Origin of the sequence: Nitrosococcus halophilus Nc 4, assembly GCF_000024725.1 — a bacterium.
Classification (GTDB): domain Bacteria; phylum Pseudomonadota; class Gammaproteobacteria; order Nitrosococcales; family Nitrosococcaceae; genus Nitrosococcus; species Nitrosococcus halophilus.
This window is the reverse complement of the sequence record NC_013960.1, coordinates 858,841-914,762: the sequence shown is the minus strand read 5'-3', so window position 1 is coordinate 914,762 and position 55,922 is coordinate 858,841. Positions and strand designations below refer to the sequence as shown.

Below are 55,922 nucleotides of genomic sequence, written 5' to 3'. Positions count from 1 at the left end.
ACTGGTACCGTCCGCTCATAAAACGGATGTTGCAATTTCAACCCTTCCAGATCATCCCCCTGGCAAGTGGCCAAAACTACCGAGGACTCCACGCCATAGCGGGCCAGTACCTCCCGGTATAACCCTTCAGCCAGAAGCAAACGTTCCTGGCCCTGACCGGCGTCGCACTCCACCAAAACATATTTCAAAGCGGGGTGTAAGGCGACGGCCTGATTGGCCGGTAGCGTCCAGGGGGTGGTGGTCCAAATCACCACACTCATGGGGCCGGCACCGGGGCTTTCCACTTCGCAGCGGGCAAGTAACTCCGCCTCCTCCGCCACTGGGAAACGGACATCAATCGCCGGTGAAGTTTTCTCTTGATACTCGACTTCCGCCTCCGCCAAGGCGGAACCACAATCCACGCACCAGTGGACCGGTTTTACCCCCTTATGGAGATGTCCTTTCTCAATAATTTTCCCTAAAGCGCGGATAATATCCGCCTCAAACCGGTAATTCATGGTGAGATAGGGATGGGGCCAATCCCCCAACACCCCTAAACGCTCGAAGTCCTGACGCTGGGTATTGACCTGCTCCCGGGCATAATCCCGACAGGCTTGGCGGAAACCTGCCGCATCGATTTTCCGCCCCGGTTTACCGACCTTTTTCTCCACGTTCAACTCAATAGGCAGACCATGGCAATCCCAACCAGGCACATAGGGGGCATCAAATCCACTCAAGGACTTGGATTTGACGATAATGTCTTTCAATATTTTATTGACGGCATGGCCAATATGAATAGCGCCATTGGCGTAGGGAGGACCGTCATGGAGGATAAAGCGGGGTCGATCCCGTGCTGCTTCCCGCAATTTCCCGTAAAGATCCATTTCTTGCCAGCGCTTGAGAAGATCGGGTTCGCGCTTGGCTAGATTGGCCTTCATGGGAAAAGCGGTCTTGGGGAGATTGAGAGTCTCTTTGTATTTCGCCACGTTTAATCTCTAACCATTCATTTTTTACTGGAGATAGTTTTTAACTGATTATACCGGCGTTATCACGCCTCGCCCATGAGATGGGAACCCGATCCTGCTTATTCCCTCCAAAATAGTAATGGACTGCAACCAGAATCATCCCTTAGACAAACCCTAGAATACCCTTATCATGTCCCCACAACCTTTGTCATGGCTTCTGGTCCTGCTCCTGGTGACCATCAACCTCGATAACATTAATGCCGAGGTTTTAAGCTTACCTACCCCTCCCCGTGGGATACAGAGCCTCGGCCTGGAAATTAGCGGGATTCACCGAGACTATCAGCGTTATGGCTTAAAGAAAGCAACACTGACCGAGCAGGTGACGCAACAATTACAAGCGGCGGGATTTAATCTAGCGCCGGTTGAAGCAACGCGAGATTCCCCTACCGCCGCCTTGCTGCAAGTAGACCTGAACCTAGTACGGGCCTATTCGGGTTACCCCTACGCCATCACAGTCAAGCTGATCCAAAAAATCCAATTAGCCGGTCCCCAAGGCCACTTTATCCCGGTGACGACCTGGTCCACAAGCCGCACCGGCTTCCTGAGAAGCATAGAGCTACATTATCTCCAGGATTACACCGCTGACTTAATCCAGCAGTTTATAGAGGCCGCGCAAGTTCACCGCTGAAGGCTTATTTTCCGCTCATAAAAGCCTAGGATAATCGCTGAAAACCTAGCCTTATTCACACCGTCAACACCGACGCCGCTAGAGCGGTCTTACTCGACTCTGGTGTGCGTTTAACGTCTGGCTTGAGCGTGTCCCGACGGTACTGATTTAAATTGATCGCGGCATTGAGATCGCGGTCTATGGTCAATCCGCAATCACACGCCAACGCTCTATCTGCCAGCGTGATGTCATGAATTTGGCCGCAACCTGAGCACATCTTGCTGGAGGGAAAAACCTATGATTGGCTGGAATAACCTCACCGTCCGAGGTCACGGCCAGTGATTGAATACCGAAATCAACGCCCACAGAAGGTGCTCTCTTTTGGCTATAGTCTTTGTAGTGCTCAGTGTCCACCAAAATAGAGGCGAAGTATTTTCCCGCTCGCTTGCTGATAGTCACTTGCTTAGGCGTTCCCTCAAAGCGCAACCGCTGGCGCATTGGGATAAGAGTGCTCAGCTTTTCGATTCTCAGCTTGCGGCCCCTGACCTCAAATTTAGTCCGCTCACGTAGGGCAAAACTATCATTCACGTCCTTTTTCTTGAAACTAGGAAAACCGGGCTTCTCTCCCTTCTTCACCCGACTAAAAAAGTGCTTGAAGGCATGCTCTAGGTCATCAATGGCGTTGCGCGTCACTCGGCTTGAAATTTCCTCATACCAAGGGTGTTCGGGCCGGATAACCTGGATATAGTGCTGATAGGCAGACGATTGGCTCCATTTATTTTCGCTCCAGCAATTTATTATAGCAATGGCGCTTAGACCCGCACGCCTTATCTAAGTACGTGGCCTGGCTCACGGTGGGCCTTAACTCAATCTTGTGCGCTAGGAGCATCTTGGTAAGATAATGTCCGTCAAAAATAATCAGTTTATACGCCTATCATAAAACAAAATGAAGCGCACAAGCATTTGTAATCCTGAAGAACTCATAAACTGGCTCAAAGCCATATCGCAAGGGTGGACGCTTACAGCAATGGTTAGGGAAGCGTTCATCTTTTTCCTTGAGCACCATGAGAAAAAATTAAATTTTGGCAGGTTTTCATAGATTACAGCTAACTGTTACCTACCCCATGAATTTTGACCAGAAATTACTTCCCGGGATATTGTGCCGGCGCTATCAGCGGTTTTTTGCTGAAGTGGAACTTAACAGCGGCGAACAGATCACCGCCCACTGCCCCAATACAGGCTCCATGCGGGGATTAGTCGAACCGGGCCTTGGGGTCTATGTTTCCCAGTCCACCAATCCCCGGCGCAAGCTAGCCTACACTTTGGAGTTGGTAAATGCTCACACCAGTTTGGTGGGGGTGCATACGGGCCGCGCCAATGCTTTGGCAAAAGAAGCCATTACCGCAGGCTCCATAGCTCGCCTCTTAGGCTATGGGAAAGTCCGCCAGGAAGTCCGCTACAGCCAAAATTCCCGGATTGATCTCCTCTTGGAAGACCCTACTACCCAGCGATGCTGCTACGTGGAAGTCAAAAGCGTCACCCTCAGGGAGGGACCGGCGGCTTGCTTCCCCGATGCCGTCACCACCCGTGGCGCTAAGCACTTGGATGACCTGATCGCCACCGTCCGCCTTCCCCACCAGCGCGCGGTCATGTTTTACCTTGTACAACGGGAGGATTGCCAATACTTTACCCCCGCCGATGACATCGATCCCACCTATGGCGCCAAACTTCGTTCCGCGGTTGAACAAGGAGTGGAAATGCTCGCCTACGCCTGCCGGGTCTCCCCCCAGGGCATTCAGGTCATCCAACCGTTACCCATACGATTATAGTGGCCGGCAGACCCAGGCCCATTGCCTGCTGCCTTCCTCCGAACAAAGGCATGTTATTCCCGCGCAGGCGGGAATTCAGCGAAAGTTTTGAAGGGTTGTTTTTTCGGCACTCATCCCAGCCTCTTCGTGCTGCTTCTCCGTGTTGCTCAAAGCCGTTCTCATCCAAAAGCGTCCAGTGTATCCAGTGTAGTATATCCGCAGTACATTCGAAAGCTACTCTGAAGGTGGGACATCTGATGACAAAAACCAAATCCATGACCTTGACCGTCCGTATCCATCCGGCCGTCAAGGAGGGGCTGCGAACCGTTGCCGAACAGGAGCGGCGCAGCCTGGCGAACATGATCGAGGTGATGATCCGCGATTATTGCGGTCGCCACGGCGTTGCCCTGGATAAGAAACCCACGTCCCGCTGAGCGGAAATTAAGAAGGAATCATCGACCCATGGCCAAGACCGCCGACAAAACCCCGAAAAAAACTGAGGAACCCCTGCAAAAGAGCCTCTGGAAGAGCGCCGACAGGCTGCGCAAGAACATGGACGCCGCCGAGTACAAGCACGTCGTCCTCGGCCTGATCTTCCTCAAGTACATCTCCGATGCCTTCGAAGAGCTGCACGCCAAATTATCCGAAGGGTTGGGCGAATACGCCGGGGCCGACCCGGAGGATGCCGACGAGTACCGTGCCGAAAACGTCTTCTTTGTCCCCGAGGGCGCTCGCTGGTCCTATCTCCAGGCTCGCGCCAAACTGCCTGGGATCGGCAAGGATGTGGACGAGGCCATGGAAGCCATCGAGAAGGAGAACCCTACCCTGAAAGGCGTGCTGCCCAAGCAGTACGCCCGCCAGAACCTGGACAAGGCCAGCCTGGGAGCGCTGATCGATCTGCTCGGCAAGATCGGCCTGGGCGACGCCACCGCCCGCAGCCGGGACATCCTCGGCCGGGTCTATGAATATTTTCTCGGCGAATTCGCCGCCGCCGAGGGCAAGAAGGGCGGCCAGTTCTACACCCCGGCGGCCATCGTCAAGCTGCTGGTCAACATGCTGGAGCCCTACAAAGGAAGGGTCTACGACCCCTGCTGCGGCTCCGGCGGCATGTTCGTCCAGTCCGAGAAGTTCGTCGAGGTCCACCAGGGGCGCATCGACGACATCTCCATCTACGGCCAGGAATCCAACCAAACCACCTACCGCCTCTGCCGTATGAACCTGGCCATTCGCGGTATCGACGGCTCCAATGTGCGCTGGAACGGCGAAGGCAGCTTCCTCAACGACGCCCATAAGGACATGAAGGCCGAGTACATCATCGCCAACCCACCTTTCAACGACTCCGATTGGTCCGGCGAGCTGCTGCGCGACGACCCCCGCTGGCAGTTCGGCGTGCCCCCCGTGGGCAACGCCAACTTTGCCTGGATGCAGCACATGATCTACCACCTTGCCCCCAACGGCACCCTGGGGCTGGTGCTCGCCAACGGCTCGCTCTCCTCCAACAGCGGCGGCGAGGGGGAGATCCGCAAGGCCATTATCGAGGCCAAGCTGGTGGACTGCATCGTCGCCCTGCCGGACAAGCTCTTTTACAACACGGGCATTCCCGCCTGCCTCTGGTTCATCTCCCACGACCGGCGCAACCACAATTTCCGCAACCGCGAGGACGAAATCCTTTTCATCGATGCTCGCAACCTGGGCCAGATGATTACCCGGCGTAACCGGGACTTCTCCGATGAAGACATCGCCCGCATCGCCGACACCTACCACGCTTGGCGTAACAAGGACGGCGGTTATGAGGACGTTAAGGGCTTCTGCAAGGCTGCGACCTTGGAGGACGTTCGCAAGCACAAGCACGTGCTGACGCCGGGGCGCTATGTAGGCATACCCGACGAGGAGGACGACGGCGTGCCGTTTGAGGAGAAGATGACTAAGCTCACCGAAGAACTGGCCGCGCAGATGGCGCAGGGCCAGGCGCTGGATGCTCGGATTCGGGAAAATCTGGCGAAGGTGGGGTTTGGGGTATGAGTGATTGGAGGCCGGTAATTCTTGGTTCGTTACTCGAAATTAAGCACGGGTATGCATTCCCCGGAAAAGAAATAACTACTAAAGAAACCAATGACGTATTGGTAACGCCAGGCAATTTTGAGATCGGCGGTGGCTTCAAGGCGTCGAAACTTAAATACTTCGAAGGTGAAGTGCCAGAAGAATATGTTTTGGCCGAGGGTGATTTAATTGTAACTATGACGGACTTGAGTCGTGATGGAGATACGCTCGGATATTCAGCATTAGTACCAAAATTCGATGGAAAGCGTCTGCTTCACAACCAGAGAATCGGCTTGGTGTTAGTCAAGTCCGATGAGGTTTCTTCTGCCTTTCTTCATTGGCTGATGCGCTCAAGGGAATATCGATTCTACGTGCTTGGAAGTGCAACAGGATCAACTGTTAGGCATACCTCACCTGAGCGCATTAAGCAAATCGAGCTTGAGATTCCTAGCGATCCAAAAGAACAAGAGGCCATCGCCGAAATCCTCTCTTCCCTCGACGAAAAGATCGAACTCAACCGCAAGCAGAACCGCACCCTGGAGGCCATCGCCCAGGCGCTGTTCAAACGCTGGTTCGTGGAGTTCGAGTTCCCTGCCTGCCTTTCAGCCCAATGGCTGAAAGGCGCAGGTAAACCCAACGATTCCCTCATGCAATATGGCTACAAATCTTTTGGCGGCTTGCCTGCGCCGCAGTCCGGCCTTTTCTTCGTCTATGTATTGGAATGCGAAAATGGCGCGATGTCTATCGGCCAAACCCGAAACCTGCTCAAACGATGGCATGAACACGTGAGCGGAGAGGGGGCACGATATACCAAAGGCAATAAGCCGGTCCGCTTCCTCCATTGGGAACAGTACGAGTCGAGAGAATTAGCGGTTGAGCGCGAGCAATGGCTTAAGACTGGGTTTGGCCGTAAGTGGCTTCAGCGCGAACACGCCGCAGGCCAGACAAGGCAGGCAGGCGGCGCGATGCAACCCTCCGAACTGGGGGAGATTCCGGTGGGGTGGCGTGTCGGCAAGCTTGAAGAACTGATCGACGAACTTGAGACAGGAAGCCGGCCAAAGGGCGGGGTCGGCCAATTTTTTGAAGGGGTGCCCAGCATCGGGGCTGAAAGCATCACACGTATCGGCGAGTACGATTATTCAAAAACCAAGTTTGTGCCGAAGGAATACTTCGAGAAGATGCGCCGAGGAATCATTAAGGACCGGGACGTTTTGATCTACAAAGACGGTGGTCAGCCGGGACGTTTCGATGCACGAATCAGTATGTTTGGCGGTGGTTTCCCATATGAAACAGCCTGCCTCAATGAACATGTATTTCGGCTTCAGGCAAAGAAACCGACTTATCAGAATTACCTCTACCTTTGGCTTAGCAGCTATCCCGTTATTGAGGAGCTGCGTTTCCGTGGAGCCAAGGCCGCAATCCCCGGTATCAACTCAGGCGATATCAAGGAGTTGGATTTCCTGTTTATGGATGAGGAAGTGTTGGAGAAATTCGACGAGGTTATCGAGCCTCTTTTCTCGAAACTGTTGCAAAACAGCCGCGAAATGGCTGTTTTGGGCAAATTGCGCGACACCCTCCTCCCCAAACTGATGTCCGGCGAACTGCGGGTGGCATAACATGGACTTCAACGACAACCCCGAATTCAACGATTGGCTGGACGAAACCTATCCAAGGGTCGAAATTGGCGAGTACTCGGAGACGCCCAGCGTGGTGCTGTTCGAGATGGACCCGAAGGCATACATCGACCAGCTGGATGCCTGGAAAAATCAGCAGATCGAAGAATTCCCGGAGGTCGTCGTTAACGAGTTCCCCGCGCCCATTGCCCACTACCTGCACCAGACCCTGCACGGATTCGACGACGCCAACCACCGGCTGCAACTGCTCCGGACCACGTGGGAGTCGGTGATCTTCACGCTATACAGCCTGGCCGTCGGTGAGGTGCTCTATCGAAACGTTGGCCTGTCCGGTCTCCAGGTGGGCGGGCAACCACTCTCCTACAACCGCGTGATGTCGGAGCGACTAGCGGATAAGCTCGGGTTTGTCGATGCGGTGATCAAGCAAGATGTCGGTGTTAGCTGCCTGGTGATATCCGACATCGTCAGCGAAGAGGCTATCGAGGGGTTGCGGCAACTCAACCAGGAGCGCAACTCCATTCAACACATCGCCGCGCTCAATGCGTCTCAGTCGGAAGAGCGGTTCGGGCAATTGTTTCCTAAAGTGAAGGCGATTCTCTATGAGCTGCGAGGACTGCGGAATGTTTCGTTCATCCAGTACCGCAAGAGCGAGCCAACGCCAAAGGATCTGAAGTGCCGCAAGTTTGACGGCCATACACTGGCGCGCATGAATTACCCGCTATGCCTGACCGATACGCAGTTCGCCAACATCGGCGCCAAGCTCACGGCTAACCGCCTCTATGCGGAGCTGGGAGAGGATATCTTTTGCGTTTCGCCATTCGCCCATGTGGTCGACGAGAATCACCAGACCTATCTCTGCTTCTATAAGAAAAAACTCAATGCCAGATCATTCCGTTTCGAGCGGGTCGGCACACTCGCTCAGGAATTCGATCTGGATGGAGACCAGTTCCAGGATGTCAGAAATGCAATAGAAGGAGTGTTGCAGAATGCGGTTTAGAGCTATAGGGCGGTGACATGAGAGAAACTTATAACATTTATTGTGATGAATCCTGCCATCTTGAAAACGATCATCAACTCGTAATGCTGCTGGGCGCGATATGGTGCCCGCGGGATGAAGTTGTTCGGTTGTCAAGGGAAATGCAGGACATGAAGTCGCGACACAAGGCGGCGGGTGAATTGAAATGGACCAAAGTCTCAATGGCGAGGCTGGATTTTTATCTAGAGCTTGTCGATTGGTTTTTGGCGGAGACACCCCTGCATTTTCGCAGCTTGGTGGTGCTGCACAAGGAGCGGTTAAACCACGTGATTTTCAACGAGGGCTCTCACGACGATTTCTATTACAAGATGTATTTCTCATTGCTCAGCAAGATCCTGAGTCCAGATCAGTGCTACAACGTCTATTTGGACATCAAGGATACCCGTAGCCGCTTGAAAATGAGCAAACTAAGGGAAGTGCTGTGCAACGACAAATACGACTTTACCAGCCAGATGATCGGGCACTTACAGAATATTCGTTCCCATGAATCCTATTTGCTCCAGATTTGTGACTTTCTGCTTGGCGCGGTTTCTTATCGGCACCGAGGGCTAGCGGGTAACGCGGCAAAGGTAACGATTATCAATTATCTGGAAGAGCGACTTGGGCGCGCGCTACTGCATTCAACACCGTTACGTGAAGAGAAGTTCAATTTGTTTCTGTTCACGCCGCGGGAGGGGTGGCGGACATGAGTCACCCGGAATGGCTGCCGGAACTCTTTCCGGTGAATCCCTGGCGACACGATACCTACGAAGCGCTGTACCATCTCTTTGAGCGAGACTTCAAGGCGTCTCAGCCAGTGTATGAGGGGCAGACGGTTTGGTTCTTCCCTGAGACGGAGGACGGGAAGGAGAAGATATTCTGGCATCTGACATCGCGGGGCGATAAGGAAGCCGGGGATCGACTGCCCGATTTTCGCCGAAGTGAGCGGTTACCCTGGACGCGGCCAATGCTGGACCATCCGGAAAAGCCGGAGGTGCTTGCCTGGGACCATGAAGAAGGCGATGGGACGGTCAAGACCTATGTCTGGCTGGAGAATTACGACTTTGTCGTAATCATGAAGAAGTATCCGGATGGGCGGCGGCGCCTGATTACCTCGTTTTGGGTGGAATACGGAAACACCAAGCGAAAACTACGAAAGAAATATGACCGCAGAATCTGACGCCCAAAATAAGAAAGGCCAACGCGGAGCGTCGGCCCAACTCCTTCCACCATGGGTGGATGAGATAATCATAGTATGGGCGCGATGAGACAAGATTTCAAGAGCCACTTCAGGTCAGAACCGCGCCAAGAAGCACAGTGAATATAGAAAGTAATTGTAATCACAAGGGGTTATCGTGTCGGACAAGTTGACGGAATCGGCCATTGAGAACCTGGCTATTGAGCTGCTGGCCAATCAGGGCTACCAATACCTCCACGGTGCCGATCTGGCCCCTGATGCGCCCAACCCTGGGCGCCCCTCGTTCGGCGATGAGTTCCTAGTGGGCCGGTTGCAGGATGCGGTCGCACGGCTAAATCCGACGATCCCGCCGGACGCTCAGGAGCAGGCAATCAAGGAAATCTTGCGCTTGGCCGTGGAGACCGGCTCGACTAGGGAGCTGTTGGCGGCTAATGAAGCTTTTCATAGGCTCCTGACCAATGGCGTGGAGGTGGAGTTTCAGCACGAAGGGCGGACCAAGGGCGACAAGGTCTGGCTAGTGGACTTCGCCAATCCGGCGGCGAACGATTGCCTGGTAGTGAATCAGTTCACCGTCACCACCAAGTCCGGCCACGGGCACGTCAACAAGCGGCCCGACCTGGTGCTGTTCATCAACGGCCTGCCCCTGGTGGTGGTCGAGTTGAAAAATGCCGCCAGCGAGAATGCCACCGTACGTTCTGCCTATGAACAACTCCAGACCTACAAGCATGCTATCCCCAGTCTGTTCTTGGCCAATGGGCTGTTGGTCGCTTCCGACGGGCTGGAGGCGCGCATGGGGTCACTTTCCGCTGGCTTCAGCCGCTTCATGGCCTGGAAGACGACGGATGGAAAGAAGGAGGCGTCGCACCGGGTCGGGCAGTTGGAGACTCTGATTCAGGATGTATTGAAGCCCGCCACCTTACTGGAGTTGATCCGCCACTTTACGGTGTTCGAGAAGTCCCGTCGGGAAGACCCCAAGACGGGGCTGACAACGGTGGAGACGGTGAAGAAGACTGCCGCTTATCACCAGTTCTACGCGGTGAAGAAGGCGGTGGAATCGACCCTGCACGCTACCGGTACGGACGGCAGCCGCAAGGGCGGGGTGGTGTGGCATACGCAGGGCAGCGGCAAGTCGCTCTCCATGGTCTTCTATGCGGGCAAGCTGGTGCTGGCATTGGACAACCCGACCATCGTGGTGCTGACTGATCGCAACGATCTGGACGACCAGCTCTTCGATACCTTCGCCGCCAGTCGCCAATTACTGCGTCAGGAGCCAGTGCAGGCAGAAAATCGGGACGACCTGCGCGACAAGCTCAAGGTGGCCTCGGGGGGAGTTATCTTCACCACCATGCAGAAGTTCTCGCCGAAGAATGGCGAGGCGATCTATCCGCTACTTTCCGACCGCCGCAATATCGTGGTGATCGCCGACGAGGCCCACCGCAGCCAGTATGGGTTCAAGGCCAAGGAGGTGGACATCAAGGATGCGGATGACAACATCGTCGGCAAGAAGACCGCTTACGGCTTCGCCAAGTATCTGCGCGACGCATTGCCCAATGCCACCTTTATTGGTTTTACCGGCACCCCGGTGGAACTGGACGACAAGAATACTCCGGCCGTTTTCGGCGATTATGTGGACGTCTATGACATCGCTCAGGCAGTGGAGGATGGCGCGACAGTACGCATCTACTATGAGAGCCGATTGGCCAAAGTACGGTTAAAGGAAAAAGAGAAAGAGGCTCTGGATCAGCGTTTCGACCAGGTCATGGAAGATGCTGCAGATTATGAAACGGGGTTCAGCGATGAGGACGAGTTGAGCGAGAAAGCCAAGGCTAAATGGACACAGCTAGAGGCCATTGTGGGCAATCGGCAACGGGTGGAGAACGTGGCCCGCGATCTGGTGGCGCACTTTGAAGAGCGGCAGAAGATATTCGACGGCAAAGGACTAATCATCGCCATGAGCAGGCGCATCTGCGTCGAACTCTACGACGCCATCGTTACGCTACGCCTTGGGTGGCATAGCGACGACGATGCCCAGGGTGCCATCAAGGTGATCATGACCGGTTCCAGTGCCGACCCGCAGGCGATGCAGCCGCACATCCGCAGCAAGGAGGCGCGGAAGGCGATTGGGGAGCGTTTGAAGGACCCGGGCGATCCGCTGAAGCTGGTTATTGTGCGGGATATGTGGCTGACCGGCTTCGATGCGCCCTGCCTGCATACCCTCTACGTGGACAAGCCGATGAAGGGACACAACCTGATGCAGGCCATCGCGCGCGTGAACCGGGTCTATAAGGACAAGCCGGGGGGGCTGGTGGTGGACTACATCGGGATCGCCTCCGACCTGAAGCGGGTGCTAGCGATCTATACCGAGAGCGGCGGCAAGGGCCAGCCTACGCTGGATATTGATGATGCCGTCCGCGCCATGCAGGAAAAATTCGAGGTCGTCCAACAGATGCTGGCGGGATTTGACTACCGCCGCTACTTCGGGGCAAACACCTCAGGCAAGCTGACGATCATCCTGGAGGCAGAGGAGTACGTTCTTGCTCTAGAGGACGGCAAGGCGCGTTTCTCGAAGGAGGTCGACTTGCTGGCGAAGGCGTTTGCGCTCTCCGTGCCGGATGAACGGGCCATGGCCATCAAAGACGAGCTCGCCTTTTTCCAGGCGGTGAAGGCGCGGCTGGCCAAGTTTGAGCGCGGCGAAGGCAAGAGCAAGGAAGAGCTGGATTCGGCTATTCGGCAGTTGGTAGACGAGGCGGTCGTCTCCGATCAGGTGGTGGACATCTTCGATGCGGCGGGGATCAAAAAGCCGGATATTTCCATTCTCTCCGATGAGTTCATGGCGGAAATCAAAGGGATGCAGCATCGGAATCTGGCGCTGGAACTGCTGAGGAAAATTCTCAACGATGAGATTCGCGTTCGCTCCAAAAAGAATCTGGTGCAGAGCAGGGCATTGTCCGAAATGCTGGAGAGTGCCATCAAGCGCTATCAGAACAACCTGCTGTCGGCCGCCGGGATCATCGAAGAGCTGATCGAACTGGCCAGGGAGATCAAGGAGGCGGATCGACGAGGCGAAAAACTGGGGCTAACGGAGGATGAGCTGGCCTTCTATGACGCCCTTGAAGTGAATGACAGCGCAGTACAGGTGCTTGGCGATAACCAGTTGCGCGAGATCGCACGGAAGTTGGTGGAGAAAGTAAAGCAGAACGCTACCATCGACTGGACGGTAAAGGAGAGCGTACGCTCCAAGTTGAAGGTGATCGTCAAGCGGATTCTACGCAAGTATGGCTACCCGCCAGACAAGCAGGCGACCGCAACCGAGACAATTCTGAAGCAGGCGGAGTTGTTGGCCGAGAGCTGGGCTGTATAACGTGTAATTGATAGTGGGACACGGAGACTGCCATGAAACGACAACGCGCCCTTGAATTGCTGGCCCAAAGCAAGCCGGAGTTGCAGGCCCGCTTTGGCGTCACCCACCTGGCCTTGTTCGGCTCGACGGCACGGGATACGGCAGAGGCCGGCAGCGATGTGGATATCCTAGTCGCCTTCGACGGCCCAGCTACCTCAAAGCGCTATTTCGGGGTGCAGTTCTATCTGGAAGACCTGCTGGGCTGTCCAGTAGATCTGGTCACTGAGAAGGCCCTGCGCCCCGAGTTGCGCCCCTATATCGAAAAGGAGCGGGTCTATGTCTAATGCACCGATGCGGGAATGGCGCTTCTATCTCGATGACATGATCGAGTTCGTCCGCAAGGTGCTCACCTATACCGACGGCCTCGACCAGGCCGCTTTCGTAGCAAGTGGGCTTAACTACGACGCCACCCTGCGGAACCTGGAGCTGATCGGCGAGGCGGCCACCCACATTCCGGATGAGATCAGAACCGCACATCCGGAAATTCCGTGGCGGATGATCATCGCCACCCGTAACCGACTGATTCACGGTTACCTTGGCATCGACGACGATACCCTGTGGAGCATTATCCAGGACGATGTTCCCGTCCTGCTGCCGCTGTTGGAATCGCTCCGGGAGGCATATCAGAGATGAAGCCGACGGACACCAGCGGAAAAGGTCTGGAATTCATCATCGTTGTCTCCCTCGTGGCCGAGTCAAGTTACGTTCAGGAGCGAAAGCGAAACCAGGATCAGTGAAGAGAACGCGTGAGACGAAGAAGCGATAATAATCGGGCTTGGGAAAGAAAGGGTGATGAAGTGATGAAAGACCGCCATGTTACTGGATGAGCTGCGTGCTAAAAAAGAGGTCATCGCCGCGTTGGGTGATCAGTATGGCGCCCGCCATATTCGCGTTTTCGGATCGGTGGCCAGGGGCGAGGAACAGCCCGATAGCGACGTGGATTTTCTGGTGGAGTTTCCCCTGGGGTTATGACCTATTTGCGCAACGCCTGCCCTTGACGGAGCGACTGGAAGAGTTGCTCCAGCGGCGGGTGGAGGTGATCCCGGAGCATGAACTCAACAGACATCTTCACGACCAGATATTGAAAGAGGCGGTGGAGCTATAATCAAGTCATGGCAACCTTATGCAAAAATATTCTCGATGCCATTGCTAGAATCCGCCACATCGAGGCACGAGGCGATGTCATCCAGTATGAAGACTGCCGTGATCATCTCCAAAGTCTGGAACTAAGGACTTTCTTGGATAGTGAATTGGTGGAGGCGGCGGGAATTGAACCCGCGTCCGCAAGCACTCCGCCTTTGGTTCTACATGCTTAGCCCAATCATTAATTTAACCGCCTGCTACCCGACGGGCAGGGAAGACAAACGGCGATCCCAGTGAGGTTTTAACGGGTCCGCCCTGGGAGAGCTTCACCGCGATCTTGTGAGAGTCGACGCCTGAAATCTGAACGCACAAGCACGGCTTCAGTCAGACGGCACCCTACTGGGTTTTAAGCAGCGAGTGCGTAGTTGTCGTCGTTGGCAACTATAATTTTGCAGCGTGATTAACGAGGTCACCGCACCTCGGCATGCTCCTCAGGTTTTGCTACCCGCGTCGAAGCCAAGTCGCCCCCTCAGGAATTATTTAGGGAAAATTTCGTTACTTTTAGAACCCGTATTCTGCCACCTTGCGTCAGAAGCCGGTTCTTCCGAATTTACCTAGTAAGACAGTTTAACCAAAACAGAAGTTCCCCGCCAAGGGGCTTAGAATCTATCTAACGAATCTTTAGCAGCCGCTCTTTTTGCCGAGACCACTCTTTCTCCCTTTCAACCGCACGCTTGTCGTACTTATGCTTACCCTTGGCCAAAGCAATCTCCAATTTTACCCGCCCCCGCTTCCAATATAAAGCCAGGGGCACCAAAGCGTAGCCCTTGCGTTCCACCGCCCCAATGAGTTTACGCAGTTCTTCGCTATGGAGGAGCAATTTTCGGGTTCGAAGGGGATCCGGGCGGATATGGGTCGAGGCCGTGTTTAAAGGGGTAATATGAGCGCCGAACAGCCACGCCTCCCCCCCTTTGAGAAGGCAGTAACTCTCGCTCAGTTGCACCCGCCCCGCCCGCAGGCTTTTGACCTCCCAACCCTCCAGGGCGAGACCCACCTCGTAACGCTCCTCGATGAAATAATCGTGGCGGGCCTTCCGGTTTAGGGCAATGGTATTGCTTGGAGTACCGGACTGTTTCTTTTTGCTTTTAGCCATACTATCAGTATAACAGGTTAATCATGAGAACCCTTGCCCCTGTGACCTTGAGCCTGAAGGAAAATTCGCCCACAATCTGGCCTCCGATGAATTCTCCGAAAGGATAAAGGATGACAAGCCAGCGCACCTCTATTCACGGCCAGTGGTCTTCCCGCTGGATCTTTCTGCTTGCCGCGACCGGTTCTGCCGTAGGCCTGGGCAATATCTGGAAATTTCCCTATGTGGCCGGTGAAAATGGCGGCGGGGCCTTTGTGCTCATTTATATTATCTGTATTGTTCTGATGGGCGTTCCCATCATGATGGGCGAGATTATGCTGGGCCGTCGAGGCCGCCAAAGCCCCATTAATACCATGCGCACTATCGCCATAGAAGAGGATAAGAGTCCCCGCTGGCAATATCTGGGATGGCTCGGCGTCATTGCCGGGTTTTTAATCATGTCCTACTACAGCGTTATCGCTGGTTGGACCCTGGCTTACATCTTTCGCACCGGCGCCGGTATGTTTGCGGAGGCCACCGCAGAAAATGTCGAAGGCCTATTCAATCAATTGGTGAACGATCCAGAGCGGCTGCTGGCTTGGCATACCCTCTTCATGGTCATCACCACCGTGGTGGTTTCCCGAGGCGTTAAGAGTGGCCTTGAACAAGCGGTCCGCTTCCTGATGCCGGCGCTTTTTGTCTTGCTTTTGGTGCTCGTGGGCTATGCCATCAGCACCGGAGAGTATTTTAACCAAGGGCTTCGGTTCATGTTCGAACCTAATTTCGATCAGCTCACCGCCAATGGAGTGTTGGCTGCCATGGGGCAGGCCTTTTTCAGCTTGAGCCTGGGCATGGGGGCGATCATGGTGTACGGTTCATATCTCAACCGTCAGACTTCTATCGCCTGGGCCGCCCTTTCCATCTCTTTTGCCGATACTTTAGTCGCCATGCTGGCAGGACTGGCGATTTTTCCCCTGGTTTTCGCCAATGGCCTCACCCCGGATCAAAGCGTGGGGTTAGTGTTCAAAACCTTGCCCCTGGCCTTCGGGCACATGCCGGGCGGGTCTTTCTTTGGGGCCCTTTTCTTCCTTTTACTCGCCTTTGCCGCCTGGACCTCCGCGATTTCATTGATTGAACCCGCGGTCGCCTACCTGGTGGAAAATCTCGGTATGAGCCGGGTCAAAGCCTCCGCGTGGATAGGCAGCATGGTTTGGTTGCTTGGCATTGGCAGCCTCCTTTCCTTCAATCATTGGTCGGACGCCACCCTCTTCGGCATGACCTTTTTTGGCTTGGTCGATTACCTGACTTCTAATATTATGTTGCCCCTGGGGGGGCTATTTATTGCCGTATTTTCCGGCTGGGTCCTGTGGCGCAGTTCCAGTGTCGAGGAATTTGATATGGGCGATGGATTAGGGTACCGGCTATGGCTTATTCTGGTTCGTTTTGTTGCCCCCTTCGCGGTTATTATTATATTTCTTCATGCTATTGGTGCTCTTAACTAGCTAAACCGTATGTTCTCATGACTACATTAAATCGCAGCGCTTTAGTCCCTTATACCCCGGCTGAGATGTTCGCTCTGGTGGATGACATCGAGTCCTACCCAAAATTTCTTCCCTGGTGTCGCGACACCCAAGTCCATAGCCGTGATCAGGACGAAGTCTACGCCACTATCGAACTGGCCCGGGGGGCTATCCATAAATCCTTTACCACACATAATCGGCTGCAAAAAAACAAAATCATTGAAGTGCGCCTGGTGGAGGGGCCTTTCCACCATCTGGAAGGCTTTTGGCGTTTTGATTCCATCGGTGAATCCGAAGGCTGCCGGATTTCACTCGCCATGGAGTTTGAATTTTCAAGTCGCCTCATTAGCATGGCGCTAGGTCCCATATTTAGTGAAATCACAGCAACACTGGTGGATGCTTTCTGTGAGCGGGCTAAAGAGTGTTATGGCCGACGTTAAAATGATCACCGTTGAGGTGGCCTATGCCCGTCCCGATAAGCAGGTCATCCTTAAGGTATCAGTGCCTGAAAACGCTACTTTGGAAGTTGCCATGCGGGCCTCGGGTATTTTGGAACAGTTTCCCGAGATTGATCTTGACCAAAACAAAGTGGGTATCTTTGGCAAGCTGGCCAAGCGGGATGGCCCGCTCCGCCCTGGTGATCGGGTAGAAATTTACCGTCCCCTAGTGGCCGATCCTAAACAAGCCCGCCGGGAGCGGGCCATCCAGGCGCGGCAAACAAGGTCAGCGGATACCCCCTCCCCTTAGGGAAAATTGCGGGAGGGAACCGGAGCTTCAATGCTGCCGTCCACTTCGGAAGAGGGCAAGGCGGTATCTTCGCCCTCTTCCAGCGCGTCCGACTCTGGCGGCGTCTCCTCGGAAGGAGCATTGCCAAAACCCAGTGCATTCATCAAACCACTTAGCAGGCCCTCTTCCCCTTGTCGTGACGGCACCAAGATAGGGGTGGCGCGGTCTCCCTCTTCGCGCTGTAATTCCTGCTGAGAGTTGGCCTTAACATCGCCGCTCACATAGGAAAGCTCATCGTTCTCGAACCACACCGTAATGGTACGCTGCTCCCGGCGCCCATTACCCGGTTTAAAGCTATAAATATAGTGCCAGTGGTCGGGCCGGAAAGTATCCACCAACAGCGGATTACCCAAGACAAAACGTACTTGTTGTTTACTCATCCCTGGCTTTAGGTTTCCTAACATCTCTTGGGTAATGACATTGCCTTGCTGGACATCGATTCGATAAACGCCGGGCACACGCTCAATACTGCACGCAACCAGCGCAACACTTGCACATCCAATGATAAAAATGAGAAGCTTAGGCATTATTGATATTTATCGTATAATTAAAGTGAGATTTGCAAGCGGCTACCTCGTTCAAGTAATGGGGGGTGATGATACCTGATAGCCGCACTAAATAACATTCTTTAACGAGGGTCAGTACCTTGGAAAGCCAAGACCTACGCAAAGCTGGCCTTAAGGTAACCTTACCGCGCCTTAAGGTGCTGGAAATCCTGGAAAATAGTTCTCAGCGTCATATGAGCGCAGAGGATGTCTATAAGGCCTTACTCGAGCAAGGAGAAGAAATTGGGCTTGCCACCGTTTACCGTGTACTCACCCAATTCGAAGCCGCTGGCCTTGTCTCTCGCCATCATTTTGAAGGCGGTCAAAGCAGCACGGGCCATTCCGTATTCGAAATGGATAGTGGCGAACACCATGATCACCTCTTATGTGTCCGTTGTGGCAAAATTGAAGAATTTGTAGATGAAGTCATTGAAAAACGCCAAGAAGAATTAGCCCGTAAAGCTGGCTTCGATATGACGGATCACTCCCTTTATATTTATGGTATCTGCGCTGATTGCCGGCGGGCCGAGCTTGGTAAAGAGGGCAAGCTTAAGCACGGTTGAAATCCCTATAAACCCCGCTAAATCATTGCTAGCATATTGACTCCTTCGCCTCAGCCTTTTCTCAGTCGCACTCGCTTTCTCACCCTTGCCCTCGTATTTGAGGGGGGGCTAGCGCTAGTCGGTCTGATCTGGGGATGGTTTGTAGGGATTGAGCCCTTCGCCTATCTTAACTTCAACGGATCTGCGCTGGGCTGGGCCCTAATGGGAACACTACCCTTAATGTTCCTCTTTTGGGTGTCCTACCGCTTTCCTGTGGGGCCGTTAGGCCCCATCAAGCGGCTTTTAATTGAAACCTTAGGCCCTTATCTGGATAACTGCCGCTACTACGATCTGCTATTAATTGCCCTGCTTGCAGGCGTTTGTGAAGAGCTATTTTTTCGCGGGGTCCTGCAACCCTGGATAGAAGCCATGGGAGGAGCCACCCTGGGTTTAATAGGCAGCAATCTGATATTTGCTTTAGCCCATTTCATCACCCGAACCTATGCTCTGCTGGCCGGTTTGATGGGCGTCTACCTGGGATTACTCCTTGATGTCGGCGAGCAGCGGAACCTATTGACCCCCATGATGGTGCACACCCTTTATGACTTTTTCGCTTTCCTGGTGGTGGTCCGAACCTTCCGATTAGAAAAAGCCCAGCGGATTTCAAATCGGGAAGATAAGTACTAATTAGCGTTAGGCAACTCAGACGAATTCCTCTGCCGGGCGATCTCCAACATTTCCCGGGCATGGGCACGAGACCTCTCGGTGATCTGCTTCCCCCCCAACATGCGGGCAATTTCTCCTACTCGTTTTTCCCCATCAAGAAGAGTCAACTCAACAGCAGCTACTTGCTCGCGGTGAGACTTACTGACTTGGATCTGAGCATGGGCCTGGGCAGCGACTTGGGGTAAATGGGTGACACAAAGCACTTGCCGATGCTCCCCCAGTTCCCGCAGCCGCGACCCCACAGTCTCTGCCACCGCTCCGCCAATTCCCACATCCACCTCATCAAACACCAGAGTCGAGACTCCCCCAAACTGGAAAGTGAGGACCTGGATAGCCAGCCCGATACGTGACAATTCTCCCCCCGACGCCACTTTACTCAAAGGACCTGGAGGTTGACCAGGATTGGCGCTGACCTGAAACTGGACCTGTTCCGCACCATGGGCGGAAAACTCCCCCTCTTTCAAGGGAAAGAAGAACACCTTAAAGCACCCTCCGGGCATAGCCAGGGACTGCATCGCTTCGGTCACCCCTTGCTTCAGCTTTGCGGCCGCCTTGCGGCGGGCCTCGCTAAGGTTAGCGGCTAAAGCGCGGCACTCTTTGGAAGCGGCGGCAAACTCCTCTTGTCGCTTGCCAAGACGAACATCCAGGGTCTCCAAATCCCTCAATTCCGAAGCCAGGCGCTCTGCCAAGGCGGGAAGCTCCTCTGGTGCCATGCGATGCTTGCGGGCCAATTCATAGAAACCAGAGAGACGGTCCTCAACCCACTTCAGCCGCTCCGGGTCTATCTCCACCGCCTCCAAGTAATGACGCAACCCGCCGGCAGCCTCTTCTACTTGAATAGCAGCGCCCTCCACCAGTTCCAGCGGGGCATTTAACTTAGGATCAATGGTCTGCAACTGAGCCAGTTGACGGGCGACTTGGCCAAGCAGAGCATAGATTGCCCCCTGCTCATTCTGGTAAAGCAAATCCAACGCTGACTCCACCCCTTGAACCAGTTCCGTCCCGTGGGCCAACTGTTGTTGTTCTTGCTCTAGTTGCTCTAATTCCCCAGACTCAGGCCGAAAAGCCTCAAGCTCTTCAACTTGGTAGCGGAGCAACTCCAGGCGGGCAGTCTGCTCACTGGCCGAATGGGTGAGGGTCTCCAACTCCTGACTAAGCTGCTGCCAGCGCTGATAAGCATTGTCCCATTGTTTGAGAAGTAAGCGGTGCCCGCCGTAGGCATCCAAGAGTACCCGCTGGCCCCCAGGACGCAGTAAGGATTGATGGGCATGCTGACCATAGATTTCAACCAAGTACCTTCCCACTTCCCGCAAAGCTTGGATAGGCACGGGGCGGCCGTTAATATACGCTCGGGATCGCCCCTCACGGCTTAAAATACGCCGCAATACGCACTCCTCACCTTGCTCCAAGTCCCGTGCCCGCAACCAGGCAAAAAGAGATTCGTGAGCCCTAATCTCAAAAACGGCCCCGACTTCAGCTCGCTCCTGACCGTGGCGTATTAAAGTCACATCGCCTCGGTCCCCTAGCACTAGCCCCAGTGCATCCACCAGGATAGATTTGCCCGCACCGGTTTCCCCGGTTAAGGCCGTCATCCCGGATTCTAGTGGCAGCACTAACTCCGTGATAATGGCAAGATCCCGGACAAACAGCTCCCTAATCACTCAAGCTTTCGCCCCCAGTGCAACTTGGCACGCAAAATAGAATAGTGGTCATGGGCCGCAGGATGAATCAGCCGAACCCTACCAGGCCGTTTGTATATCCTTACCTTATCCCCCACACCCAATGCTATTCCAGGTTGACCATCGCAACTGGCCTGGCCCGGCGTGGTATTGTGTTCACTGATCACGATTTCAACCACACTATCGGCATCAATCACAAGGGGTCGATTACTCAGGGCATGAGAGCAAATGGAAACCAGCACCATTGCGTTGAGGTTGACATCCAGTATGGGCCCCCCCGCAGAGAGCGCATAGGCGGTGGAGCCGGTCGGCGTGGCGACCACCAGGCCATCAGAACGCTGGCTATTGAGAAAGCGGCCGTTGATATAAGTCTCAAACTCAATTAGGCGAACCACTTCTCGAATGTGCATGGTGACATCATTTAGGGCCGTACCGATGAGGCAAGATTTTCCCTCACGCTCTAGTTCCGCCTGGATCAAGAACCGTTCTTCTTCTCGGAACTGCCCTTCCAAGACCTGGGCCAAATCCGTGTCCAGGGTTTCCGGCAACACATCAGCAAGAAATCCGAGTCGACCCAATTTAATACCCAGTAAAGGAATCCCCGAGTCCGCTAGATTCCGGGCCGCATGGAGTAAAGTGCCGTCCCCCCCCACCACAATAGCCAAATCACAGCGTTGGCCTAACTCATGACGCGCCACGGCCTGCCAATGCTGACTGGGAAAGAGAGTGGCCGTATCCTGATCAATAATAAGTTCCAGTCCCTTCGCCACCAGGAAATCGGCAACCCGCTGCAAGGACTCGGTAATCTGAGGATCTTTTTGCTTGCCAATGAGTCCTATCGTTTTAAAAGGCCTTGCCATCATGCTTCCCGCCCAACCGGCTCCAAATATTCCACCACCAATTGCACGGTGCGCAAATCCCGATATATATTGACATCCAGCCGGTAAGCAAGTCTTATTTTCATGCCAACCTCAAGCCAATCCGGGGGAAGGCAGCGAAAAGCGATCCCCTCCAATTGCTGGCGATTACCGAGAGTAGTCAATGTCAGCTTGAGGTGCGCCTCGCCGACAAGTCGAAATCCTTCTACCCAAAATACCCCATCGAATAACGGTTCCGGGAATCCTTGCCCCCAGGGGCCCCCGTCCCGCAAGGTTTCAGCCAGCTCCAGGTCCCAACGATCTAATTCTCCATCGCTGAGAATAACATCTTCCAGGGTTTCCTCATCAAGCTGGGCCTCCAACACTTCCAAAAAAGCGGCCCGAAAGGGCTCCAAATGGACCCGTGGTAAACTTAAACCCGCGGCCATGGCATGGCCACCAAATTTGCTCAGCAAGCCTGGATAGGAGGTTGCCACCCTATCTAAGGCATCGCGAATGTGGAGGCCGGGAATAGAGCGGGCTGATCCTTTCAATTCCTCGTTATCATGGGGGGCAAAGGCAATTACCGGACGGTAGACTTGCTCCCGGATTCGAGAAGCAAGCAGGCCGATGACCCCCTGGTGCCAAGACTCATCAAATAAACAATAGCCCAGGGGTCCCTTTTCCTCTCCTGGAAAAACCAGATTTTCCAGATGAATCGCCGCTTGATTCTGCATGGTTGACTCGATCTCTCGCCGCTCTCGATTGAGCGCATCAAGCTCGCTGGCCTGTTGTTGGGCCACCTCCGGGGAATCAGTCAACAGACAAGCAATACCCAGACTCATGTCCTCTAAACGTCCAGCGGCATTTAACCGAGGCCCCACCCCAAAACCCAGGTCGCTGGTGGTAAAATTTTCAAGGGAACGCCGCGCGCAAGCGGCAAGGGCCTGAATGCCAACACAACAACGGTGCCGACGAATCCGAGCCAGTCCTTGGGCGACAAGGGTTCGGTTAACCTGATCCAACGGTACCACATCAGCCACCGTCCCCAAGGTCACCAAATCCAACAAAGGCGCGAGGGTGGGTTCCCCCTGACCTGATCGGGCAAACCACCCTTGTTCCCTTAAGTAAGCCCGTAAAGCCAACATGACATAAAAGATGACCCCCACTCCTGCCAGGCAACCACTCGGGAAGGGATCATCGGGTAGATTAGGATTGACGATGGCATCCGCAGCCGGCAGCACCGACCCTGGCAAGTGATGATCCGTAACCAGCACGCGGATATTGGCCTCTTGCGCCGTTTGCACACCATCAATGCTGGAGATCCCATTGTCCACGGTAATGATTAGATCGGGCCGCCCCCGAGCCATGGCTTCCGCCACGATGGCGGGGGTCAACCCGTAGCCATGGATAAACCGGTTCGGCACTAGATAATCCACTTCCCCTGCCCCCATCAGGCGGAGCGCCCGCACCGCCAGGGCACAACTGGTGGCACCATCAGCATCAAAATCGGCAACCACCAGTATCCGCCAGCCCTGCTCCAGGGCCTCCGCCAACAAGGCCACTGCGGTTTTAATATTACTTAACAACCAAGGAGAGGGCAGCTGTTCTAAGGCATAGTCAAGCTCACCCGGAGCCTTAATCCCCCGCGCCCGATACACTCGGCGCAATACCGGATGGATCGTCGCCGGCAATGCAGGGTTGTCAATGGGGCGCCGCTTGAGAACCTTGCCCACCATTAACAACGGCTCGATTTTCTAGTTATTGTCATGAACTTTATCCTCACAGGCTCAAGCTCCAGGGTTTTTTATAAGGGGGCGTGGACGCCGCCACAACTGCCAACTCTGCAACCCAGTTAAATGATAGCCATGCCCATTTAGCGGATAGAAGGCTAAGCTAGCTAACCTTCTATCCCGCAATGCGGCATATAACCCCCTAAACCAGTCTTCCTCCAACGCCAGCAAAATCTCACGGTAATGAAAAGGGTCCGTCCCTTGCAGCAGGGAATCCAACCCCACCAAATAGTTACCCGGCGCCGAGTTCTGTGCTAGCCAAGCGTTGGCCCCTTCCGGTACAGGTTTGCCCGGAATCTTGCAATGGGCAGCCAAGGCTTGAAGCAGCGGCTCCTTGCCCCAACTCACCTGTTGCCATAAGGGTTCAGCCGGGCAGGAGGGGGCTTCCCCGGCCCCCCAGAACCATAAACTATTGACCGGCGAGAGACCTTGTTCTTCTCGCTCACGGTTGAGGGGACAATCATGGAGGAGCATCTGGATTTCGTTGAGCAGGGCCCGCCAACGGGAGGCCTCAGGGCCCCCGGGAAGACCGGGCTCAATATGTTTCCCCTCAATTGCAGCCAAGGCAGTAAAAGTGACCTTTTCTGGTTGGGGCAATCGAAGATACCAGCGATCCGGCTGTAGTGCCTCGAACTGCCAACCATACTCCGTAAATAAGGGGGCCACGGTCCTGGCCAGAGACTGGGACTCGGCCTGATTGAGCTCCAGGTAGCGGGGTCCAAACAACACCAAGCGATCCCGATCAGGCTGTAAACACACAGGATCAGCCCGTACCCACCACCCCCGTTCAAGGGGAACATTTCCCTTATCCCAGGAATACATCAGCGGCGCTAAAGGGAAATCCATCGGCCCGGATTGGGGGATACCGAACAAGTGGAAGAGCAAAGCTTCATATAGGGATGGAGCCACCGCCTCTAAGCTTGCCTGCCCCACGATACGCTCCAGGAATGGCAGCCGAAATCCCTCCGCAGCTTCCGCTTCCAGCGCTGGAATAAGGCCTGGAACGACCAAAGTCAGATGTAAAGGTGCAGTTCGAAGCAACAAAATGAAGGCCTGTGGTAATTAACGAAGTTGTATGCCTAACACTTGCCGTGCAAACGGGATGGTCAGCCGCCGCTGAGCCGCCATGGAGGCACGCTCCAATTGGGCCAGCAAATCGCTTAGGGAATGCATATCCCGGTCACTATGACGCAATAAGAAGGCCGCCACCTCATCCGGCAACTCCATACCTCTTTTGGCGGCCTGAAGTTTTAAGGCAGCATGCTTTTGGTGATCATCCAATGGCTGGAGCTGATACACAAGCCCCCACCCTAGGCGGGAACGGAGATCAGGCAGCAGCAAAGGGAGCGCACCGGGTTTCTTGGAAGAAGCCAGCAGGAGTTGGCTGGGGCCTTCCCGCGAAAGGTTATAGAGATGAAGCAAGGATTCCTCCCAGTAGCGACAGCCGGCAATCCGATCAATATCATCGATGGCGACCAGAGCAGCCGCCTCCAGCCCACGTAGGATTTCGGGGGCCATGATAGCGGCCCGTTTTAAGGGCACATAGGCCACCCGCTCGCCTCTTTGGGCGGCTGCCTGGCAAGCTGCCAGGAGTAAGTGGGTTTTCCCTACCCCAGAAGGACCCCAGAGGTAGAGGAAACGCTCCCCCTCCCCTTGCCCACAACGCTCTACTGCCGCAACCAGCTCGCGGTTGCTATCAGCGAGATAGTAATTTTCGAAACTGGGAGCGCCGTACTCACCGATAGGCAGAGGAAGTTGCTGAGTAACCAAGAGCGAAATCCTTCACCCGTGATTGGTGGTTTCCGGTCGTTGCCGGCAGGATTCAGGGCCTGCCTTTTGGGTTCTACTCACCCGCCAGGCTTGCCCCCCCCAATGCCAAATATATTGCATACCGCTTAAAAGGGTGGTGAGTGCCACCAGATAGATAAACCAACCCGTCAATTGCGGAATATCCAACCCTGGCAACTGGCTAATCATGACGGCGACAACCAATAAGATTTGGCATAACGTGTTAAGCTTACTGAGCGGCACTGGCTCCATTTCAAAAGGGCCCACCCAAAAATGATAAGCAAGACCACCGAGGACAATGACCAGATCCCTGCCGAGGGCTAACAGCACCAACCAATAGGGGAGATGCCCTAGCCAAGCCAACACAATAAAACTCGAAATAAGTAGCAGCTTATCAGCCAACGGATCAAGGATAGAGCCCAGGCGACTCTGCCAGTGGTAATGCTTAGCAAGAAATCCATCTACACCGTCGGAGGCACCCGCCATCAGGATAATCCACAAAGCAAAAAAATAGTCTTCTTGGAGCAACACATAGATGAGCGGTGCCACCAACAAGATGCGTATTACAGTAAGAAGGTTGGGAATATTTCTCACCTGCATTGTGTCGCGTCACGGCAGTAGTCGGTAATTGAGTTCCCTATTCGTCCCACCCGGTTCGGTAGCCCCACCTTCCGCTACCTGTGCCAAGCTCCTTCCAAACTGGATAGAGGCAGCCAAAGCCTCGGCTCCCCCTTGCAACTTGAGTCTAAACTTGGCTTCCGTCCGGGATAGTTGTACCGGTTGTATGGCAGTCACTTGGCTAAGGCCGCTGAGATAAGAAAAGAGGCGGGCATAATCCATAAACGAGATCACCTCGGTCACCCTGATTTGTACTGAGGATTGGGAATTATTTCCAGTGACAGGCGCTATTCTAGCGGCAATCACATCGACTGCCTCATCAATACCGGCGCGTAATGCCTGCTCAAGCTCGCCTTCAACACGCCAACTTCGTCCTTGCTCAGCGCCGTAAAGAGTCCAACGAGCCTGCCAATCCTCCCCTCCCTGGCGCAACAAACGCCCCACGAGCTGTACCGAGGTGGGATAACGGTTTGATGCCGCCAAGATGGGTTCAGGAAAGTTACCCCAAACATCGGTAAAAGACAGTTGCGATTGATCTTCTAAGTCCCAGAGGGGAAAAAGCACGGTCATTCCCCGGCGTTCTGCCTGAGATTGTAGGATCTCGGCAATGGGCGAAGCGATGCTTGCATCCAATAAATAACGCTGGCTGCCATCCTCAACCGCAACCCATAACAGCAGCGTAGGGCGAGCCCGGCCCCACATGGGCAACCCTCTTTGCCGCAATAATTGCTTCACACCCCGGGAATCGAAACGAACCCAAAAGGTAGTTGCCCCATTTTCCCCTTCAGGAGTATCGTAACGAAATTGTTGTACCAACTTGTGGGCTTCTTCAAGCAGAGAGGTGAGAGGGGCCTCGGCCAAGGCGTGGCGATGACCCATCACCTTTAACAAAACCTTCTGAAAGGCCTCTTTCACCGCCGCTGATTGCTCTTCCGGAGATTGGCTACTGACCGTCACCTGGGCTTCATAAAGCCCCCCTGCGCCGGCAGCTTGAACCGGCAACAACATCACCCCCCATATTACTATTATTGCTAAGGCAACATGCTTCATAACTCTAGTCTATCATGCATAGGGTCCCAACAGCGCTAACCTAAAGAAAGAACCAGAACACCGCCCAATTTGTTACTCTAATAGCAGATTGAATTAAACAGAAACTATCTTCTTCCGTCTAGCACAATATGTGGGGTAAAAACAGATCACCCTATGAGCAAACAAAAACGGCCTCCTTCTAACCACTCCCCTTTAAGTTACCGCGCTGCCGGTGTTGATATCGAGGCAGGCAATCGCCTCGTGCAGCGGATTAAACCTGCGGCAGCTCGCACAGCTCGTCCTGGCGTATTAAGCGGCCTAGGGGGGTTTGGCAGCCTGTTTGAACTCCCAATTGACCGCTACCGACATCCCATACTGGTGGCGGGTACCGATGGCGTAGGCACAAAACTCAAACTGGCCATTCAATTGAACCGTCACCAGAGCATTGGGATTGATCTCGTGGCCATGTGTGTCAATGATATCGTCGTTCAAGGCGCCGAGCCGCTCTTTTTTTTGGATTACTATGCCACAGGCCGATTAGAGGTTGAGGTGGCTGCCGAAATCATTGAGGGCATTGCCCACGGCTGCGAACTGGCTGGGGCAGCCTTGGTTGGCGGAGAAACGGCAGAAATGCCAGGGATTTACCAACCTGGTGACTATGATCTCGCCGGCTTTAGTGTCGGCGTGGTGGAAAAGGAACGCCTTATTGATGGGAGCCGGGTACAAGCTGGCGACAGCCTTATCGGAATCGCCTCCTCTGGACCTCACGCCAACGGTTATTCCCTGATTCGTAAAATTCTTGAACGCAGTCCCTCCTCCCTGGACAGCCCCTTGGGAGATCAGACACTAGGCGATGCCCTGCTAACGCCCACCCGTATCTATGTCAAACCGCTGCTACAACTACTGGAAAGGATTGAGGTCCATGCCCTCGCCCACATCACCGGCGGGGGACTACCGGAGAATTTACCGCGGGTGCTACCTCCAGGGCTGAGTGCTGAGATTGAAACTAGCCACTGGCCACGCCCACCTATTTTTGACTGGCTGCAACGGGAGGGGAATCTCCCTGAAAAGGAACTCTATCTTACTTTTAATTGTGGAATTGGCATGGTGGTCTGTGTAAACAAAAGGGATACCGAACGGACCTTGGAACTTTTAAGCAATTTTGGCGAAACTGCCTGGCTGATAGGTCAAGTCGTGCCGAAGAGAAACGAAGGAGCAGGAGTCATCCTTAGCTCAGGAAGCCAATCGTGACGAATAGCCAACGCTTACCCCTGGTGATACTCATCTCTGGCCGGGGTAGTAACCTTCAAGCCATTCTCGAGCAATCTCGAAGCGGGCAATTACCGGTTGAAATTCGGGCCGTGATCAGTAATCGCCCCCAAGCGCAGGGGCTCGAACGGGCCCAACGCGCGGGGATCGAAACCCGAGTCCTTGACCATCGCCAGTACCCTAACCGAGAGGCTTTTGACCTGGCTTTGATGAAAGTGATTGACCGTTACGCTCCTGAACTCGTGGTACTTGCGGGTTTCATGCGCATCTTGACCGCTGAATTTGTCCGCCATTACCAAGGGCGCTTGATGAACATTCACCCTTCCCTGTTGCCAAATTTCCCGGGCCTAGATACTCACCGACGAGCACTTCAGGCAGGAAAAAGAGAACACGGCGCTAGCGTGCACTTTGTCACCAATAAAGTCGATGGGGGGCCGATTATCCTGCAAGCCCGGGTGCCGATATACCCTGGTGATACCCCCGACACTCTAGCGGCGCGGGTATTAGAGGAGGAACACCGTATTTATCCTGAAGCGATCCGGGCCTTTGCCGAAGGCAAAATACGCCTCGAAGAAGAACGGGTTCATTGGATTAAAGATTAAGCCTTTGGAAGCGTAACGCCGGTTTGGCCCTGATACTTGCCACTCCGATCCCGATACGAGGTCTCACAAGGCTCATCTGACTCCAAAAATATCACCTGGGCGACACCCTCATTGGCATAGATTTTAGCCGGCAGAGGAGTCGTGTTTGAAAACTCCAACGTCACATGCCCCTCCCACTCGGGTTCCAAGGGAGTCACATTGACAATGATCCCACAGCGGGCATAAGTGGATTTTCCCAAACAAATGGTGAGCACGCTACGGGGAATCCGGAAATATTCAACGGTTCGCGCTAAAGCAAAAGAATTTGGAGGAATAATACAAACATCGGACCGCATATCTACAAAACTGTTGGCATCAAAATTCTTAGGGTCAACAATAGCGGAATTGATGTTGGTGAAAATCTTAAACTCATTAGAGCACCGGATATCATAACCATAGCTTGAGGTGCCATAAGAGATAATGCGTACGTTATTGGATTCCCGGATTTGACGCGGCTCGAAAGGCTCTATCATACCGTGCTCTCGCGCCATGTAACGAATCCATTGATCGGATTTAATACTCATTTGACGGCCGGAGAATGGATTTGTCATTGGGTGAGGCAGTTCGGGCGATAGCCAGAACTCGACTCAAAAAATTAAGAACACATGGGTTAAGCGGGCCCGTCATTCCCTGACGGGCCTTTTTCTTGTCATTCGTTACAAGCTTTTTCCCGTCCCTTTGGGCAACACCCTAGATACCGCGCCCTTTTCAACTTTAACTTCTATTCCTTCCGTCAATTCCAAGAGTAGAAAATTATCGCCCACTTTGAGAATTCGTCCCCATAATCCTCCATTGGTTACAATTTCATCACCCTTGCTTACCGAAGCGAGCATACGGAGGCGCTCTTTATGGCGCTTTAACCGTGGCCGTATCGCAAGTAAATAATAAACGAGAAAAATGGTGCTGAATATGAGCAAAGGCACCCAGAATGATCCAGTGGCCTCTGGTGACGGGCCATTTTGAGCCCAAGCCTCTGTAATAAAAAAATTCATTCTTGTTGCCCTTATTTTCTCTTGAAGAAATGGTATCCGTAAGGCCCCTTCAGAATCATTCTACCATTGCTTTTTTCGACGACTTTATACTTAGTCGTGCCTAAATCATCCTTGACCTTAATCACGGATTCTTCAATAATTTTGTAAGTTTTATTGAAGGTGGTCTTTTGTTTAAGAAACTTGTTGTAGCCAGAAATCTCCACTTTCCCATCGGAATGAAAATCCCACGTGGCAAATTCTTTGTTGCTATTGCTCCCATCTTGCCTCTGCGCCGTCTTCTCCATTTCCCAGGTCCCTACAATATCCGAAGGCTCTTTAACAGCAGACTGAGCATAAACCGTAGCACCTAGGAAAGCATAGCTAAGAAAAAGAAAAGCAAGACCAAGAATACTTCTGGAACTCATAATGTTCTCCCTCAAATCACTCGTCATTTTATGTTTGGAGAAACGATATCCTTTCGTCTCAATGAATAAACCCAATAGAATATAATGCCCTAAGTTGGAATCAGGCAAAGAAAGGATCTCCCCTAACAAAGGGGAAACAGCGGCCACACATATTGCCACAACCAGGCCACGATTTTATCAAGAGGTGAGGCAACACCAATGTTTCGTCTCTAAATACTTCGGCAAAAGTTTTGGGGTATGGGTTCCCCTTTGCTCTCGTCTTATCCTGCTAGAGCACTCTATAACTATGCGCATAGGCATAGGGACACGAACTAGAGTATCCTAACCTGGGAATAGAAAAAAGGCGAATCAATTAGGGCCATATCACCATGGAAATCCGGTCAAGACGCCCGGATAATCCTGCTCCATCCTTCTTAGGTCACAAGGACGGTCCACGTCCCAGCGGGGGGCTAATTCCTTCCCTCGCCAATTAAGCATCTGCAAGCGGGCCCGGGTCTGTCCTAGCACGTGAGGGCTACCCCAAGATATCCCGGAGAACAACCGGCGGCTACAGCGGCGTACGCCGATGAGGACATACCCTCCATCTTCAGCAGGTCCTAAAACCACATCCGCCCCTGTTGTCAGGGCAACTAATGCGTCATACAAGTCTTCGGCCGTTAACCCAGGACAATCGGTGCCGATAAGCACCGCGCTCTTAGCCTGCCGTAAAGTGGCTGCCAAAGCCCCCTGCATCCGCCTTCCAAGATCCGCGCCCTGCTGAGCTTGTAAGGATATCCCAAATTTACGGCGGCAGTGGGCAAAGAAAGGATGGCGGGTATCCGGGGCACACCACAGCTCCACGGGACAAAGCCTAGCCTCGGTAGCCCGTGTTAGGGTGTATTCACCAAGCTGGCGTTGCAACGCCGCAGCACGATAAACTCCCAGGGCTGGAATCAATCGGGTCTTAGCCCGGCCTGGAACAGGGGCTTTGGCGAAAATCAATAACCGTGCGTCCGGGAATTCCATAAATTGTGATGAATACCTAGTTTCGGAAACAACGCCCTAACCTCTATCCTCCGACCATACTCTTTTACCCACTCCGGTAGTAGAGCTGCACTAAACGTTCCGGACTCACACCCAAAAAATAGGCCAGTCGCAAAAACCACATCAGCAATATCGTGCGGAGAATGCCTCGCCCTTCCCAATAACGGCTAGACACCTTCACCGTAGAACTCAAACACAAGGGCCAACTAAACCGCTTCAAGCGCCGGCTCAACACAATATCTTCCATCAATGGTATTTCAGGAAATCCTTCAGCCGCTACAAAAACTTCCCTCTCAACAAATAAGGCCTGATCACCGGTGGCGATTCCAGTTAATCGAGAACGCCAATTCATGCTCCATTCGATGACACGGAACCAAGTTGATCGGCCCGAGAGACGCACATTAAAACGCCCCCACTTATGTTGACTCCTTGAAAGTCCAGCCGTAATTGCATTCTCGGCTTCCTTCGGCAAACGGGTATCGGCGTGGAGAAAAAGTAATATTTCACCTCCAGCCACCTTAGCTCCAGCATTCATCTGGATACCACGGCCCCGCCGGGCAACCAAAAGGCAATCGGCCAGGGGTTGGGCTAGAGAGAGGGTCCGATCGGAACTCCCACCATCAACGACGATAACCTCATGTCCCCTTGCCCGCAGTGGCTGTAATCGTTGGAGGGCCCCGCGAATCTCAGCCGCCTCGTTGAGGGTAGGAATAATAATGGATATCCGCATTGTTTAACCATCAATATAAAATCAGATAATCCAAACTGGCTTTACCGGGACCAAGGAAAGAGAAACCGGTCCTGAACATCTGCAAACCAATTCTCGCCTCGATATTTCGTGATACCCGCCTCCCAAAACTCATAAGCTAGAAGCAGGCGCAATCCAAGCTGGGGCAAGAATTCACCAACGCGATTTAGAGCCTCTATACTAAAATGGGCAAAGGATGCCAAGATAGCCATATTATCAATAATCCCCTTGAAACATTTTAAAGATGAAAGCTCATCAACGAACTTTTCTATAGACGTGCCAAATTGTCATTTATTGCAATTCCTGAGCTTTTTCTTTGAATCTAGAGTCAGATAGGTGCACCCACATCACTATGACCGAGCCGGTAACCGTCATTTGTCCTTACTGTGGAACACAATTTGAAACCCTAGCGGACTGCTCAGCTGGGAATCAGACTTACTACGAGGATTGCGCGCTTTGCTGCCATCCCATCCTCTTCCATCTTAGAGTTGACGAGAATGGAAAATTATTACACCTGGAAACCCTGCGGGAAGATGAGTAAGGAGTTCAGGAAAATACCTCCCCACTATTTTTTTGAATTATAAACAAAATTAGGGACAATAGACCCCTAAACGGCCAGAATACTTCCAACTATCAGGCAGCTAAAAAAAATGAGCTTTGAAGCATGGCTGACCCTGGGTGTTATCATCCTCATCCTGGGATTATTAATGTTCACCCGGAAACCCCCCGATGTCATCGTGGTCGGCGGAGTCACCTTACTGCTACTTGCTGGCGTGCTTACCCCTGCAGAGGCCTTAGCGGGTCTATCTAACCCGGCAATGGCGACAGTCGGGGTATTATTTATTGTCGCTGCCGGCCTGCGCGAAACCGGTGGCATCGACTGGTTGGCCCACCACCTGCTGGGCAATGGCCGCTCGCTAGTCTGGCTCCAAGCCCGGATTATGGCCCCCATCATCGCCGTGAGCGCTTTCATGAATAATACCCCCGTGGTGGCTATGCTTATCCCGGTCATCACCGATTTTGCCCGTCGGCACCGTCTATCCACTTCAAAGCTCATGATTCCCCTAAGCTATGGGGCTATTTTAGGAGGAACCTGCACCCTCATCGGCACCAGTACCAATCTTGTCGTTAATGGCCTCCTAGTCACGCAAGCTAAATATACCGACCTAGGCCTGTTTGAAATCGCTTGGGTGGGACTGCCCATCGCAGTATTAGGGATTACTTATATGCTCCTATTCGGGCGTTGGTTACTGCCGGATCGGAAGCCCGTCTTCAGTCGCTGGGACGATCCTCGGGAATATACGATGGAGATGCTGGTTCAATCCAGTAGCCCCCTGGTAGGACGCACCATTGAAAATGCAGGCCTACGCAACCTGCCAGGCATGTATCTAGTCGAGATCAACCGCCAGGAGCAAGTTATCCCCGCAGTGCGGCCCAACGAGAGACTCCAGGCCAACGATCGGCTGGTCTTTGTGGGAGTTGTCGATACCGTCAAGGACCTGCAGAAGATTCGCGGGCTAATGCCCGCCACTAACCAGGTATTTAAGTTGGACTCACCCCGCTCCGAGCGCTGCCTGATTGAAGCCGTCGTCTCTAATACCTGCCCGCTCGTGGGGAGTACGATCCGGGGGGGGCAATTCCGCAGCGTCTATAACGCAGTCGTCATTGCGGTGGCGCGTAACGGAGAAAGAGTGGGCGGTAAAATTGGCGATATTATCCTCCAATCCGGGGATACCCTCCTTTTAGAAGCTCGTCCTTCCTTTTTAGAACAACAGCGCAACTCACGGGATTTTTTTCTGGTCAGCGAAGTGGCCGATTCCAATCCTCCTCGCCATGACCGGGCTTGGATAGCCCTTACCATCTTAGTGGCCATGGTGAGTTCCGTGACTTTACAATGGCTCAGCCTGTTAGAAGCCGCCCTTGTCGCTGCCGGGCTTATGGTCATGACTCGATGCATTCAAACTGCAACCGCGCGACGCAGCGTGGACTGGCAGGTCCTTATCGTCATCGCGGCCTCCCTAGCCCTTGGCCAGGCGCTGCAACATACCGGCGCCGCTACCAATATCGCCCATATGGTACTGAGATTCGTGGGCGATGACCCCTGGATAGCCCTGGCTGTCGTGCACTTGCTCACTGCCCTGATGACCGAAGTCATCACCAATAATGCCGCCGCCGTCCTCATGTTCCCTATCGCCTTGGCGGCCGCCGATAACCTCGGGGTTAATTTCATACCCTTTGCCATTTCCATTATGGTCGCCGCATCGGCCAGCTTCGCCACCCCCATAGGTTATCAAACGAACTTAATGGTCTATGGCCCTGGCGGCTATCATTTCGCGGATTATCTCCGAATCGGACTTCCACTTAACCTCTTGGTATGGGGTATGACTGTTTTTATTGCCCCCAAAATATGGCCATTTTAAATATCTATTGAAAATACTGGCTATTAATTTTTTGGAAAATCAGGTATTATATTTGGTTTAGCGAGTGCCATAGACTACAATCGTCTTGCCTTTAACCCAAATCAAACCCTGTTGCTGTAGCTCTTTAAGTACCCTTCCTGCCATCTCCCGAGAGCAACCTACAATCCGACTTATCTCCTGCCGGGTAATGCGAATTTGCATGCCATCGGGATGAGTCATGGCATCAGGCTGCTGGCACAAATCGAGCAATGTCCGCGCAATCCTGCCGGCCACATCCATAAAGGCGAGATGACCGACTTTACGGTTGGTTTCTAGAAGGCGCCGAGTGAGCTGACGCCCAAGAGCAAGGAGGATCCGATGATAATGCTCTGCGAGCGGACCTTGAACTAAAAGCCGTAATCGCTCATAGGTGATTTCCGCCAATTGGCAGGGGGTTCGAGCCCGGACTAACACGCTCCGATTTTGGAGTTCGGCAAACAATCCCATCTCGCCGATGAAATCCCCCTTGTTGAGGTAGGCCAAGATGAGTTGATTTCCCTCCTCATCTTCCATATAGACCGTTGCTGAGCCTTTGCGAATGTAATAAAGAGTGTCTGCCGGATCTCCAGGATGGATGATGGGTGCTTTGGCAGGAAAATTCTTAATATGGCAGTACTCAAGGAAATGCTCAATGGAAGGCTCCCCCTCTGGGCGCAAATTCCGTAGCATTGTCGTCCTTCCTAACAGAGGTTCGGTCATAGCCTGGGGTCCTCATCCTAAGTCAATTCAACCTATAGTAATATTGGCAGCGATAGGAACATCTTTAATGACACGGGGGCTATCGCCTATGAAGGCACGTATTAAATGGATCGAGAACAGCAGCTTCGCCGGCCAATCAGGAAGCGGCCATACCGTAGTGATGGAGGGTCCTCCAGAGAGTGGTGGGCACAACCTAGGGATTCGACCTATGGAAATGCTCCTACTAGGAATGGGCGGCTGCACTGCCTTTGATGTCGTACAAATTCTACAGAAAAGCCGACAACCGATTACCGACTGCGTAGTAGAGATTTCGGCTGAGCGAGCAGAAACCATACCTAAAATATTTACCCATATTCATGTCCACTTTAAAGTCTCCGGCCACGGCCTCAAAGCGCATCATGTTAAACGAGCCGTTGAACTTTCTAGCGAAAAGTACTGCTCCGCCTCTATCATGTTAGGAAAATCGGCTGCTATTCATCATAGTTACGAGATCATTGACCTCAACTAACTTAGGAGAGAAAGCCTAGTCTGCATCGAGTAGGAGCAATGGGCTTGTATTGGAACTTACGGTAATGGTAGAACTAAAATTTGTATTTTGGATTAATTGAGAGGGCAGTGATCATTGGATAAGCCTCCAGCAACGGCCGGCCTGCGCCATGTCGCCTTATTCGTGAGCGATCTTGAGGCCTGTAAAAATTTCTATGTGGGCCTCCTTGGGATGCAAGTCGAATGGCGCCCAGACGCAGACAACGTATATCTTACCTCAGGCCATGATAACCTGGCACTCCACCGAACACCTCCGGATCAATCCCCCATAGGGCCCCAGAGATTGGATCATATTGGCTTTATCATTCATACCCCTGAGGCCGTAGACGCCTGGTATGAGTATCTCAAGGCTCACCATGTGCCCATAAAGGCAGCGCCACGCACTCACCGCGACGGCACCCGTAGCTTTTACTGCACCGATCCGGCAGGCACAACGCTGCAACTCATCTACCACTCTTCTCTTGTCGCAAAATAGTGAGATAATGCGCCGCCCAGTAGGGCGGGCAATATTTCACAGGGTTGTCATTAGTCAGCGAGGAGGAAAGGGAAACAAGCAATGGCACCTCTCTTTAACAAGATTAAGCTACATGGTTTTAATAACTTAACCAAGACACTGAGTTTTAATATTTATGACATTTGCTATGCGCAAACCCCCGAACAACGTCGGGAATACATTGAGTATATCGACGAAGAGTACAACGCTGAACGATTAACCCATATCCTCACCGAGGTGGCTGAAATTATCGGTGCCAATATCCTCAACGTCGCCCGGCAAGATTATGAGCCCCAGGGAGCCAGCGTCACCATGTTGATTGCAGAGGATGACACTGAGGAGAGGGAACAATTTACCAGCACAGAAGAACCAGGTCCGCTGCCGGAAAGCCTCGTCTGCCACTTAGACAAAAGTCATCTGACTGTCCACACTTACCCGGAAAGCCACCCGGAAAATGGGATCAGTACATTTCGTGCTGATATCGATGTTTCTACCTGTGGCCGGGTCTCGCCATTGCGGGCCCTCAACTATCTTATCCATAGCTTAGAGTCGGATATTGTGACGATGGATTATCGAGTCCGGGGGTTTACCCGCAGCGTGGATGGAGGCAAGCACTTTATCGATCATGCCATAAACTCCATTCAAAATTTCATCGCTGAAGACACCAAGGAACGGTACCATATGATCGATGTGAATATCTATCAGGAAAACATCTTTCATACCAAGATGATGCTTAAAAATTTTGACCTTGATGATTACCTGTTCGGGGGAAATGCTTCAGACCTCCCGGCGAAGGAGCAGCAGCAAATTGCTAACCGGGTCAAAACCGAAATGCTAGAGATTTTCTATGGCAAGAACATGCCTGATATTGAATAACTTTGGAAATGATTTTAAAAATCAGCGTTAAAAAAGAATAGGAAGTTACGGCCCCTCAAGAAAAAAAGCCTAGACGATTCGATCCGTCTCTTCCATGACCCCCTCAAGGATCCCGGCAAGGTGGTCTACCAAGGCCGGATCGAAGCTGCCGTCATCAGTGTTTCGAAGTCGGGTAAATACCTTTTCTAACCTTTTCCGCTGATGCTCTGGGATAGAGCGGGCACTCGCAGTTTCAGTGGCATTATCAAGGCTGAGAATATCCCGTTGGGCGTGAGTCCGGCGTGTCACTGCGGCATGATGATAGAGCGCCCGCCCCAGCACCACATAGGGGAAATTAATATTGCGTGCTGGTCCAACTCGCAGTTCCGTTCCCCCCAATGGCAACCCTAACATTTTGACATCCGAAATTCGATTATAAGAAAACCAAGCGGAAGCTCCCCCCACCATAGAGCCAACGGCAGCTCCCAACAAGAAAGAAGTCCCGCCCACGGCAAGATCCACGCCCGATCCGACCAGCGCCCCACTTGCCGCTCCCGTTGCCAGCAATTGACGCCGTTTTAGCCCCCAGATATTCCAACTATCTAGAGAAAAGAGATCTTCATCGAGGACTTCAATTTCTCTTTCTTGGCTTTTCAACTCATGGTAGTCATAAATATCTTCAATGGCGCGGCGACCCTTTTGCTCAAGACTACGCAACCTTGCTTTATACTTCTGAGTCAATGATAGCTCGTAGGAACGGGGATCCTCCTCAGAAGAGACTCGCTTGGTCACATTAAGCGTAATCATATCCGCCAACATCTCCGCGACGCGCAAAGCACTGCGCTGACGCCGGGTGCGGCGATCTTCTTCTAGAATTTTCACCGCCCGGCTCAGGGGAGCCTGCCATTCCTCTCGCAACTGACCAAAGGCCTTGAGTAATTCAAGCCGCTTGTGAAACTCTGCCGTAACGGCGTTAAATACCCGGACAATCCTAAAATACTGGCCTAGTGCCGCACGCCATTCTTCAATATAATTGTCGTGGCCGATCATATTGATAAGCGCAATGCTAGGCTGCCCGGTCCACCGCAGAATTTCCATCTCAGCTTCATACTCCTCACCATAGGGGCGAGAGCCATCGATGACATACAAAATACCGGCCCCCTTCATAAGAGGGTCAAGCAGCTCGCATTCATCCACGAATTTACCTGTATTGCGGTGAGTTTTCACAAACTGGCGGACCACGGCAGCCCGCTCTGCCGCCGTTGCCGCCCGTGCCTTCATCCACGCCAACACCTGTCGCGCCCGCTGAAATCCGGGCGTATCTATCAAGATATATTGAACCTCGCCATCCACCTTCATGGGGAAATAGCGGCATTTGGCGGTAGTACCCGGTATCGATGAAATTTGGACCGATTCATCTTGGGCAAGCGTGGCGACAATACTCGATTTGCCCTTGTTAGGATGACCCACCACCGCAAAGACAGGAGCAGACATTAGTTTGCCTCAAAATTCAATGGCCGAAAATCAAGCTGGGGGTCCCCCAAACCCTGCAGTTTTTTCCGCCAAATATCCAAGTCATTAGAATCGACAGCAACAAGATCCCGTTCATAGTTGAGCGCCAACGGGATCACCGTAATCAACCGCTGCGGTCCCAAAGCAGTCCGCAGCGCTTCTAAAAAATCCAAGAAATCCAAGAGCGGAGGTTCCCATGACTTCACGGTGATGATAAGGGCGACGTCATCTCCCGCCCTACGCAATTCCTCGATGACACGCTGGTCCTGCTCGATGGGATTTTTACCCCCCGCATGAAGCACATGATTGATGTTTATCCCCATAGCCAACCGCAGTGCATCTTCCAGGCGGCTTTCATCCATATTAATCCCGGCCCAATTGACCAGATGCCCCTTAGCTCCGGCAAAATTCTTACCATGAAAGGGCCGAATTGCTTCAGGAGCCGGTGCTACCCTGGCTTCAGGCTCTACCGCCGCCGTTTCCACCACCGCATGATTCATCCGATCAAGTACCTGGGTCGCCCCTGGTGCATGGACAAAAGCATTATTGAGCGCGGCGTTAAAACGCCAACGGGCGAAAACTAATGTAAAAAGCCTTGGCAACAACCCATAAAAGATGATGCACATGAACAGAAATTCCCACCACTGGCCGAGCGCCACCACATCCTTAGTCGCCAACTTCACTCCATTGGGCAACATTCCCCCATTTAGCCGATAAAACCGGGTGACCTCAATCAGTTCAACAGAAGGCACCGCGCCCCCTAGCCAATCACGCCAAGGCCAAGCCAGTTGCTCCATGAGCCAATGGAACCTTTCAGTCGGGAACTCCAGGGTAGTACTCCACCCAAAGGCCAGATCAGAAATGGTGACTAAATAAAGGCAACTGATTAATGCGCCCAAATTAAAAGCCACAGCGAACACCTGGGAGAGTTGCAAAATCAACCATTTTCTCACCTGACCGTAAGTGATGTGGCGCGCCTTTTGGCGGCCTAAGGCAGCCTCGAGGGCTAAGCGAGAGTCTGATGATAGAAAGCGCGCAATGACCGGGGCGAGTCGCCCTGGACTCAACACGCCAAAGAAATCCTGCAATAGTCGTGCTCCGGGAATAAACCGGAGCAAATTCCGGGGTAACGCAAGGATGGCGGACATCAACAAAAGCAAGAGTTGCAGTCCCACAAATACGGCCAATACGCTGACCACATTGACCGGTTGTGTGCCATCATAAGCGAATACCCCGAGGGCAGTTACCCAACCGACAACCACGCCTAGAAAAAACAATGTCAGCGTAATTAAACGAAGGGTTTTGGCGGCATTATCGCCAGGAAGTGCCCCTTTACCTTCCGTGACCCGCCATAACCAATAACGAAGTTGACTCCGGGGATTGTTTGCAAGGTGCCTCAGTTCCCGCCCAATATGACGGTCACGATGGCGCAGCTCTCCAGGATCCATGGCTGCATCCAAATCCATTTGCACGTTGAGGTCCACTAAGTCGGCGAGAATCGAACGATGTGATGCATGCTCCATAAAGCCACTGTTTCTTACTCAAAAGGTGACTGGGCCCCTTCAAGACAGGACATGATATTTAAACACCGGTTACCCGCCTCTGACGAATTGCTAGGGCATGATGGTTTGTGGTATTTACGCCCACCACGACGACAGGCTGACTAACTAAAACACTAAGCCAATAGGGGGAGTGTGGAACTACATTTGAACTGTTAGTCTAATTTCGGGTATAACCCAGCTAGTGTAGCATATTTCAGGGTTTTGGTAGCCCCTAGGCTTTGCCCCTTCATAAATCTCACGGATAGTGGTGGTAAAAATGGTAAAATCTCCAATCATGCTATTATATTTTGTCGATTTGAGCACACAGGGGGAAAGGAAAGCCTGACCATGGGCAAAAGCAACGGTAAACAGACGGTGCCGGACCAAGAACAACCACAACTCCAGGTGGAAGAACTGACTTGCCGTCGTGGTGAGCGATTACTCTTTGAAAATATGAGCTTCACCGTGAAAGCGGGGGACGTACTTGAGGTCTCCGGTCACAACGGCTCAGGTAAGACCAGCTTACTACGTCTACTGTGTGGGTTGTTGATACCCGAGAAAGGGGCGCTACTGTGGCGTGGTCAACCCATCGATAAAATAAAACCGCTGTATCACAGCGAGCTCGCCTATGTCGGCCATACCGATGCCATCAAGGGAGATTTGACTGCCTATGAGAATCTTATAATCGCGGGGGCACTCAATGGGGGAGGCATGGACCCAGAGCAGGCCCTAGAACGAGTAGGTTTATCCAGAATTCGGGAACTCCCTGGTCGCTTCCTCTCGGCAGGGCAACGTCGTCGCTTGGCACTCGCCCGGCTATTAGTGAACCGGGCACGATTATGGCTCTTGGATGAACCCTTTACAGCTTTGGATAAGAGGGCCATCCGGACCATCGCTACTTTACTGGAAGAGCATGCTGCGGCAGGAGGGATGGCGGTTTTTACCAGCCATCATGCCATCAATATCGCCCACGCTCGAACCTTAGACATCTCTGCCTAGACTTCCCTATGACTAGCTTAGCCTTACCAATGAACGGCTCTACCCTCTCTCAAGCTTGCTGGTGGCTTGCCAAGCGGGATCTTCTCTTGGTACTCAGACACCGCAGCGACGCGGCCAACCCACTCCTATTTTTTCTGATGGTGGCCAGTATTTTTCCCCTCGGCATCGGGCCGGAAACTGATATTCTGCGGCAAATTGCACCGGGTATCATCTGGATCGCAGCTTTGCTTGCCACTTTGCTTTCTCTAGAAGCAATGTTCCGATCGGATTTCGATGACGGCAGCCTAGAGCAACTGATTCTGAGCCCCCACCCCTTGCCCCTCTTGGTGCTTGCAAAGACCTTCGCTCATTGGCTAGCTACAGGCCTGCCGCTAATTTTGTTAGCTCCCCTTTTAGGGTTAATATTTGGGATCTCTGGCTGGCCTCTAGTGGTCTTATTAATGACGCTCTTGGTAGGCACACCTGCCCTGAGTTTAGTGGGGGCAGTGGGTGTTGCCCTGACCGTAGGATTAAGACGGGGTGGACTATTGCTTGCCTTGCTACTGCTCCCATTGTATGTCCCTATACTGATCTTCAGTGCTGGCGCTGTAGAAACAGCAGCTCGGGGCTTACCTGCCGATGGTCAGCTTTATCTTCTTAGCGCCCTATTAATACTGGCCGCAACCTTGGCACCCATAGCCACCTCGGCCGCTTTATGTATCCGAATGAGTTGAGCAAAACCGATGCACTACCTACCGTTCCATCATCGATACCAGCATTTAGCATCACCAAAGCACTTTTACATTTGGTCTAGCCGCCTGATTCCATGGCTGGCAAGCATAACTGTGCTCTTAATGATTGTCGGCCTCTACTGGGGGCTGGTAATAGCCCCCGTGGATTACCAACAGGGTGATAGCTACCGAATTATATTCATCCACGTTCCTAGCGCCTGGATGTCTCTGTTTATTTACATGGTGATGGCCTCAGCAGGCGCCATCGCCTTAATCTGGCGGGTCAAAGTTGCGGAAGCCATTGGTAGTGCAAGCGCTCCATTGGGCGCTTCCTTTACTTTGTTGGCGCTAATTACAGGATCCCTATGGGGCAAGCCCATGTGGGGAACCTGGTGGGTATGGGATGCGCGTCTGACCTCGGAGTTAGTCCTGTTATTCCTCTATTTAGGTTACATGGCGCTGCAGTCAGCCATCGAGGATCCCCGGCAGGCCGCCCGGGCGACTGCTATCCTCGCCCTGGTCGGGGTAGTGGATTTGCCCATTATCCATTACTCGGTAGAATGGTGGAATACCCTGCATCAAGGGCCGACGGTCACTAAATTCGACGCCCCTTCCATTCACTGGAGTATGTTGGTCCCCTTGCTCATCATGGCGACAGCATTCATGACTTACTATGGAGCTTTGCTCCTGCATCGGACTCGTTCGGAGCTCCTTGAGCGGGAACGCAATAACAACTGGGTCAAACAAGTGCTCAATTCTTCGTAGCTTCTTTATTTTCTCGATTATTTAAGTTTTGCGAATAACGATGAACAATGAACTACCACACCCTTCTGGGGTCCATTTCACGGGCAGGCTTTCTCAATGATATCGCTGGAAAGGTTTAAATGCCCTAGCTGCTAGGGCATTGCCATAGCCGGAGAAACCGCTAACCGGCCTTTAATTACGATAGTTATATTTTCAATCACTACCTCGAAATTTGCTCCCGAGTTATGAATATATTGCAGGAATTTTTCCATATGGGCGGATATGCCCTTTACGTGTGGACGGCCTACGGGATTGCTGCCATCGTATTGGTGGGCAACATTGTCCAAGCCCGAATCCGGCAACGCCGAATAACCCGTCAGATACAGCAGGAGGATAAGTCATGACTGTGCGCCAAAGACGGTTTGCGATGGTAATGCTGGTGGTTGTAGGAGTATCCATTGCCACCGGACTGGGACTAAAAGCCTTTCAAAAAAATATTCTCTTCTTTTACAACCCAACCCAGATCATGGCTGGAGAAGTTCCCCCGGACACTAACATCCGAGTCGGAGGGGTGGTGGTTGATGGTAGCGTGAAACGGGAAAATGGCAGCCTAGATATGCAGTTTGCGCTTACCGATATGGCGGAGACGGTGACCGTGGTCTATAGCGGCATCCTCCCTGATCTGTTTCGCGAAGGACAGGGGATCGTTGCCATGGGTAAACTCGGACCCAATAATGTATTTGAAGCCAGTGAAGTTTTGGCTAAACATGATGAAGAATACATGCCCCCGGAGGTTGCCGATGCACTAGCCAAAACCAAAGCCAGCACCGAGGACAAACTATGATTCCAGAACTTGGCCATCTTGCACTAATTCTTGCACTCACCCTAGCCCTCGCCCAATCGATATTGCCGCTTGTTGGAGCACAGCGTGGAGTCATCGGCTGGATGAACATGGCGCGAACTGCGGCCTACGGTCAGTGTTTCTTTTTAACTGTTGCTTTCACCTGTCTTGCCATCAGCTTTATCAATAATGATTTCTCCGTAGCCTACGTGGTCAACAATTCCAATTCCGCGTTACCGATGGCTTATCGCTTTGCCGCCATCTGGGGTTCCCACGAAGGCTCGTTACTGCTGTGGAGTCTCATTCTCGGCTTGTGGATGGTTGCCGTCGCCCTGTTTAGCCGTAGCATCCCCCTGGCTTATATCGCGCGCGTGTTGGCGGTAATGGGCATGATTAATGTCGGCTTTTTGCTGTTCATGATCCTGACCTCCAATCCGTTTTTACGCCACTTTCCCGCCCCCCTAGACGGGCAAGATCTCAATCCGTTGCTGCAAGACCCGGGTCTGGTCATCCATCCTCCCATGCTCTATATGGGTTACGTCGGCTTTTCCGTAGCCTTTAGCTTTGCCATCGCAGCGCTTATTGGCAAGCGCCTAGATGCAGCCTGGGCTCGGTGGTCCAGACCCTGGACAGTGGTCGCCTGGTTATTTTTATCCATCGGCATTACCTTAGGGAGCTGGTGGGCCTACTACGAGCTTGGCTGGGGCGGCTGGTGGTTTTGGGATCCGGTAGAAAATGCCTCTTTTATGCCATGGCTAGTTGGCACCGCTCTCATTCACTCCCTTGCGGTGACTGAAAAACGCGATGCCTTCAAACGCTGGACGGTATTACTCGCTATCTTTGCCTTTTCCCTCAGTCTGCTAGGAACTTTCCTGGTCCGTTCCGGGGTGCTCACTTCCGTACACGCCTTTGCCACCGATCCCACCCGCGGAGTCTTCATCCTGATCTTGCTGGGAATCGCCGTCGGCGGATCCCTGCTGCTCTATGCCATGCGGGCACCGTTGGTAAAAGACACCGGCCGTTTTCATCTCCTTTCCCGGGAAGGCTTTCTTTTGGCCAACAATGTAGTACTCATCGTGGCGGCCGGCAGTGTGTTGCTGGGCACCCTCTATCCGCTGGTTCTCGAGGGCTTGGGGCTAGGTAAAATCTCAGTGGGCCCGCCCTATTTTGACACCGTGTTTGTGCCTTTAATGGTCATCCTGGCCTTTCTGTTAGGCGCAGGCCCCATAGCACGCTGGAGGCAACAAAGCCTGGGTGAACTCATCAAAAGACTAGGTTTTATCTTTGCCATCAGCCTAACCATTGGGATCCTGGTGCCTTATGCCGTTGATAAAGGAGAAATTCTTAGCGTAGCTGCTGGACTTACGGTCGCTATCTGGATCGCCCTGAGCACTCTTCTTGGGCTCTGGAATCGGCTTAGAAACCGGGGTGGAGTTGCAGGGGTAAGTTCCCTATCGCGAAGCTTTATGGGAATGTCCCTGGCCCATCTGGGTTTTGCCGTCTCCATTGTAGGGGTCACCTTAACAACGATGTATGGGCAGGATCGGGATGTGGGCGTTGCCATTGGCGAAGCCGCAGAATTAGGCGCCTATGAATTCCGTTTAGATGACATTCGTGAGGTAAATGGCCCCAACTACCGGGCCCTCGAAGGAACCGTATCCGTTCTCAAGGGTGGAGAATTGATCACTACGCTCCAAACCCAGAAACGTATCTACCGGGTCCAAACCTCCCCCATGACAGAAGCCGGCATTGATGCAGGCTTGTTCCGAGACTTGTTTGTCGCCCTGGGAGACTCACTGGGGAACAATACTTGGAGTCTGCGCATTCAATTTAAGCCTTTTGTGCGCTGGATCTGGCTAGGAGGATTGTTAATGGCCCTAGGTGGTGCCGTTGCAGTCAGCGATCGGCGTTATCGGGTGAGCATGCAGAAAATGCGTTTTAAGCAGCTCAAAACTTCTCAACCTGCGGCTACAGCTGAAGTCTAATGTTGCGCTATACCATTCCCTTAATCGTTTTTATAGGCTTAGTGCTATTTTTTGCCGATGGACTGCAACGGGATCCTCGACAGGTCCCGTCGCCGTTCATTGACAAACCGGCTCCAGAACTCGGGGTACCTCGGCTTAAAACGCCTGACCAAGAAATCTACCGCAGTGATCTGCTAGGCAAGCCGGCCCTGATCAATGTGTGGGCCAGTTGGTGCGTCGCCTGCCGCGCAGAGCATGAGGTTCTGCTCCGTCTAGCACGAGAAACCCAATTGCCCATCATTGGCCTCAACTACAAAGACAAACGGGAAGCAGCACTCCAGTGGCTAGCCAACCTAGGCGATCCTTATACGACCATTGCGGTGGATGCCGACGGCCAGGTGGGTATCGAGTGGGGCGTTTACGGGGTTCCCGAGTCCTTTCTCCTCGATCCCCAAGGTGTTATCCGTTATAAGCAAATTGGACCCTTAACCTGGAAGGTCGTTGAAGAGGAGCTAATCCCTTTAATTCAGTCATTCGAGACTCAAGGAGGTTGAAATGATACGGAGGTTGCTTCTGGTCATTACCTTAATGGGAACCCAGGCCTTCGCTGCCGATCCCGCTATCTTTGAGTTTGACGACCCAACCCAAGCAGCTAGATTTCAACAACTGGCTGAAGAATTGCGGTGCTTGGTCTGTCAAAATCAGTCCCTTGCCGACTCCCATGCCGACCTTGCCGGCGATTTGCGGCGTGAGATTCATCAAAAGATGCAAGAGGGCGCCACCAATGAAGAAATCGTTGATTTTTTGGTGCAGCGTTACGGAGATTTCGTTCTTTACCGCCCGCCCATACGACCCACTACTTATCTACTTTGGTTTGGGCCGGCATTACTCTTGGTACTGGGATTCGGCGTGTTCATTGTCTCAATGCGAAGACGTAACCAAAGCTTGACTCCTACCCTTTCTGAAGCAGAACACCGCCGTATGGCTAAATTACTGGAGGAAGAGGACTAAAATGACCTCCTTGTCGACATTTTGGATAGCTGCAGGGGTAATGGTACTCTTTGCCCTTAGCTTTTTACTCCCTCCCTTATTGCGTCGCCGTGATCAACAGACACTTGACGAAACTACCGCAGAAATTGCGGTCTATCGGGAACGGTTGCGGGAACTGCGCGCCGAATTGCGCAGCGGCACCCTCACTGAGGAACAATTCTCCCAGGCCCGGCGCGAGCTAGAAGAAGCGATGGCTGCCGATCTTGCCACGGGCTCCTCTGTTGAACTTAAAACAAAACGGCACTGGGCCACAGCCCTTATTTTGGTGGTACTCACCCCCTCACTGGCCTTTGTAACTTACCAGCAACTTGGGGCGAGTGATGAAGTCGCCCAGTTCTTGGCCATGGAAAAGGAATCTCAGCAAGAAATGGACAACATGCGCCATGCCATGGAAGGGCTCAAAGCACGCCTTGCAGAAAACCCTGAGGATATCCGAGGCTGGCAATTGCTAGGCCGGACCTACCTTGCGACTAATGAGTTTGCAAAAGCAGCAGAAGCATTAGGTCGTGCCTATGCTCTGGACGATGAAAATCCCGATGTCATCTTGGATTACGCGGAATCGCTTGCTGCAAGCCAAGGTCGGCGCCTCCAAGGAGCCCCTTTGAAGTTGGTACATCGCGCCCTTGAACTTGCCCCTCAACATCCCAAAGCATTATGGCTAGCCGCGGTAAATGCACTTCAAACCAGTCAAAACGAGGAGGCCAAAACCTATCTGGAACGGCTTGCTTCTCAACTCCCGCCAGGCAGTGAGGAAGAACGCATGGTACGCGCCCACCTAGCACAACTGTCGCCAGAAATGGCAGCCAGTGGAACCACAGAAGCCCGCAGCCAGGCAACGCCTCGTGCCAGCACTGATGAAGGGAGTAATCAAGCCCCCCGCATTGAGGTAAAAGTAGCGCTTGATCCAACCCTAGAGGGTGAAGTCTCTGAGACCTCTACCGTATTCGTTTTTGCCCGTGCCGCCCAAGGTCCACCGATGCCCTTGGCTGCCGCTCGTCATCAAGTTAAAGACTTGCCTCTAACGGTAGTGCTAGATGATTCCATGGCAATGATGCCTAGCATGAAGATGTCCAACTTTAACGAGTTTAAAGTCGGGGCTCGAATTTCTTGGTCAGGTAATCCAATGCCCCAAAGTGGCGATTTCGAAGGATTTGCCAAAGGTATTATTCCAGCAGCCCCTTCCGACCCCGTATCAGTGACGATTAACCAGCGCGTGCCTTAAAAGAAGAGGGGGAACGCCCTTCTCCTATAGAAGCTGAAGCTATGAAAAAAGGGCGAATCGCAAACGATTCGCCCTTTTTTTGACAATTATTCACTTATTTTGGGGCAGGAACGGTCAACTCCATCCCCACCAGCAGTTGGTTGGGATTTTCCAGACGATCCTGATTAGCTTCGTAGATTAAACGCCACTTATCCACATCACCATAAACACGCTTTGCAATAAGGGAGAGAGAATCGCCCGATTGAACAGTGACCGTTTTGGGAAATCCTTCCTGAGCTGCAGGCTTGGGCGGAGCTTTTTCCTTCGATGGAGTAATCGCAGCAAGTTCTTCCTCTTGCGCTTTTTGAATCTCCTTAAAGGATTCCTTCGTCTCTTGAGCTTCCTCTAATAGCTGCTCAGCTTCACTGAGTTCTTCAGTCAGCTGATCCGCTTTCTCTTCAACCGCCTGTTCTGCTTCCTTTTCAAGTACGGCTAATTCCTCATCAGAAAACTGGGGTTCATCCTGGGGAGAGATCGGAGTTTCTTCAGGAGCCCTCATTGCTGTCTCAGCTTCAGTAGCCGGAGTTTTTGGCTCCGCCATTTCTCGGCTGGGAGCCTCTTCTTCAGTGGGTTCTTCGATACCTCCTAACTCCTCCAAAATCGAAGCAAATTCGTCTTCTTCCTCGCTAGGGGCCGCGGAGGCAACTTCTTCTTCCGCCCTTGGTGGGGGAGGTTCCGCCTCGAGAGCTGGCTCGGTAGGACCTGGCTCAGCCACTTCCGGGCTAACGGTTTCGGCTTCCTCGCTGACCACTGCTCCTTCTTCACCTGAACGGTTGAGGTACATCCACACTGCACCCCCTGCCAGCACCACGATTAATAAAAGTACAATGATAATGGACCAAATCTGCCCTCGATTTTTGGACCGTCCATAATCAGGTCGTCCAGAACCAGACCGCCTGTAGGCGGACCGGACGTAGTTAGAATCGCTACGTTTAATACCGGCCATGGCTTGCTCCTATATAAATATTAACGACTTGAACATCTGACTCACTTTCTCTTGCATTCGTGAGAAAGGCTATACCCAATAAGCGGTTCGGGTCATTACTTTCGACACTATTCCCATTAAAGCCTTGACGGGCGTAGGTAGCTCTACACCACCGGATTCCAAGGCCACTGTGGCATGTCGAGCTTCATCCTTTTGCATTTGCTCCAAGATAGTTCGGCTCGGGGCATCCTGATCAGGAATACGATCTAAATGCCGCTCTAGATGCTTGACTACTTGACGTTCCGTCTCAGCGACAAAACCTAAGCTCCATTTGTCTCCCGCTATCCCCGCCAAGGAACCAATAGCAAGGGAACCGGTATACCAAAAAGGGTTTAAATAGCTGGTGTGAGTACCCAGCTCATGTACTCGCTGCTTGCACCAAGCAAGGTGATCATTCTCCTCGCGGGCTGCTCCTTCCATCGCCTGGCGAACCTCCGTAAGGCGTGCAGTCAACGCTTGTCCTTGGTATAAAGCCTGGGCGGCTACCTCACCGGCATGATTGACCCGCATCAGACATCCCGAAAGCCTCCGTTCTTCCTCGCTCATTGACCCCTCTTCCACAATGCCAGCGGCAGGATTAGCCCGCTCGGTCACTTGGGGTTCCCCGAAAACCGTGCGTAAAGCACTATCAAAATTGATGATGGCATAGTCAAGCCGCGACAACCTTCTCCCTTCCATTTCCTACTCCGTTACTATTATCGAGCAATTAATCTAAGGATAACCTGCTCCTATCTCGATGCAACAAAAAGACCTTTACCTCTCCCCTTATGCAGAAATAAAAAAAAGACTAAGTATATATTATTATTAAAGATTAAGCTGCCGGGCCAACAATTGCACAGGATGTAATACCTCGATAGGGAGGCCTGCCTCTCTTATCCCAGCCGCCAAGTGCAGAGAACACCCTATATTGGAGGTTACCAAAATATCAGGCTGAACTTTTCCTAAAGCCTCTACCTTCCTGGCACGCAGAGATTGGGCCAATGTTGGCTGGGTAAGCATATAACTTCCAGCCGCGCCGCAACATTGCTCGTTGTAGGGGAGTGGCAAGATATCCGCCTTTGGGATTCGGCGTAGTAAAGCATATACCGCCTCGTGTTGACGCAGGACATAGCGTAAACTGCAAGGTTCCTGCACAGCAACCCGTTTTTCTAAAGGCTTCAAGGTCGCTTCCCTCGGCCAAGCCGTGTCCAGTAAAAATTCATTAACCTCTCGAATCTTACGGGCAAAAGTGCGGGTAGCAGCGATCTCAGCTCCCTCCTCTTGCGCCCACTGGGGATAATCTACCAGGCTTGCGGTGCAGCCACTTGCAGTGCAAAGCACCGCCTCTACTTCCGCGTCCTCGAAGGACCTAACATTTTGCAATGCTAGCGCCCAGGCCTGTTCCGGTTCACCATCGTGTTTCGCCAAAGCGCCGCAACAAACCTGTCCTTTAGGAATATGAACTCCGTAACCCAGCCGATTGAGTAATTGCACTGTTGCCCTCAACAAAGGTTGTTCCACCACATTGGCAACACAACCGGTAAATAAAGCGACCCGACCTCGCTCTTCGTTCTCCGCAGGGTAAAAGGACCGCCAGCTTCGCTGGGGAGGCAATCTAGGCATAAGAGACTCCAATGGCCCCCCCCCTAAAGCTCCCAATAATCCACTCCGGCGAGCTAACCCAACGACTCCGGTGAGTTGGGCCAGCCTTACTACTCTTCCAAGGCCCCGGAGTATCATTGGACGGGGTATTATCCATTGGTGGAGAAAATGTTTCTTTAAGCGCTGCCAGCGGGAACGCTCCCCCCGAACCTGGGCACGGGCGGTGTCAATTAAGCGGCCATAAGGAACAAGAGAGGGGCAAACCGCCTCGCAGGCGCGGCAAGTCAGACATCGATCCAAATGACCGAGCAAGCGCGGGGTAGGAATGAGTTGATCTTTTGCCAATGCCCCCATAAGGGCAATCCGACCCCGGGGAGACTCACTTTCATCCCCCGTTAGACGGTAAGTAGGACAATGAGGCAGGCACAAGCCGCACATCACACAACGATCTGACCCTTGTTCGAGAAATGCCATTTTTTGGGCTTTATGGGGTGAACAAGAGTCCTGCTTGAAATGGAGCATAACGATTATGGATAGTTTAAAAAAAGATAGGAAATAGCAGAAATCATTATCCTAGCAACGGCAGTTGGAAGGAGCCAAGTGCGCGGGATAGCAAGGCGCGACCAACACCCTGGGCCGCCTCCAATAGGAGAATCAGCACTGCTAGCTGGCCCGCCAATCGTGCCACCAGGTGCGTAGCAACGCCACTTTAATGGTGAAACAGATCAGCGGCCAAAAAATTGGGATTCACAGCGCCCTCTCCAGTGCTTCTAAGCAGTCAAATGCCGTTTTTAGGATTATATCAGACCCAAGGCCACTCCCCGGCGGGGCAAATATTGCCCTATCCAGTTTTGTCAGCTCAATGTTCGCCGGTCAAGGGAACAAACTTAACGGGGATAAGCCGTCGAGTTTCTATTTCCCCCTCCAATCCTTTTCTTACCTGCATGAGCTGCTGGAAATCACGACCCACTGGAATCACCAAGACACCGCCAGGCTTAAGCTGCTCAATTAGTTTGGGAGGAATTTGTTCGGGGGCGGCAGTGACGACAATGGCATCAAAAGGGGCATGCTCTTCCCACCCATAGTAGCCGTCGCCAATCCGTACTTCGATGTTATCAAAGCCTAGCCGACGCAAACGTTCCGCCGCTTGTCTGCCTAACTCTGGAATAATCTCAATAGTATAGACTTGCTTGGCTAAGTGGGCTAATACCGCCCCCTGATAACCTGATCCCGTCCCCACTTCCAACACCACAGCTTCCGGATCAGGCTCCGCCAAATGGGTCATAAGCGCCACAATATAGGGCTGGGAAATCGTTTGCTTATCGCCAATAGGCAAAGGGTGATTCCGATAAGCAAGTCGACGATATTCTTCCGGCACAAACTGATGACGGGGCACTGTCCTCATCGCTTTCATGACCCGCGGATTCAAGCTGGGCTGATCTATCCATTGACTGGTGAGGCGGACCTGTTCTTCGATAGCCTGCACCATGGCGGCCCGCTCCTCAGCGTAATCATACTCTGCAACCGGGCTGCAAGCGCACAGGAACAGAACCAGCAAGAGGCGTTTCATACACACCACAGCTCCCTGGAATCTAAAGCAACCTTTAGTGATTAATAATTATAGAGAAAAAGATCCTTTAGCGATGTAAGAAACAGTAAACTTCATGGGTAGCGGAAATTTGAACAGCATTAGGATACTGCTCCCGGCAAATTGCCATGGCGTGGGAGCAGCGGTAATAAAAATGGCAACCCTTCGGTGGGTTGGCTGGTGAAGGGGGATCACCCCCGGAGTGGGTTACCTTCTTGGATTTTTGCTCCCCTTCTACCATTGGCACCGCCTCAAGAAGCATTTGGGTATAGGGGTGCCGGGGCTGCTGAAGCACTTCTGTTACCGTGCCTTCCTCCACGATACGGCCCAAATACATCACCGCGACCCGATGGGCCAAATATTCAACCACCGCCAAATTGTGGGTAATGAATAAATAGGACAAACCAAACTCGTGCTGCACTTCACGCAACAAATTGAGGATTTGCGCTTGAACCGAAACATCCAAGGCGCTAGTGGGCTCATCACAGACAATGAATTTAGGTTTGACGGCCAAGGCCCGGGCAATACAGATCCGCTGCCGCTGTCCCCCGGAAAACTCGTGGGGATAGCGATCCCGAATCTCAGGGGGCAACCCCACCCGCCGCAACAATTCAGCCACCCGTTGTCGCCGAACTTCAGCACTGCCCTCCACCCGCTGCACAATCATACCCTCTTCCACAATATCACCAATGGTCATACGTGGATTCATAGAGGCAAAGGGATCCTGGAAGATAATCTGAAAATCAGCCCGCCGTCGGCGCAGGGCGCGGCCTTTCAGCCGAGTCAATTCTTCACCACTAAACTGCACCCGACCGGCCGTCACCGGTAACAACTGCAGAATCCCCTTACCAGCAGTGGTCTTGCCACAGCCTGACTCGCCCACTAAAGCCAAAGTCTCAGCCCGCCGAATTCCCAGGGAAACCCCGTCGACCGCTTTGATATAGCCCTTAATCCGTTGCAAAATCCCCTTTCGAATGGGGAAATAAACTTTAAGGTCTTCAACCTGGAGCAAGGCCTGCCCGGTGGGCTGCACTGTTGACAAAGGTGAGCGATAACCATTGTCTTGGCCGGTATGAGGCCGGGTTGGCGCGATCTCCGGGTCATAAAGGTGACACCGAACATAGTGACCCGATTCAGCCAAAAGCCATTTAGGGGCCTGTCCCTGGCAAGCATCCCAAGCAAAATCACAACGGTCAGCAAAACGGCAAGCCTTAAAGGGTTGGGCCAAGGAGGGGACACTGCCGCGGATAACACTCAAACGCTGATCCCGTTTACCGCGGTGAGGAAGGGCCTCAAACAGCTTGCGGGAGTAAGGGTGAAGGGGATCGGTGAAAAAACGCTCCCGGCTCGCCTGTTCCACCAAATGGCCCGCGTACATCACCCCAATCCGATCGGCCACCTGGGACACCACGCCCAAATCATGGGTGATTAGGAGAATGGAGAGGCCTCGCTCCTCCTGCAGCCGCTTCAACAATGCTAGGATCTGAGCTTGGATGGTCACATCCAAAGCGGTGGTAGGCTCATCGGCAATCAGCAGCTCTGGTTCACCAGCGAGCGCCATGGCAATCATCACCCGCTGCTTCATCCCTCCCGAGAACTGGTGGGGATAATCATTTACGCGCTGCCCGGGATCAGGAATCCCCACTGCCTCCAAAAGATCTAGGATTCGGCGACGTAGAGAACGACCCCGCAGGCCGAGATGGACCCGTAAACTTTCGCCAATTTGATCCCCCACGGTAAACACAGGATTAAGGGAAGTCTGGGGTTCTTGAAAAATCATCGCCATCTTCCGGCCTCGCAGCTTGCGCATGGCCACTTCCGGCAACCCCAGCAGATCCTCCTCATCAAGGACGACCCTGCGTGCAGTCATATGGCCTGGGGGGGCAGGTATCAGGCGCATCACAGAAAGCGCCGTCATGGATTTACCACACCCCGACTCCCCCAGCAAAACAAAAGTCTCGCCCTGGCGAATGTCAAAATCTACCCCATCGACGGCCCGTACCGTCCCTGCCGGGGTTTCAAACCAGGTTTTGAGCCCTTCGACCCGCAACAAGGGCTCAATCAACGGGACGCTCCTTTACCTCCTCCAGGGGAGCCCGCGTTACCGTTTCTAGCCGCTCCTGCAATCGCCCTAAGGTGGCCTGGGTCTCCCGTAGTTCGGCAAGCAATTCCTCGGCCTTAGGGGGATGCCTTAACTCCTCCAAATGCTCCCGCTTTGCCGCCTCCAAATTGTTCAAGACCACCGCAATAAACAGATTAACCACCACGAAGGTGCCCACCACCACAAAGCTGACGAAATAAATCCAAGCCAAGGGATATTCTTCCATGGCGGTGTACATGACATCCGTCCAATCCTCTAAGGTGACCACTCGAAACAAAGTCAACAAAGAAAGGCCAAGGGAATTCCAATGGGCCGGATCATGTTCATGGAACAAGTGATAACCAATAACCGCATAGATATAAAACAGGATTGCCAACAGCAATAACACATGACCAATGCTAGGGATAGAGCGTACCAGGGTGCTGACCACAAGACGCATTTCCGGAACCGCAGAAATCAATCGCATCAGCCGGAATAAGCGGGCCAAGCGAGCGATAGGAGCAAACGGCCCGGTAGCCGGTATCAGGGAAAAAACAACCACAAAAAAATCAAATAAATTCCAACCATTACCGAAATAACGATTGTAATGGGGAGCAACGGCGTAAATTTTGAGAGCAGCTTCAATGACAAAAATGGCAATCACTATCTGATTGCCTATTTCCCAATAAGGGCCATACTCAGCTTCTAAACTTGGAACCGTTGCCAACCCCAAAATCACCCCGTTGATCACAATAACGGCGATAATAAACCGCTCAAAAGCCTTGGTTTCCACCAGGTTTCGGCAATATTGTCTTAGGGCTGGAGGATGCGTTTGTTCTACTGACATGATTACCTCGCTCGCGGGTCTAAAGCCTCCCGTACCACATCAGAAAATAGATTGGCGGCAAGCACTAGAATAAACATAAACAGGAAAGCTGCGGTCAGGGACCACCACACCATCGGTTCACGGGCCATTTCCAGGCGGGCGCTGTTGATCATATTGCCCCAGCTCATGGTCGCAGGATCAACCCCTACCCCTACATAGGACAATACCGCCTCGGCCAGCACCAAACCACTAAAATCCAACACTACCGATATCAAAACAATATGCATCACGTTGGGCAAAATATGACGGGATAAAATCTTGATCCGGCTTACCCCAAAGGCTTGGGCCGCCTGAACATAATCAACTTCCCGAAGCTTGAGAGTCTCTCCCCGCAGGATCCGACACAATCCCGTCCAACTGGTCACCCCAAGAATGAGGCAGAGAAATAAGAGGCGCAGGTCGGCTCGCTCAATCACGGTCTCAAACTGCTCCGGGTGGTTACCCATATAAACTTGCAACATCAGAATCGCCGCGGCGATGAGCAGTACCCCTGGAATAGAATTGAGAGTGGTATAAAGATATTGAATCGCATCATCCACCCAGCCCCGAAAATAGCCTGCGGCGATGCCCAGCACCAACGCAAAAGGCAGCATCACCAGGGTAGTGAGGGTGCCGATGACAAGCCCCGTACGAATACTCTTTAAGCTCTGATAAAAAACGTCTTGGCCAACTTTGTTGGTCCCTAAAATATGATAATCCTGGCTCAAAGCCGCCGCCATAAAAGCAAGCACCACGACAATCCCCGCCGTGATAAAGGCAACCCGCCAAGGAGCTTCCGGGCGGCCCCCCAAGACCTGCCCCAGATAAACGGGATAACTGACGCTTTGCCCTTTCGCCAACCAAGCCAATCCTAGAAGAGTGAAAAGCAACCAGCAAACAATACCACTGCCCCCCGCCCACAACGCCGTTTGCCCCACATCGTGCCAACGCGCCGACGGATCCGCTAAATGGGCGCCCCCGTATTGTAACCGGGGATAGGTGCGCAATTGCTCCCCATCCGGCAATTCCACCTGCTCCTTGACGTAAAGGTGAGTGGCAAAAGGGGCCGAGTAAGTGGTCTCTGTCTGTTTCCGCAAATGAGAAGCCCAGATATCCAGGAGACTGAGCACCTCGGGAGAGTATTGGACCCGGGTTGTCGGGGAGGAGGGGTGCTCCAAAGCCTGGCGTAAGTGGACTGAATCCAAGAGACCGATCACCGCATAGGCAAGGAGAATCACCAGGGCGATTTGGCCCCGACGGCTATGCAGAAT

General features: G+C 52.9%; 62 protein-coding genes and 1 other RNA gene (2 of these 63 only partly in view). 33 read left to right on the top strand and 30 right to left on the bottom strand.

The window, feature by feature from the left end:
• Nucleotides 1-965 carry the 5' end (the start) of an isoleucine--tRNA ligase gene (gene ileS, locus NHAL_RS04440; protein WP_013031971.1) on the bottom strand. It extends 1,858 nt beyond the left edge of the window, so 965 of the gene's 2,823 nt are visible here — the first part of the coding sequence; it begins with the start codon at nt 963-965; its stop codon lies off the left edge, out of view.
• A gap of 169 nt (nt 966-1,134) precedes the next feature.
• On the opposite strand from ileS, the gene NHAL_RS04435 reads away from it, so the two are divergent.
• Nucleotides 1,135-1,632, top strand: coding sequence for a hypothetical protein (locus NHAL_RS04435; RefSeq protein WP_013031970.1), 498 nt, complete (start codon nt 1,135-1,137; stop codon nt 1,630-1,632).
• A gap of 55 nt (nt 1,633-1,687) precedes the next feature.
• On the opposite strand, the gene NHAL_RS21760 is transcribed toward NHAL_RS04435, so the two are convergent.
• From NHAL_RS21760 to NHAL_RS21750, 3 genes are all read right to left on the bottom strand, one after another.
• Complete coding sequence (locus NHAL_RS21760) at nt 1,688-1,888, bottom strand: transposase (RefSeq protein WP_238985441.1); 201 nt, start codon at nt 1,886-1,888, stop codon at nt 1,688-1,690.
• The gene (locus tag NHAL_RS21755) at nt 1,816-2,304 is read right to left on the bottom strand and encodes an RNA-guided endonuclease InsQ/TnpB family protein (RefSeq protein WP_238985440.1); all 489 of its coding nucleotides are present in this window, start codon (nt 2,302-2,304) and stop codon (nt 1,816-1,818) included. Before NHAL_RS21755 ends, NHAL_RS21760 begins: the two co-directional genes overlap by 73 nt.
• Before the next feature lie 82 nt (nt 2,305-2,386).
• A complete protein-coding gene (locus tag NHAL_RS21750; RefSeq protein WP_238985393.1) occupies nt 2,387-2,500 on the bottom strand; it encodes a helix-turn-helix domain-containing protein in 114 nt (37 codons plus the stop codon).
• Between the two features lie 235 nt (nt 2,501-2,735).
• Here NHAL_RS21750 and sfsA point away from each other — a divergent pair, with 235 nt between their 5' ends.
• The 11 genes from sfsA to NHAL_RS21745 all read left to right on the top strand — a co-directional run bounded on the left by sfsA (nt 2,736) and on the right by NHAL_RS21745 (nt 13,678).
• Nucleotides 2,736-3,440 carry a DNA/RNA nuclease SfsA gene (sfsA, locus tag NHAL_RS04425; RefSeq protein ID WP_013031968.1) on the top strand — a complete coding sequence of 235 codons (705 nt, stop codon included), beginning with the start codon at nt 2,736-2,738 and terminating at the stop codon, nt 3,438-3,440.
• 236 nt (nt 3,441-3,676) lie between these two features.
• Nucleotides 3,677-3,853, top strand: coding sequence for a type II toxin-antitoxin system antitoxin (locus tag NHAL_RS21470; protein ID WP_013031967.1), 177 nt, complete (start codon nt 3,677-3,679; stop codon nt 3,851-3,853).
• A gap of 28 nt (nt 3,854-3,881) precedes the next feature.
• Nucleotides 3,882-5,441, top strand: coding sequence for a class I SAM-dependent DNA methyltransferase (locus NHAL_RS04420; RefSeq protein WP_013031966.1), 1,560 nt, complete (start codon nt 3,882-3,884; stop codon nt 5,439-5,441).
• On the top strand, nt 5,438-7,075 hold the full coding sequence (locus NHAL_RS20150) for a restriction endonuclease subunit S (protein WP_013031965.1): 1,638 nt from the start codon (nt 5,438-5,440) through the stop codon (nt 7,073-7,075). The genes NHAL_RS04420 and NHAL_RS20150 overlap by 4 nt, the downstream gene beginning before the upstream one ends.
• A 1-nt stretch (nt 7,076) precedes the next feature.
• Complete coding sequence (locus tag NHAL_RS04405; protein ID WP_013031964.1) at nt 7,077-8,090, top strand: hypothetical protein; 1,014 nt, start codon at nt 7,077-7,079, stop codon at nt 8,088-8,090.
• A gap of 17 nt (nt 8,091-8,107) precedes the next feature.
• Nucleotides 8,108-8,818, top strand: a complete 711-nt coding sequence (locus NHAL_RS04400; RefSeq protein WP_013031963.1) for a DUF3800 domain-containing protein — start codon at nt 8,108-8,110, stop codon at nt 8,816-8,818.
• Nucleotides 8,815-9,288, top strand: coding sequence for a hypothetical protein (locus NHAL_RS21465; RefSeq protein WP_013031962.1), 474 nt, complete (start codon nt 8,815-8,817; stop codon nt 9,286-9,288). The genes NHAL_RS04400 and NHAL_RS21465 overlap by 4 nt, the downstream gene beginning before the upstream one ends.
• A 175-nt stretch (nt 9,289-9,463) precedes the next feature.
• On the top strand, nt 9,464-12,667 hold the full coding sequence (locus NHAL_RS04390) for a type I restriction endonuclease subunit R (RefSeq protein WP_013031961.1): 3,204 nt from the start codon (nt 9,464-9,466) through the stop codon (nt 12,665-12,667).
• Nucleotides 12,668-12,699: 32 nt separating this feature from the next.
• The gene (locus tag NHAL_RS04385) at nt 12,700-12,990 is read left to right on the top strand and encodes a nucleotidyltransferase family protein (RefSeq protein WP_013031960.1); all 291 of its coding nucleotides are present in this window, start codon (nt 12,700-12,702) and stop codon (nt 12,988-12,990) included.
• Nucleotides 12,983-13,339: a HepT-like ribonuclease domain-containing protein gene (locus NHAL_RS04380; protein WP_013031959.1), complete on the top strand. Its 357-nt coding sequence runs from the start codon at nt 12,983-12,985 to the stop codon at nt 13,337-13,339. The genes NHAL_RS04385 and NHAL_RS04380 overlap by 8 nt, the downstream gene beginning before the upstream one ends.
• A gap of 180 nt (nt 13,340-13,519) precedes the next feature.
• Complete coding sequence (locus tag NHAL_RS21745; RefSeq protein WP_238985439.1) at nt 13,520-13,678, top strand: nucleotidyltransferase family protein; 159 nt, start codon at nt 13,520-13,522, stop codon at nt 13,676-13,678.
• A gap of 279 nt (nt 13,679-13,957) precedes the next feature.
• Here the strand turns inward: NHAL_RS21745 and ssrA are convergent.
• Nucleotides 13,958-14,318, bottom strand: a transfer-messenger RNA (tmRNA) gene (gene ssrA, locus NHAL_RS20145).
• A 141-nt stretch (nt 14,319-14,459) separates the two neighbouring features.
• Nucleotides 14,460-14,942: an SsrA-binding protein SmpB gene (gene smpB, locus NHAL_RS04365; RefSeq protein WP_013031957.1), complete on the bottom strand. Its 483-nt coding sequence runs from the start codon at nt 14,940-14,942 to the stop codon at nt 14,460-14,462.
• 110 nt (nt 14,943-15,052) lie between these two features.
• Between smpB and NHAL_RS04360 the strand changes: the two genes are divergently transcribed.
• From NHAL_RS04360 to NHAL_RS04350, 3 genes are read left to right on the top strand one after another with little or no spacing between them, the layout of a single operon-like run.
• The gene (locus tag NHAL_RS04360) at nt 15,053-16,420 is read left to right on the top strand and encodes a sodium-dependent transporter (protein WP_013031956.1); all 1,368 of its coding nucleotides are present in this window, start codon (nt 15,053-15,055) and stop codon (nt 16,418-16,420) included.
• Nucleotides 16,421-16,437: 17 nt separating this feature from the next.
• A complete protein-coding gene (locus NHAL_RS04355) occupies nt 16,438-16,878 on the top strand; it encodes a type II toxin-antitoxin system RatA family toxin (RefSeq protein ID WP_013031955.1) in 441 nt (146 codons plus the stop codon).
• Nucleotide 16,879: 1 nt separating this feature from the next.
• Nucleotides 16,880-17,185, top strand: coding sequence for an RnfH family protein (locus tag NHAL_RS04350; protein ID WP_013031954.1), 306 nt, complete (start codon nt 16,880-16,882; stop codon nt 17,183-17,185).
• Here the strand turns inward: NHAL_RS04350 and NHAL_RS19630 are convergent.
• Nucleotides 17,182-17,751 (bottom strand): outer membrane protein assembly factor BamE, encoded by a 570-nt coding sequence (locus NHAL_RS19630; protein WP_013031953.1) that lies wholly within the window; start codon nt 17,749-17,751, stop codon nt 17,182-17,184. The genes NHAL_RS04350 and NHAL_RS19630 overlap by 4 nt on opposite strands.
• 119 nt (nt 17,752-17,870) lie before the next feature.
• On the opposite strand from NHAL_RS19630, the gene fur reads away from it, so the two are divergent.
• Together fur and NHAL_RS04335 are read left to right on the top strand one after the other, a co-directional pair.
• Complete coding sequence (gene fur / locus NHAL_RS04340) at nt 17,871-18,332, top strand: ferric iron uptake transcriptional regulator (RefSeq protein WP_013031952.1); 462 nt, start codon at nt 17,871-17,873, stop codon at nt 18,330-18,332.
• A 36-nt stretch (nt 18,333-18,368) separates the two neighbouring features.
• Nucleotides 18,369-18,998 carry a CPBP family intramembrane glutamic endopeptidase gene (locus tag NHAL_RS04335; protein ID WP_013031951.1) on the top strand — a complete coding sequence of 210 codons (630 nt, stop codon included), beginning with the start codon at nt 18,369-18,371 and terminating at the stop codon, nt 18,996-18,998.
• On the opposite strand, the gene recN is transcribed toward NHAL_RS04335, so the two are convergent.
• From recN to NHAL_RS04300, 7 genes are read right to left on the bottom strand one after another with little or no spacing between them, the layout of a single operon-like run.
• On the bottom strand, nt 18,995-20,698 hold the full coding sequence (gene recN, locus NHAL_RS04330) for a DNA repair protein RecN (protein ID WP_013031950.1): 1,704 nt from the start codon (nt 20,696-20,698) through the stop codon (nt 18,995-18,997). The genes NHAL_RS04335 and recN overlap by 4 nt on opposite strands.
• The gene (locus tag NHAL_RS04325; protein WP_013031949.1) at nt 20,695-21,576 is read right to left on the bottom strand and encodes an NAD(+) kinase; all 882 of its coding nucleotides are present in this window, start codon (nt 21,574-21,576) and stop codon (nt 20,695-20,697) included. The genes recN and NHAL_RS04325 overlap by 4 nt, the downstream gene beginning before the upstream one ends.
• Nucleotides 21,576-23,312, bottom strand: a complete 1,737-nt coding sequence (gene recJ, locus NHAL_RS04320) for a single-stranded-DNA-specific exonuclease RecJ (protein WP_013031948.1) — start codon at nt 23,310-23,312, stop codon at nt 21,576-21,578. The genes NHAL_RS04325 and recJ overlap by 1 nt, the downstream gene beginning before the upstream one ends.
• Nucleotides 23,313-23,363: 51 nt before the next feature.
• Nucleotides 23,364-24,410 (bottom strand): hypothetical protein, encoded by a 1,047-nt coding sequence (locus tag NHAL_RS04315; RefSeq protein WP_013031947.1) that lies wholly within the window; start codon nt 24,408-24,410, stop codon nt 23,364-23,366.
• An 18-nt stretch (nt 24,411-24,428) separates the two neighbouring features.
• Entirely contained in the window at nt 24,429-25,136 is a 708-nt protein-coding gene (hda, locus tag NHAL_RS04310; protein ID WP_013031946.1) for a DnaA regulatory inactivator Hda, read from the bottom strand.
• A gap of 12 nt (nt 25,137-25,148) precedes the next feature.
• A complete protein-coding gene (locus NHAL_RS04305; protein ID WP_013031945.1) occupies nt 25,149-25,754 on the bottom strand; it encodes a CDP-alcohol phosphatidyltransferase family protein in 606 nt (201 codons plus the stop codon).
• A 9-nt stretch (nt 25,755-25,763) separates the two neighbouring features.
• Complete coding sequence (locus NHAL_RS04300) at nt 25,764-26,780, bottom strand: DUF2066 domain-containing protein (protein ID WP_238985438.1); 1,017 nt, start codon at nt 26,778-26,780, stop codon at nt 25,764-25,766.
• Between the two features lie 195 nt (nt 26,781-26,975).
• Between NHAL_RS04300 and purM the strand changes: the two genes are divergently transcribed.
• Together purM and purN are read left to right on the top strand one after the other, a co-directional pair.
• Nucleotides 26,976-28,052, top strand: a complete 1,077-nt coding sequence (gene purM / locus NHAL_RS04295; protein ID WP_013031943.1) for a phosphoribosylformylglycinamidine cyclo-ligase — start codon at nt 26,976-26,978, stop codon at nt 28,050-28,052.
• Nucleotides 28,049-28,672: a phosphoribosylglycinamide formyltransferase gene (gene purN / locus NHAL_RS04290; RefSeq protein ID WP_013031942.1), complete on the top strand. Its 624-nt coding sequence runs from the start codon at nt 28,049-28,051 to the stop codon at nt 28,670-28,672. The genes purM and purN overlap by 4 nt, the downstream gene beginning before the upstream one ends.
• Here the strand turns inward: purN and dcd are convergent.
• The 6 genes from dcd to NHAL_RS21460 all read right to left on the bottom strand — a co-directional run bounded on the left by dcd (nt 28,669) and on the right by NHAL_RS21460 (nt 32,090).
• Complete coding sequence (gene dcd, locus NHAL_RS04285) at nt 28,669-29,235, bottom strand: dCTP deaminase (RefSeq protein ID WP_013031941.1); 567 nt, start codon at nt 29,233-29,235, stop codon at nt 28,669-28,671. The two genes, purN and dcd, sit on opposite strands and share 4 nt — an antisense overlap.
• 132 nt (nt 29,236-29,367) lie before the next feature.
• The gene (gene yajC / locus NHAL_RS04280) at nt 29,368-29,703 is read right to left on the bottom strand and encodes a preprotein translocase subunit YajC (protein ID WP_013031940.1); all 336 of its coding nucleotides are present in this window, start codon (nt 29,701-29,703) and stop codon (nt 29,368-29,370) included.
• 11 nt (nt 29,704-29,714) lie between these two features.
• Nucleotides 29,715-30,107, bottom strand: a complete 393-nt coding sequence (locus NHAL_RS04275; RefSeq protein WP_041355401.1) for a hypothetical protein — start codon at nt 30,105-30,107, stop codon at nt 29,715-29,717.
• A gap of 363 nt (nt 30,108-30,470) precedes the next feature.
• A complete protein-coding gene (locus NHAL_RS04270) occupies nt 30,471-31,112 on the bottom strand; it encodes a TIGR04282 family arsenosugar biosynthesis glycosyltransferase (RefSeq protein WP_013031938.1) in 642 nt (213 codons plus the stop codon).
• A 64-nt stretch (nt 31,113-31,176) separates the two neighbouring features.
• Nucleotides 31,177-31,860 carry a TIGR04283 family arsenosugar biosynthesis glycosyltransferase gene (locus NHAL_RS04265; RefSeq protein ID WP_013031937.1) on the bottom strand — a complete coding sequence of 228 codons (684 nt, stop codon included), beginning with the start codon at nt 31,858-31,860 and terminating at the stop codon, nt 31,177-31,179.
• 41 nt (nt 31,861-31,901) lie between these two features.
• Nucleotides 31,902-32,090 (bottom strand): hypothetical protein, encoded by a 189-nt coding sequence (locus NHAL_RS21460; protein WP_013031936.1) that lies wholly within the window; start codon nt 32,088-32,090, stop codon nt 31,902-31,904.
• A gap of 140 nt (nt 32,091-32,230) precedes the next feature.
• On the opposite strand from NHAL_RS21460, the gene NHAL_RS20140 reads away from it, so the two are divergent.
• Both NHAL_RS20140 and NHAL_RS04255 read left to right on the top strand, forming a co-directional pair.
• On the top strand, nt 32,231-32,419 hold the full coding sequence (locus NHAL_RS20140; RefSeq protein WP_013031935.1) for a CPXCG motif-containing cysteine-rich protein: 189 nt from the start codon (nt 32,231-32,233) through the stop codon (nt 32,417-32,419).
• Nucleotides 32,420-32,528: 109 nt separating this feature from the next.
• Entirely contained in the window at nt 32,529-34,298 is a 1,770-nt protein-coding gene (locus NHAL_RS04255; protein ID WP_013031934.1) for an SLC13 family permease, read from the top strand.
• A gap of 57 nt (nt 34,299-34,355) precedes the next feature.
• On the opposite strand, the gene crp is transcribed toward NHAL_RS04255, so the two are convergent.
• Nucleotides 34,356-35,006, bottom strand: a complete 651-nt coding sequence (gene crp, locus NHAL_RS04250) for a cAMP-activated global transcriptional regulator CRP (RefSeq protein WP_041354635.1) — start codon at nt 35,004-35,006, stop codon at nt 34,356-34,358.
• A gap of 118 nt (nt 35,007-35,124) precedes the next feature.
• On the opposite strand from crp, the gene NHAL_RS04245 reads away from it, so the two are divergent.
• The 3 genes from NHAL_RS04245 to speD all read left to right on the top strand — a co-directional run bounded on the left by NHAL_RS04245 (nt 35,125) and on the right by speD (nt 36,951).
• On the top strand, nt 35,125-35,544 hold the full coding sequence (locus NHAL_RS04245; protein ID WP_041355400.1) for an OsmC family protein: 420 nt from the start codon (nt 35,125-35,127) through the stop codon (nt 35,542-35,544).
• Between the two features lie 114 nt (nt 35,545-35,658).
• Nucleotides 35,659-36,057 (top strand): VOC family protein, encoded by a 399-nt coding sequence (locus NHAL_RS04240; RefSeq protein ID WP_013031931.1) that lies wholly within the window; start codon nt 35,659-35,661, stop codon nt 36,055-36,057.
• A gap of 81 nt (nt 36,058-36,138) precedes the next feature.
• Complete coding sequence (gene speD / locus NHAL_RS04235) at nt 36,139-36,951, top strand: adenosylmethionine decarboxylase (RefSeq protein ID WP_013031930.1); 813 nt, start codon at nt 36,139-36,141, stop codon at nt 36,949-36,951.
• A gap of 69 nt (nt 36,952-37,020) precedes the next feature.
• Here the strand turns inward: speD and NHAL_RS04230 are convergent, their stop codons facing one another.
• Nucleotides 37,021-38,424 carry a DUF3482 domain-containing protein gene (locus NHAL_RS04230; protein WP_013031929.1) on the bottom strand — a complete coding sequence of 468 codons (1,404 nt, stop codon included), beginning with the start codon at nt 38,422-38,424 and terminating at the stop codon, nt 37,021-37,023.
• Nucleotides 38,424-39,965 (bottom strand): DUF2868 domain-containing protein, encoded by a 1,542-nt coding sequence (locus tag NHAL_RS04225; RefSeq protein ID WP_013031928.1) that lies wholly within the window; start codon nt 39,963-39,965, stop codon nt 38,424-38,426. Before NHAL_RS04225 ends, NHAL_RS04230 begins: the two co-directional genes overlap by 1 nt.
• Before the next feature lie 366 nt (nt 39,966-40,331).
• On the opposite strand from NHAL_RS04225, the gene ccmA reads away from it, so the two are divergent.
• The 9 genes from ccmA (at nt 40,332) to ccmI (ending at nt 47,513) form a co-directional block, all read left to right on the top strand.
• The gene (ccmA, locus tag NHAL_RS04220; protein WP_013031927.1) at nt 40,332-40,982 is read left to right on the top strand and encodes a cytochrome c biogenesis heme-transporting ATPase CcmA; all 651 of its coding nucleotides are present in this window, start codon (nt 40,332-40,334) and stop codon (nt 40,980-40,982) included.
• Between the two features lie 8 nt (nt 40,983-40,990).
• Nucleotides 40,991-41,695, top strand: a complete 705-nt coding sequence (gene ccmB, locus NHAL_RS04215; RefSeq protein WP_013031926.1) for a heme exporter protein CcmB — start codon at nt 40,991-40,993, stop codon at nt 41,693-41,695.
• A gap of 9 nt (nt 41,696-41,704) precedes the next feature.
• Complete coding sequence (locus tag NHAL_RS04210) at nt 41,705-42,457, top strand: heme ABC transporter permease (RefSeq protein ID WP_013031925.1); 753 nt, start codon at nt 41,705-41,707, stop codon at nt 42,455-42,457.
• Between the two features lie 224 nt (nt 42,458-42,681).
• Complete coding sequence (gene ccmD / locus NHAL_RS04205) at nt 42,682-42,840, top strand: heme exporter protein CcmD (protein WP_013031924.1); 159 nt, start codon at nt 42,682-42,684, stop codon at nt 42,838-42,840.
• Nucleotides 42,837-43,280: a cytochrome c maturation protein CcmE gene (gene ccmE / locus NHAL_RS04200; protein WP_013031923.1), complete on the top strand. Its 444-nt coding sequence runs from the start codon at nt 42,837-42,839 to the stop codon at nt 43,278-43,280. The genes ccmD and ccmE overlap by 4 nt, the downstream gene beginning before the upstream one ends.
• Entirely contained in the window at nt 43,277-45,262 is a 1,986-nt protein-coding gene (locus NHAL_RS04195; RefSeq protein WP_013031922.1) for a heme lyase CcmF/NrfE family subunit, read from the top strand. Before ccmE ends, NHAL_RS04195 begins: the two co-directional genes overlap by 4 nt.
• Nucleotides 45,262-45,795: a DsbE family thiol:disulfide interchange protein gene (locus NHAL_RS04190; RefSeq protein WP_013031921.1), complete on the top strand. Its 534-nt coding sequence runs from the start codon at nt 45,262-45,264 to the stop codon at nt 45,793-45,795. The genes NHAL_RS04195 and NHAL_RS04190 overlap by 1 nt, the downstream gene beginning before the upstream one ends.
• Nucleotide 45,796: 1 nt before the next feature.
• Nucleotides 45,797-46,252, top strand: coding sequence for a cytochrome c-type biogenesis protein (locus NHAL_RS04185; protein ID WP_013031920.1), 456 nt, complete (start codon nt 45,797-45,799; stop codon nt 46,250-46,252).
• Nucleotide 46,253: 1 nt separating this feature from the next.
• The gene (gene ccmI / locus NHAL_RS04180) at nt 46,254-47,513 is read left to right on the top strand and encodes a c-type cytochrome biogenesis protein CcmI (RefSeq protein WP_013031919.1); all 1,260 of its coding nucleotides are present in this window, start codon (nt 46,254-46,256) and stop codon (nt 47,511-47,513) included.
• 94 nt (nt 47,514-47,607) lie between these two features.
• On the opposite strand, the gene NHAL_RS04175 is transcribed toward ccmI, so the two are convergent.
• From NHAL_RS04175 to NHAL_RS04145, 7 genes are all read right to left on the bottom strand, one after another.
• Complete coding sequence (locus NHAL_RS04175) at nt 47,608-48,498, bottom strand: LysM peptidoglycan-binding domain-containing protein (protein ID WP_013031918.1); 891 nt, start codon at nt 48,496-48,498, stop codon at nt 47,608-47,610.
• A gap of 69 nt (nt 48,499-48,567) precedes the next feature.
• Nucleotides 48,568-49,215: a 2-polyprenyl-3-methyl-6-methoxy-1,4-benzoquinone monooxygenase gene (gene coq7 / locus NHAL_RS04170; RefSeq protein ID WP_013031917.1), complete on the bottom strand. Its 648-nt coding sequence runs from the start codon at nt 49,213-49,215 to the stop codon at nt 48,568-48,570.
• 126 nt (nt 49,216-49,341) lie between these two features.
• Nucleotides 49,342-50,592, bottom strand: coding sequence for a (Fe-S)-binding protein (locus NHAL_RS04165; protein ID WP_238985437.1), 1,251 nt, complete (start codon nt 50,590-50,592; stop codon nt 49,342-49,344).
• 385 nt (nt 50,593-50,977) lie between these two features.
• Nucleotides 50,978-51,607 (bottom strand): protein-L-isoaspartate(D-aspartate) O-methyltransferase, encoded by a 630-nt coding sequence (locus tag NHAL_RS04160; protein ID WP_157862619.1) that lies wholly within the window; start codon nt 51,605-51,607, stop codon nt 50,978-50,980.
• A 148-nt stretch (nt 51,608-51,755) separates the two neighbouring features.
• Nucleotides 51,756-53,771, bottom strand: a complete 2,016-nt coding sequence (locus NHAL_RS04155) for an ABC transporter ATP-binding protein (RefSeq protein ID WP_013031914.1) — start codon at nt 53,769-53,771, stop codon at nt 51,756-51,758.
• Entirely contained in the window at nt 53,764-54,633 is an 870-nt protein-coding gene (locus NHAL_RS04150) for an ion transporter (protein WP_013031913.1), read from the bottom strand. The genes NHAL_RS04155 and NHAL_RS04150 overlap by 8 nt, the downstream gene beginning before the upstream one ends.
• 2 nt (nt 54,634-54,635) lie before the next feature.
• Nucleotides 54,636-55,922, bottom strand: partial view of an ABC transporter permease subunit gene (locus tag NHAL_RS04145; protein WP_041355399.1) — the 3' portion only. 120 nt of this gene lie beyond the right edge of the window; 1,287 of the gene's 1,407 nt are visible here — the last part of the coding sequence; its start codon lies off the right edge, out of view; it ends in the stop codon at nt 54,636-54,638.

Coding starts and splice junctions, on each gene's coding strand:
- NHAL_RS04360 (WP_013031956.1), top strand. CDS start 15,053: ATGACAAGCCAGCGCACCTCTATTCACGGCCAGTGGTCTTCCCGCTGG.
- sfsA (WP_013031968.1), top strand. CDS start 2,736: ATGAATTTTGACCAGAAATTACTTCCCGGGATATTGTGCCGGCGCTAT.
- NHAL_RS04350 (WP_013031954.1), top strand. CDS start 16,880: ATGATCACCGTTGAGGTGGCCTATGCCCGTCCCGATAAGCAGGTCATC.
- ccmA (WP_013031927.1), top strand. CDS start 40,332: ATGGGCAAAAGCAACGGTAAACAGACGGTGCCGGACCAAGAACAACCA.
- NHAL_RS04420 (WP_013031966.1), top strand. CDS start 3,882: ATGGCCAAGACCGCCGACAAAACCCCGAAAAAAACTGAGGAACCCCTG.
- NHAL_RS04435 (WP_013031970.1), top strand. CDS start 1,135: ATGTCCCCACAACCTTTGTCATGGCTTCTGGTCCTGCTCCTGGTGACC.
- NHAL_RS21750 (WP_238985393.1), bottom strand. CDS start 2,500: ATGCTCCTAGCGCACAAGATTGAGTTAAGGCCCACCGTGAGCCAGGCC.
- NHAL_RS21745 (WP_238985439.1), top strand. CDS start 13,520: ATGTTACTGGATGAGCTGCGTGCTAAAAAAGAGGTCATCGCCGCGTTG.
- ccmD (WP_013031924.1), top strand. CDS start 42,682: ATGAATATATTGCAGGAATTTTTCCATATGGGCGGATATGCCCTTTAC.
- dcd (WP_013031941.1), bottom strand. CDS start 29,235: ATGAGTATTAAATCCGATCAATGGATTCGTTACATGGCGCGAGAGCAC.
- ccmI (WP_013031919.1), top strand. CDS start 46,254: ATGACCTCCTTGTCGACATTTTGGATAGCTGCAGGGGTAATGGTACTC.
- NHAL_RS04325 (WP_013031949.1), bottom strand. CDS start 21,576: ATGGCAAGGCCTTTTAAAACGATAGGACTCATTGGCAAGCAAAAAGAT.
- NHAL_RS04400 (WP_013031963.1), top strand. CDS start 8,108: ATGAGAGAAACTTATAACATTTATTGTGATGAATCCTGCCATCTTGAA.
- NHAL_RS04275 (WP_041355401.1), bottom strand. CDS start 30,107: ATGAGTTCCAGAAGTATTCTTGGTCTTGCTTTTCTTTTTCTTAGCTAT.
- NHAL_RS21465 (WP_013031962.1), top strand. CDS start 8,815: ATGAGTCACCCGGAATGGCTGCCGGAACTCTTTCCGGTGAATCCCTGG.
- NHAL_RS04255 (WP_013031934.1), top strand. CDS start 32,529: ATGAGCTTTGAAGCATGGCTGACCCTGGGTGTTATCATCCTCATCCTG.
- ccmE (WP_013031923.1), top strand. CDS start 42,837: ATGACTGTGCGCCAAAGACGGTTTGCGATGGTAATGCTGGTGGTTGTA.
- coq7 (WP_013031917.1), bottom strand. CDS start 49,215: ATGGAAGGGAGAAGGTTGTCGCGGCTTGACTATGCCATCATCAATTTT.
- NHAL_RS04385 (WP_013031960.1), top strand. CDS start 12,700: ATGAAACGACAACGCGCCCTTGAATTGCTGGCCCAAAGCAAGCCGGAG.
- purM (WP_013031943.1), top strand. CDS start 26,976: ATGAGCAAACAAAAACGGCCTCCTTCTAACCACTCCCCTTTAAGTTAC.
- NHAL_RS04230 (WP_013031929.1), bottom strand. CDS start 38,424: ATGTCTGCTCCTGTCTTTGCGGTGGTGGGTCATCCTAACAAGGGCAAA.
- NHAL_RS04270 (WP_013031938.1), bottom strand. CDS start 31,112: ATGGAATTCCCGGACGCACGGTTATTGATTTTCGCCAAAGCCCCTGTT.
- NHAL_RS04380 (WP_013031959.1), top strand. CDS start 12,983: ATGTCTAATGCACCGATGCGGGAATGGCGCTTCTATCTCGATGACATG.
- recJ (WP_013031948.1), bottom strand. CDS start 23,312: ATGGTGGGCAAGGTTCTCAAGCGGCGCCCCATTGACAACCCTGCATTG.
- NHAL_RS04190 (WP_013031921.1), top strand. CDS start 45,262: ATGTTGCGCTATACCATTCCCTTAATCGTTTTTATAGGCTTAGTGCTA.
- NHAL_RS04225 (WP_013031928.1), bottom strand. CDS start 39,965: ATGGAGCATGCATCACATCGTTCGATTCTCGCCGACTTAGTGGACCTC.
- NHAL_RS04150 (WP_013031913.1), bottom strand. CDS start 54,633: ATGTCAGTAGAACAAACGCATCCTCCAGCCCTAAGACAATATTGCCGA.
- NHAL_RS04185 (WP_013031920.1), top strand. CDS start 45,797: ATGATACGGAGGTTGCTTCTGGTCATTACCTTAATGGGAACCCAGGCC.
- smpB (WP_013031957.1), bottom strand. CDS start 14,942: ATGGCTAAAAGCAAAAAGAAACAGTCCGGTACTCCAAGCAATACCATT.
- NHAL_RS04210 (WP_013031925.1), top strand. CDS start 41,705: ATGCACTACCTACCGTTCCATCATCGATACCAGCATTTAGCATCACCA.
- NHAL_RS04405 (WP_013031964.1), top strand. CDS start 7,077: ATGGACTTCAACGACAACCCCGAATTCAACGATTGGCTGGACGAAACC.
- NHAL_RS19630 (WP_013031953.1), bottom strand. CDS start 17,751: ATGCCTAAGCTTCTCATTTTTATCATTGGATGTGCAAGTGTTGCGCTG.
- NHAL_RS20140 (WP_013031935.1), top strand. CDS start 32,231: ATGACCGAGCCGGTAACCGTCATTTGTCCTTACTGTGGAACACAATTT.
- NHAL_RS04165 (WP_238985437.1), bottom strand. CDS start 50,592: ATGGCATTTCTCGAACAAGGGTCAGATCGTTGTGTGATGTGCGGCTTG.
- NHAL_RS21460 (WP_013031936.1), bottom strand. CDS start 32,090: ATGGCTATCTTGGCATCCTTTGCCCATTTTAGTATAGAGGCTCTAAAT.
- NHAL_RS21760 (WP_238985441.1), bottom strand. CDS start 1,888: ATGTGCTCAGGTTGCGGCCAAATTCATGACATCACGCTGGCAGATAGA.
- NHAL_RS20150 (WP_013031965.1), top strand. CDS start 5,438: ATGAGTGATTGGAGGCCGGTAATTCTTGGTTCGTTACTCGAAATTAAG.
- NHAL_RS04160 (WP_157862619.1), bottom strand. CDS start 51,607: ATGGTGCAGGCTATCGAAGAACAGGTCCGCCTCACCAGTCAATGGATA.
- crp (WP_041354635.1), bottom strand. CDS start 35,006: ATGCTACGGAATTTGCGCCCAGAGGGGGAGCCTTCCATTGAGCATTTC.
- NHAL_RS04265 (WP_013031937.1), bottom strand. CDS start 31,860: ATGCGGATATCCATTATTATTCCTACCCTCAACGAGGCGGCTGAGATT.
- yajC (WP_013031940.1), bottom strand. CDS start 29,703: ATGAATTTTTTTATTACAGAGGCTTGGGCTCAAAATGGCCCGTCACCA.
- NHAL_RS04195 (WP_013031922.1), top strand. CDS start 43,277: ATGATTCCAGAACTTGGCCATCTTGCACTAATTCTTGCACTCACCCTA.
- NHAL_RS04305 (WP_013031945.1), bottom strand. CDS start 25,754: ATGCAGGTGAGAAATATTCCCAACCTTCTTACTGTAATACGCATCTTG.
- NHAL_RS04355 (WP_013031955.1), top strand. CDS start 16,438: ATGACTACATTAAATCGCAGCGCTTTAGTCCCTTATACCCCGGCTGAG.
- speD (WP_013031930.1), top strand. CDS start 36,139: ATGGCACCTCTCTTTAACAAGATTAAGCTACATGGTTTTAATAACTTA.
- ccmB (WP_013031926.1), top strand. CDS start 40,991: ATGACTAGCTTAGCCTTACCAATGAACGGCTCTACCCTCTCTCAAGCT.
- NHAL_RS04300 (WP_238985438.1), bottom strand. CDS start 26,780: ATGTTGTTGCCGGTTCAAGCTGCCGGCGCAGGGGGGCTTTATGAAGCC.
- NHAL_RS04175 (WP_013031918.1), bottom strand. CDS start 48,498: ATGGCCGGTATTAAACGTAGCGATTCTAACTACGTCCGGTCCGCCTAC.
- NHAL_RS21470 (WP_013031967.1), top strand. CDS start 3,677: ATGACAAAAACCAAATCCATGACCTTGACCGTCCGTATCCATCCGGCC.
- NHAL_RS04245 (WP_041355400.1), top strand. CDS start 35,125: ATGAAGGCACGTATTAAATGGATCGAGAACAGCAGCTTCGCCGGCCAA.